This window comes from Kosakonia sp. (assembly GCF_032104925.1).
GTDB lineage: Bacteria > Pseudomonadota > Gammaproteobacteria > Enterobacterales > Enterobacteriaceae > Kosakonia.
In genome coordinates, this window is the sequence record NZ_DAMCGF010000002.1 from 1 (window position 1) to 56,489 (window position 56,489).

The 56,489-nt window shown below is 55.1% G+C and carries 55 protein-coding genes and 1 tRNA gene; 38 read left to right on the forward strand and 18 right to left on the reverse strand.

Features of this window, described 5'->3' with window-relative positions:
* Nucleotides 1–3: 3 nt before the first annotated feature.
* A tRNA-Gly gene (locus RT644_RS03090) sits at nt 4–79 on the forward strand.
* Nucleotides 80–348: 269 nt separating this feature from the next.
* On the opposite strand, the gene queG is transcribed toward RT644_RS03090, so the two are convergent.
* Nucleotides 349–1,488 carry a tRNA epoxyqueuosine(34) reductase QueG gene (gene queG / locus RT644_RS03095; protein ID WP_313625610.1) on the reverse strand — a complete coding sequence of 380 codons (1,140 nt, stop codon included), beginning with the start codon at nt 1,486–1,488 and terminating at the stop codon, nt 349–351.
* On the opposite strand from queG, the gene nnr reads away from it, so the two are divergent.
* The 20 genes from nnr (at nt 1,487) to RT644_RS03195 (ending at nt 21,780) form a co-directional block, all read left to right on the forward strand.
* Nucleotides 1,487–3,013 carry a bifunctional ADP-dependent NAD(P)H-hydrate dehydratase/NAD(P)H-hydrate epimerase gene (gene nnr, locus RT644_RS03100; protein WP_313625612.1) on the forward strand — a complete coding sequence of 509 codons (1,527 nt, stop codon included), beginning with the start codon at nt 1,487–1,489 and terminating at the stop codon, nt 3,011–3,013. The two genes, queG and nnr, sit on opposite strands and share 2 nt — an antisense overlap.
* Nucleotides 3,006–3,467 (forward strand): tRNA (adenosine(37)-N6)-threonylcarbamoyltransferase complex ATPase subunit type 1 TsaE, encoded by a 462-nt coding sequence (tsaE, locus tag RT644_RS03105; RefSeq protein ID WP_017459175.1) that lies wholly within the window; start codon nt 3,006–3,008, stop codon nt 3,465–3,467. Before nnr ends, tsaE begins: the two co-directional genes overlap by 8 nt.
* A 16-nt stretch (nt 3,468–3,483) precedes the next feature.
* Nucleotides 3,484–4,812 (forward strand): N-acetylmuramoyl-L-alanine amidase AmiB, encoded by a 1,329-nt coding sequence (amiB, locus tag RT644_RS03110; protein ID WP_313625614.1) that lies wholly within the window; start codon nt 3,484–3,486, stop codon nt 4,810–4,812.
* An 11-nt stretch (nt 4,813–4,823) separates the two neighbouring features.
* The gene (gene mutL / locus RT644_RS03115; protein ID WP_313625616.1) at nt 4,824–6,680 is read left to right on the forward strand and encodes a DNA mismatch repair endonuclease MutL; all 1,857 of its coding nucleotides are present in this window, start codon (nt 4,824–4,826) and stop codon (nt 6,678–6,680) included.
* Nucleotides 6,673–7,623: a tRNA (adenosine(37)-N6)-dimethylallyltransferase MiaA gene (miaA, locus tag RT644_RS03120; protein WP_313625618.1), complete on the forward strand. Its 951-nt coding sequence runs from the start codon at nt 6,673–6,675 to the stop codon at nt 7,621–7,623. The genes mutL and miaA overlap by 8 nt, the downstream gene beginning before the upstream one ends.
* 96 nt (nt 7,624–7,719) lie before the next feature.
* Nucleotides 7,720–8,025 (forward strand): RNA chaperone Hfq, encoded by a 306-nt coding sequence (gene hfq / locus RT644_RS03125; RefSeq protein ID WP_017459171.1) that lies wholly within the window; start codon nt 7,720–7,722, stop codon nt 8,023–8,025.
* Nucleotides 8,026–8,100: 75 nt separating this feature from the next.
* Entirely contained in the window at nt 8,101–9,381 is a 1,281-nt protein-coding gene (hflX, locus tag RT644_RS03130) for a ribosome rescue GTPase HflX (RefSeq protein ID WP_020456230.1), read from the forward strand.
* An 81-nt stretch (nt 9,382–9,462) separates the two neighbouring features.
* Nucleotides 9,463–10,722, forward strand: a complete 1,260-nt coding sequence (gene hflK, locus RT644_RS03135; protein WP_020456231.1) for an FtsH protease activity modulator HflK — start codon at nt 9,463–9,465, stop codon at nt 10,720–10,722.
* 2 nt (nt 10,723–10,724) lie between these two features.
* Nucleotides 10,725–11,729 (forward strand): protease modulator HflC, encoded by a 1,005-nt coding sequence (hflC, locus tag RT644_RS03140; protein WP_020456232.1) that lies wholly within the window; start codon nt 10,725–10,727, stop codon nt 11,727–11,729.
* A 72-nt stretch (nt 11,730–11,801) separates the two neighbouring features.
* On the forward strand, nt 11,802–11,999 hold the full coding sequence (locus RT644_RS03145; RefSeq protein ID WP_017459167.1) for a DUF2065 domain-containing protein: 198 nt from the start codon (nt 11,802–11,804) through the stop codon (nt 11,997–11,999).
* Nucleotides 12,000–12,102: 103 nt separating this feature from the next.
* Nucleotides 12,103–13,401 (forward strand): adenylosuccinate synthase, encoded by a 1,299-nt coding sequence (purA, locus tag RT644_RS03150; RefSeq protein ID WP_017459166.1) that lies wholly within the window; start codon nt 12,103–12,105, stop codon nt 13,399–13,401.
* Between the two features lie 151 nt (nt 13,402–13,552).
* The gene (gene nsrR, locus RT644_RS03155; RefSeq protein WP_020456234.1) at nt 13,553–13,978 is read left to right on the forward strand and encodes a nitric oxide-sensing transcriptional repressor NsrR; all 426 of its coding nucleotides are present in this window, start codon (nt 13,553–13,555) and stop codon (nt 13,976–13,978) included.
* A 38-nt stretch (nt 13,979–14,016) separates the two neighbouring features.
* Nucleotides 14,017–16,452 (forward strand): ribonuclease R, encoded by a 2,436-nt coding sequence (rnr, locus tag RT644_RS03160; RefSeq protein WP_020456235.1) that lies wholly within the window; start codon nt 14,017–14,019, stop codon nt 16,450–16,452.
* A gap of 472 nt (nt 16,453–16,924) precedes the next feature.
* Entirely contained in the window at nt 16,925–17,659 is a 735-nt protein-coding gene (rlmB, locus tag RT644_RS03165; protein WP_045513728.1) for a 23S rRNA (guanosine(2251)-2'-O)-methyltransferase RlmB, read from the forward strand.
* 126 nt (nt 17,660–17,785) lie between these two features.
* Nucleotides 17,786–18,187 carry a YjfI family protein gene (locus tag RT644_RS03170; RefSeq protein WP_045513726.1) on the forward strand — a complete coding sequence of 134 codons (402 nt, stop codon included), beginning with the start codon at nt 17,786–17,788 and terminating at the stop codon, nt 18,185–18,187.
* Between the two features lie 20 nt (nt 18,188–18,207).
* Nucleotides 18,208–18,906 (forward strand): PspA/IM30 family protein, encoded by a 699-nt coding sequence (locus RT644_RS03175; RefSeq protein ID WP_020456238.1) that lies wholly within the window; start codon nt 18,208–18,210, stop codon nt 18,904–18,906.
* The gene (locus tag RT644_RS03180) at nt 18,906–19,565 is read left to right on the forward strand and encodes a DUF2491 family protein (protein ID WP_020456239.1); all 660 of its coding nucleotides are present in this window, start codon (nt 18,906–18,908) and stop codon (nt 19,563–19,565) included. Before RT644_RS03175 ends, RT644_RS03180 begins: the two co-directional genes overlap by 1 nt.
* Nucleotides 19,566–19,579: 14 nt before the next feature.
* Nucleotides 19,580–19,978: a DUF350 domain-containing protein gene (locus RT644_RS03185; RefSeq protein ID WP_020456240.1), complete on the forward strand. Its 399-nt coding sequence runs from the start codon at nt 19,580–19,582 to the stop codon at nt 19,976–19,978.
* Between the two features lie 9 nt (nt 19,979–19,987).
* On the forward strand, nt 19,988–20,614 hold the full coding sequence (locus RT644_RS03190; protein WP_020456241.1) for a DUF1190 domain-containing protein: 627 nt from the start codon (nt 19,988–19,990) through the stop codon (nt 20,612–20,614).
* A gap of 2 nt (nt 20,615–20,616) precedes the next feature.
* Nucleotides 20,617–21,780, forward strand: a complete 1,164-nt coding sequence (locus RT644_RS03195) for a glutathionylspermidine synthase family protein (protein WP_020456242.1) — start codon at nt 20,617–20,619, stop codon at nt 21,778–21,780.
* A 40-nt stretch (nt 21,781–21,820) separates the two neighbouring features.
* On the opposite strand, the gene RT644_RS03200 is transcribed toward RT644_RS03195, so the two are convergent.
* Nucleotides 21,821–23,110, reverse strand: coding sequence for an MFS transporter (locus RT644_RS03200; RefSeq protein ID WP_313625626.1), 1,290 nt, complete (start codon nt 23,108–23,110; stop codon nt 21,821–21,823).
* 193 nt (nt 23,111–23,303) lie between these two features.
* On the opposite strand from RT644_RS03200, the gene RT644_RS03205 reads away from it, so the two are divergent.
* On the forward strand, nt 23,304–24,923 hold the full coding sequence (locus RT644_RS03205) for an isovaleryl-CoA dehydrogenase (protein ID WP_269232391.1): 1,620 nt from the start codon (nt 23,304–23,306) through the stop codon (nt 24,921–24,923).
* Here RT644_RS03205 and RT644_RS03210 read toward each other — a convergent pair.
* The 3 genes from RT644_RS03210 to bsmA all read right to left on the reverse strand — a co-directional run bounded on the left by RT644_RS03210 (nt 24,920) and on the right by bsmA (nt 27,764).
* Nucleotides 24,920–26,854: a methyl-accepting chemotaxis protein gene (locus RT644_RS03210; protein ID WP_313625631.1), complete on the reverse strand. Its 1,935-nt coding sequence runs from the start codon at nt 26,852–26,854 to the stop codon at nt 24,920–24,922. The genes RT644_RS03205 and RT644_RS03210 overlap by 4 nt on opposite strands.
* A 169-nt stretch (nt 26,855–27,023) precedes the next feature.
* Nucleotides 27,024–27,311 carry a DUF1471 family protease activator YjfN gene (gene yjfN, locus RT644_RS03215; RefSeq protein ID WP_020456246.1) on the reverse strand — a complete coding sequence of 96 codons (288 nt, stop codon included), beginning with the start codon at nt 27,309–27,311 and terminating at the stop codon, nt 27,024–27,026.
* A gap of 123 nt (nt 27,312–27,434) precedes the next feature.
* A complete protein-coding gene (gene bsmA, locus RT644_RS03220; protein WP_044489546.1) occupies nt 27,435–27,764 on the reverse strand; it encodes a biofilm peroxide resistance protein BsmA in 330 nt (109 codons plus the stop codon).
* A gap of 187 nt (nt 27,765–27,951) precedes the next feature.
* On the opposite strand from bsmA, the gene yjfP reads away from it, so the two are divergent.
* A complete protein-coding gene (gene yjfP, locus RT644_RS03225) occupies nt 27,952–28,701 on the forward strand; it encodes an esterase (protein WP_313625635.1) in 750 nt (249 codons plus the stop codon).
* Here the strand turns inward: yjfP and RT644_RS03230 are convergent.
* Both RT644_RS03230 and RT644_RS03235 read right to left on the reverse strand, forming a co-directional pair.
* Nucleotides 28,698–29,879, reverse strand: a complete 1,182-nt coding sequence (locus RT644_RS03230) for an MFS transporter (protein ID WP_313625636.1) — start codon at nt 29,877–29,879, stop codon at nt 28,698–28,700. The genes yjfP and RT644_RS03230 overlap by 4 nt on opposite strands.
* Nucleotides 29,880–30,035: 156 nt before the next feature.
* Entirely contained in the window at nt 30,036–30,308 is a 273-nt protein-coding gene (locus tag RT644_RS03235) for a DUF1471 domain-containing protein (RefSeq protein ID WP_313625638.1), read from the reverse strand.
* Nucleotides 30,309–30,651: 343 nt separating this feature from the next.
* Here RT644_RS03235 and rpsF point away from each other — a divergent pair, with 343 nt between their 5' ends.
* The 5 genes from rpsF to RT644_RS03260 all read left to right on the forward strand — a co-directional run bounded on the left by rpsF (nt 30,652) and on the right by RT644_RS03260 (nt 33,175).
* Nucleotides 30,652–31,047 (forward strand): 30S ribosomal protein S6, encoded by a 396-nt coding sequence (gene rpsF / locus RT644_RS03240; protein WP_020456251.1) that lies wholly within the window; start codon nt 30,652–30,654, stop codon nt 31,045–31,047.
* Nucleotides 31,048–31,053: 6 nt separating this feature from the next.
* On the forward strand, nt 31,054–31,368 hold the full coding sequence (priB, locus tag RT644_RS03245) for a primosomal replication protein N (RefSeq protein ID WP_017459147.1): 315 nt from the start codon (nt 31,054–31,056) through the stop codon (nt 31,366–31,368).
* Nucleotides 31,369–31,372: 4 nt separating this feature from the next.
* Complete coding sequence (rpsR, locus tag RT644_RS03250) at nt 31,373–31,600, forward strand: 30S ribosomal protein S18 (RefSeq protein ID WP_000135199.1); 228 nt, start codon at nt 31,373–31,375, stop codon at nt 31,598–31,600.
* A gap of 41 nt (nt 31,601–31,641) precedes the next feature.
* Nucleotides 31,642–32,091, forward strand: a complete 450-nt coding sequence (gene rplI, locus RT644_RS03255; RefSeq protein ID WP_017459146.1) for a 50S ribosomal protein L9 — start codon at nt 31,642–31,644, stop codon at nt 32,089–32,091.
* A gap of 154 nt (nt 32,092–32,245) precedes the next feature.
* Nucleotides 32,246–33,175 (forward strand): DMT family transporter, encoded by a 930-nt coding sequence (locus RT644_RS03260; RefSeq protein ID WP_020456253.1) that lies wholly within the window; start codon nt 32,246–32,248, stop codon nt 33,173–33,175.
* 20 nt (nt 33,176–33,195) lie between these two features.
* On the opposite strand, the gene RT644_RS03265 is transcribed toward RT644_RS03260, so the two are convergent.
* Nucleotides 33,196–33,858, reverse strand: a complete 663-nt coding sequence (locus RT644_RS03265; protein WP_269232394.1) for a LysM-like peptidoglycan-binding domain-containing protein — start codon at nt 33,856–33,858, stop codon at nt 33,196–33,198.
* A 263-nt stretch (nt 33,859–34,121) separates the two neighbouring features.
* Here RT644_RS03265 and fklB point away from each other — a divergent pair, with 263 nt between their 5' ends.
* The gene (gene fklB, locus RT644_RS03270) at nt 34,122–34,742 is read left to right on the forward strand and encodes an FKBP-type peptidyl-prolyl cis-trans isomerase (protein ID WP_313625645.1); all 621 of its coding nucleotides are present in this window, start codon (nt 34,122–34,124) and stop codon (nt 34,740–34,742) included.
* A gap of 300 nt (nt 34,743–35,042) precedes the next feature.
* The gene (gene cycA, locus RT644_RS03275; RefSeq protein WP_020456256.1) at nt 35,043–36,455 is read left to right on the forward strand and encodes a D-serine/D-alanine/glycine transporter; all 1,413 of its coding nucleotides are present in this window, start codon (nt 35,043–35,045) and stop codon (nt 36,453–36,455) included.
* Nucleotides 36,456–36,516: 61 nt separating this feature from the next.
* Here cycA and ytfE read toward each other — a convergent pair whose 3' ends face one another.
* Both ytfE and RT644_RS03285 read right to left on the reverse strand, forming a co-directional pair.
* On the reverse strand, nt 36,517–37,179 hold the full coding sequence (gene ytfE / locus RT644_RS03280; protein ID WP_020456257.1) for an iron-sulfur cluster repair protein YtfE: 663 nt from the start codon (nt 37,177–37,179) through the stop codon (nt 36,517–36,519).
* Between the two features lie 89 nt (nt 37,180–37,268).
* The gene (locus RT644_RS03285) at nt 37,269–37,490 is read right to left on the reverse strand and encodes a hypothetical protein (protein WP_162484578.1); all 222 of its coding nucleotides are present in this window, start codon (nt 37,488–37,490) and stop codon (nt 37,269–37,271) included.
* Between RT644_RS03285 and RT644_RS03290 the strand changes: the two genes are divergently transcribed.
* Complete coding sequence (locus tag RT644_RS03290) at nt 37,453–39,108, forward strand: methyl-accepting chemotaxis protein (protein ID WP_045513705.1); 1,656 nt, start codon at nt 37,453–37,455, stop codon at nt 39,106–39,108. The genes RT644_RS03285 and RT644_RS03290 overlap by 38 nt on opposite strands.
* 194 nt (nt 39,109–39,302) lie before the next feature.
* Here RT644_RS03290 and RT644_RS03295 read toward each other — a convergent pair whose 3' ends face one another.
* From RT644_RS03295 to RT644_RS03305, 3 genes are all read right to left on the reverse strand, one after another.
* Nucleotides 39,303–40,268: a DMT family transporter gene (locus tag RT644_RS03295; protein WP_313626149.1), complete on the reverse strand. Its 966-nt coding sequence runs from the start codon at nt 40,266–40,268 to the stop codon at nt 39,303–39,305.
* Nucleotides 40,269–40,343: 75 nt separating this feature from the next.
* Nucleotides 40,344–41,168: an AraC family transcriptional regulator gene (locus RT644_RS03300; RefSeq protein ID WP_020456261.1), complete on the reverse strand. Its 825-nt coding sequence runs from the start codon at nt 41,166–41,168 to the stop codon at nt 40,344–40,346.
* An 81-nt stretch (nt 41,169–41,249) separates the two neighbouring features.
* Complete coding sequence (locus tag RT644_RS03305) at nt 41,250–42,098, reverse strand: SDR family oxidoreductase (protein WP_313625649.1); 849 nt, start codon at nt 42,096–42,098, stop codon at nt 41,250–41,252.
* A gap of 85 nt (nt 42,099–42,183) precedes the next feature.
* On the opposite strand from RT644_RS03305, the gene RT644_RS03310 reads away from it, so the two are divergent.
* On the forward strand, nt 42,184–42,594 hold the full coding sequence (locus RT644_RS03310) for a winged helix-turn-helix transcriptional regulator (protein WP_045513697.1): 411 nt from the start codon (nt 42,184–42,186) through the stop codon (nt 42,592–42,594).
* On the opposite strand, the gene RT644_RS03315 is transcribed toward RT644_RS03310, so the two are convergent.
* Entirely contained in the window at nt 42,595–44,538 is a 1,944-nt protein-coding gene (locus tag RT644_RS03315; RefSeq protein ID WP_313625652.1) for a bifunctional 2',3'-cyclic-nucleotide 2'-phosphodiesterase/3'-nucleotidase, read from the reverse strand. It abuts the gene before it with no gap.
* 189 nt (nt 44,539–44,727) lie between these two features.
* Between RT644_RS03315 and cysQ the strand changes: the two genes are divergently transcribed.
* Nucleotides 44,728–45,468 (forward strand): 3'(2'),5'-bisphosphate nucleotidase CysQ, encoded by a 741-nt coding sequence (cysQ, locus tag RT644_RS03320; protein WP_313625654.1) that lies wholly within the window; start codon nt 44,728–44,730, stop codon nt 45,466–45,468.
* Here the strand turns inward: cysQ and RT644_RS03325 are convergent.
* Entirely contained in the window at nt 45,462–46,019 is a 558-nt protein-coding gene (locus RT644_RS03325) for a YtfJ family protein (RefSeq protein ID WP_045513689.1), read from the reverse strand. The two genes, cysQ and RT644_RS03325, sit on opposite strands and share 7 nt — an antisense overlap.
* Nucleotides 46,020–46,354: 335 nt before the next feature.
* Here RT644_RS03325 and RT644_RS03330 point away from each other — a divergent pair, with 335 nt between their 5' ends.
* Nucleotides 46,355–46,561, forward strand: coding sequence for a DUF1107 domain-containing protein (locus tag RT644_RS03330; RefSeq protein ID WP_004857160.1), 207 nt, complete (start codon nt 46,355–46,357; stop codon nt 46,559–46,561).
* A 74-nt stretch (nt 46,562–46,635) separates the two neighbouring features.
* Here the strand turns inward: RT644_RS03330 and RT644_RS03335 are convergent, their stop codons facing one another.
* Complete coding sequence (locus RT644_RS03335) at nt 46,636–47,970, reverse strand: hemolysin family protein (protein ID WP_020456266.1); 1,335 nt, start codon at nt 47,968–47,970, stop codon at nt 46,636–46,638.
* Nucleotides 47,971–48,152: 182 nt separating this feature from the next.
* A complete protein-coding gene (gene msrA, locus RT644_RS03340) occupies nt 48,153–48,797 on the reverse strand; it encodes a peptide-methionine (S)-S-oxide reductase MsrA (protein ID WP_313625657.1) in 645 nt (214 codons plus the stop codon).
* Nucleotides 48,798–49,042: 245 nt separating this feature from the next.
* Between msrA and tamA the strand changes: the two genes are divergently transcribed.
* The 4 genes from tamA to RT644_RS03360 all read left to right on the forward strand — a co-directional run bounded on the left by tamA (nt 49,043) and on the right by RT644_RS03360 (nt 55,418).
* Nucleotides 49,043–50,776, forward strand: a complete 1,734-nt coding sequence (gene tamA / locus RT644_RS03345) for an autotransporter assembly complex protein TamA (RefSeq protein WP_020456268.1) — start codon at nt 49,043–49,045, stop codon at nt 50,774–50,776.
* A complete protein-coding gene (gene tamB, locus RT644_RS03350) occupies nt 50,773–54,549 on the forward strand; it encodes an autotransporter assembly complex protein TamB (protein ID WP_313625660.1) in 3,777 nt (1,258 codons plus the stop codon). The genes tamA and tamB overlap by 4 nt, the downstream gene beginning before the upstream one ends.
* Nucleotides 54,550–54,551: 2 nt before the next feature.
* Nucleotides 54,552–54,902 (forward strand): gamma-glutamylcyclotransferase, encoded by a 351-nt coding sequence (locus RT644_RS03355; RefSeq protein WP_020456270.1) that lies wholly within the window; start codon nt 54,552–54,554, stop codon nt 54,900–54,902.
* Nucleotides 54,903–54,965: 63 nt separating this feature from the next.
* Nucleotides 54,966–55,418 carry a hypothetical protein gene (locus RT644_RS03360; protein WP_313625662.1) on the forward strand — a complete coding sequence of 151 codons (453 nt, stop codon included), beginning with the start codon at nt 54,966–54,968 and terminating at the stop codon, nt 55,416–55,418.
* Nucleotides 55,419–55,566: 148 nt separating this feature from the next.
* Here RT644_RS03360 and ppa read toward each other — a convergent pair whose 3' ends face one another.
* Nucleotides 55,567–56,097 carry an inorganic diphosphatase gene (gene ppa, locus RT644_RS03365; protein ID WP_020456272.1) on the reverse strand — a complete coding sequence of 177 codons (531 nt, stop codon included), beginning with the start codon at nt 56,095–56,097 and terminating at the stop codon, nt 55,567–55,569.
* Nucleotides 56,098–56,489: the final 392 nt, after the last annotated feature.

Below are 56,489 nucleotides of genomic sequence, written 5' to 3' on the forward strand. Positions count from 1 at the left end.
TATGCGGGAATAGCTCAGTTGGTAGAGCACGACCTTGCCAAGGTCGGGGTCGCGAGTTCGAGTCTCGTTTCCCGCTCCAAATTTTCAAATCCAATAAATTATCCACAGCGGGTTTCCTCGTTGGGGATGTTTTTTATTGTCTTCGCTAAACGTTTGTGAACAGACTTATCCACAGGCGAGCCTTTCATTCGCAACACAACGATTACTTCGATAAGCAAACGATTTTCTTTTAATACGTTGAAAATAAATAAGAAAATAACATTTCAAACTGTTAACGCGATCGCTTGACGATTTTGTGAACGTTGAATCGTAATGTGTTTTTAATTTTATTCACAAGCTGTGGATGGCTCAGGCATCGCGTGGTAACCCTTTTTCAACCACCCGAACCAGCCGTTGTTTTTTCGACGTCTGGACTTCCACCACGCAGGCGTTACGCTTCTCAATTTGCTGCGCAATCGCCCACTGTATGTGTTCGTCGAGAAGTGGGTGCTCACCCAGACGTTGTTCCAGTGCCTGAATATTGGCAACGTCCCACGGCGCATTCCCCAGCGCGACGGCAATATTCCGCAGCCAGCGCAGATGACCAATACGGCGTATGGCCGAACCCTCAGTGATTTTCAAAAAATACGCCTCGGTCCAGCCGAACAGTTCAATCAACTCTGGAGCGTGCAGCGCTTTACGCGGGCTGAAATCCTCTTCTTCGGTTAACTGAGAGAAACGGTTCCACGGGCAGATCAACTGACAATCGTCACAGCCGTAGATACGGTTACCTATCAGCGGACGAAATTCTTCTGGGATAGCGCCTTCCAGCTCAATGGTGAGGTAAGAAATGCAGCGCCGGGCATCGATCGTATAGGGTTCAACAATTGCGCCGGTCGGGCAGATGGTCATGCAGGCCACACAGCGGCCACAGCCTTCTTCCACCGGTTGGTCGACGGGAAGCGGTAAATCGATCAATAACTCGCCAAGAAAAAAGAACGAGCCAGCGTCGCGGCTTAAGATAAGTGAGTGCTTACCTGTCCAGCCAAGCCCGGCTTTTTCCGCCAGCGGGCGCTCGAGAATGGGCGCAGAATCGACAAAAGGTCTAAAATTCAGCGAAGCACATTGCTGCTGGATCAGCTCGCCGAGCTTTTTTAACCGGTTGCGCAGCAGCTTATGGTAATCGCGGCCCAGCGCATAACGGCTGACATAGCCAAGCGTCGGGTTTTTCAACGTGCTGGCGAAGGCCGCTTGTGCGGGAAGGTAGTTCATTCGCACGCTGATAACGCGTAGCGTGCCGGGGAGAAGCTCGTGGGGGCGGGCGCGCATCATACCGTGACGCGCCATCCACTCCATCTCGCCGTGATATTGTTTATCCAGCCATGCCTGTAACGCAGGTTCGCTGGCGCTGAGATCGGTATCGGTAATACCGACCTGCTGAAAACCCAGTTCAGTGCCCCACTGTTTGATTTGTTGCGCTAAGTGATTGAGATCGAGGGGTTCTGACATGACGGACCATACAATGAAGAAAATCGCAGCAAGTATACCACACTCTGTCTGGCCTGCTGAGGACCTCAGACGCGCTGAAAAAGAGGCGGCGGATAGCCTTGGCATTACGCTTTATGAACTGATGCAGCGCGCGGGAGAAGCGGCGTTCAACATTGCGCGGGAACACTTTCCTGATGCGCGTTGCTGGCTTGTGCTTTGTGGCCACGGTAATAACGGTGGCGACGGTTATGTGGTGGCGCGTTTAGCCGCAGCGGCGGGGCTTTCCGTGACGCTGCTGGCGCTGGAAAGCAACAAACCGCTGCCGGAAGAGGCCGCGCAGGCGCGCGAGGCGTGGCTCAACGCGGGTGGCGAGATCCATGCGGCTGACGTTCTGTGGCCGGAACAGGTTGATCTCATAATTGATGGGCTGCTTGGTACCGGCCTTACCAGTGCGCCGCGCGATGATGTGGCGGCGCTGATTGATCATGCCAATGCGCACCCGGCTCCCGTGCTGGCGCTGGATATTCCCTCTGGCCTGAATGCGCAAACCGGCGCGGCCGCTGGTGCGGTGATGCAGGCGCGTCATACGGTGACGTTTATCGCCCTTAAACCCGGTTTGCTAACGGGCAAAGCGCGCGATGTGGTTGGTCAATTACATCACCATGCGTTGGGGCTTGACGCCTGGCTTTCAGGCCAGCAAACATCTCTTTCCCGTTTTGATGCAACCCTGCTTACCCAATGGTTTACGCCACGGCGGCCCACTTCGCATAAAGGTGATTTCGGGCGGCTGGTGATTATCGGTGGCGATCACGGAACGGCTGGCGCGGTGCGCATGGCGGGAGAAGCTGCGTTGCGCACAGGCGCTGGCCTGGTGCGGGTACTGACGCGTAGCGAGAATATTGCGCCCATTATTACCGCGCGCCCGGAACTGATGGTGCACGAACTCACCGCCGAGTCGCTGGATGAGAGCCTTGAATGGGCAGATGTGGTGGTCATTGGCCCCGGTCTTGGGCAACTGGAGTGGGGTAAAAAGGCGCTCCAGAAAGTGGAAAATTTTCGCAAACCGATGTTATGGGATGCGGATGCGCTGAACCTTCTGGCAATCAATCCCGATAAACGTCACAATCGCGTTCTGACGCCGCACCCCGGCGAAGCCGCTCGCCTGCTTAACTGTAGCGTGGCAGAAATTGAAAGCGACCGCTTACTTTCCGCGCGGCGTCTGGTAAAACGTTACGCAGGTGTTGTCGTGCTGAAAGGTGCGGGTACGGTTATCGCCAGCGACGATGGCGAAACGGGCATTATTGATGCCGGTAACGCCGGGATGGCAAGTGGCGGAATGGGCGATGTGCTGTCGGGCATTATCGGTTCGCTACTGGGGCAAAAATTGAGCCTGTATGACGCGGCCTGCGCCGGGTGTGTCGCACACGGCGCGGCGGCGGATCGCCTGGCGGTGCAGTACGGCCAGCGAGGCATGCTGGCAACCGATCTTTTTAGCACGCTGTTGCGTGTTGTTAACCCGGATGTAATTGAAACAGAAGATGATTAATCGAGTTATTCCTTTACCTGACGAGCAATCAACACTGGATCTCGGCAAGCGTGTGGCGCAGGCCTGCGACGGCGCGACAGTGATTTATTTATATGGCGATCTTGGTGCAGGTAAAACCACCTTTAGCCGGGGATTTCTGCAGGCTTTAGGCCATAACGGCAATGTCAAAAGCCCGACTTACACACTGGTTGAACCTTACACCCTCGATAAATTAATGGTGTATCACTTCGATTTGTACCGCCTTGCGGACCCGGAGGAGCTGGAATTTATGGGGATCCGTGATTATTTTGCCAACGATGCGATTTGTCTGGTCGAGTGGCCGCAACAAGGTGCGGGTGTACTGCCTGACCCGGATGTCGAAATCCATTTAGATTACCAGGCGCAGGGGCGTGAGGCGCGCATTAGCGCTGTATCCTCATCTGGCGATTCGTTACTGGCACGTATGGCCGGTTAACCGGAAGGATGACGGAATGATCTGTCGCGTGAAAAGTTGGTTGGCACTCGCGTTGTTACTGCTGTGTACACAGGTGAGTGCGGCGAGTTTAGCGGATATTCAGGTGTCGAATGGCGATAGCCAGGCGCGTATTACCTTCACTTTTATGGGCGATCCTGACTATTCGTTTTCGCAGCAGGGCAAGCGCAGCGTTGCGCTGGACATCAAGCAGACCGGCGTGATTCAGGGTCTGCCGCTGCAGTTCAGTGGCAATAATCTGGTGAGAAGCATTCGTGCCGGTACCGCACAGGACAACCAGTCGATTCGGCTGGTGGTGGATCTGACGCAGAACGGCAAAACCCGCGCGGTGAAACAGCAAAGCGGAGCGGGCTACACTGTCGTCTTTACTATTGATGCTGATGTTCCTCCGCCGCCACCGCCGCCAAAAGTGGTAGTGAAACGCGCAGAAACCCCGGCGGTTATGCCGCAACAAACGGCACCGGGGCGCAACCCGTTTAAAGGCGAAAACGATCGCATCACCAGCGTCACCAGCAGTAATACCATCACGCGTCCAGCGATGCAGTCGCGCGCGGTTTCTGGCGATAAAGTAGTGATTGCCATCGATGCCGGGCACGGCGGTCAGGACCCCGGCGCGATTGGCGCAGGGGGAACGCAGGAGAAAAACGTCACTATCTCTATCGCGCGGAAACTGCGGACGTTACTGAATGGTGACCCCATGTTCAAACCGGTGATGACTCGCGATGGCGATTACTTTATTTCGGTGATGGGCCGCTCCGACGTGGCGCGTAAGCAGAATGCAAACTTTCTGGTTTCGATCCATGCCGATGCCGCGCCTAACCGCGATGCAACCGGCGCTTCGGTATGGGTGCTGTCTAACCGCCGTGCAAACAGTGAAATGGCGGGCTGGCTGGAGCAGCATGAGAAACAATCCGAGCTGCTTGGCGGCGCGGGCGATGTGCTGGCAAATAGCCAGTCTGACCCTTATTTGAGCCAGGCGGTGCTGGATTTACAGTTCGGCCATTCGCAGCGCGTAGGCTATGATGTCGCCACCAGTATGCTCAGCCAGCTTCAGCGTATCGGTGCATTACATAAACGCCGCCCGGAACACGCCAGCCTTGGCGTTCTGCGCTCACCGGATATTCCGTCGGTGCTGGTCGAAACGGGCTTTATCAGTAACAGCAGCGAAGAGCGGCTACTGGGAAGCGATGCCTACCAGCAACAAATTGCCGAAGCGATTTACGGTGGGCTGCGTAACTATTTCCTCGCACATCCGTTGCAATCCTCGCCGCAGAGTGGCGGGCAAACCGCCAGTGCGGGCTCATCTGCTAACGGGCTGCTCAACTAAGGATTTATTTCATGCCGATACAGGTTCTACCGCCACAGCTTGCGAACCAGATCGCCGCGGGCGAAGTGGTTGAACGCCCTGCGTCGGTGGTGAAAGAGTTAGTGGAAAACAGCCTTGATGCTGGCGCAACGCGTATTGATATTGATATCGAGCGCGGCGGCGCGAAGTTAATTCGTATCCGTGATAACGGTGTCGGCATTAAAAAAGAGGAGCTGGCGCTGGCGCTGGCACGTCATGCCACCAGTAAAATTGCCTCTCTGGATGACCTGGAAGCGATTATCAGTCTTGGTTTTCGCGGCGAAGCGCTGGCGAGTATCAGCTCGGTTTCCCGTTTAACGTTGACTTCCCGTACAGCCGAACAGCAAGAAGCCTGGCAGGCTTACGCCGAAGGGCGCGAGATGGCGGTGACGGTGAAACCCGCTGCGCACCCGGTGGGCACGACGCTCGAAGTGCTGGATCTGTTTTACAACACGCCGGCGCGGCGCAAATTTATGCGCACGGAAAAAACCGAGTTCGGCCATATCGATGAAGTGATCCGCCGTATCGCACTGGCGCGTTTTGATGTCACCATTAACCTCAATCACAACGGTAAACTGGTGCGTCAGTACCGCGCGGTTGCTGAAGGGGGGCAGAAAGAGCGCCGCCTTGGCGCGATTTGCGGCACGGCATTTTTAGAGCAGGCGCTGGCCATTGAATGGCAGCATGGTGACCTAGCCCTGCGCGGCTGGGTGGCCGATCCCAAAAGTACCTCCAGCGCTTTCGCTGAAATCCAGTATTGCTATGTAAATGGCCGCATGATGCGCGACCGGCTGATAAACCACGCCATTCGCCAGGCATGTGAAGATAAGCTGGGCGCGGATCAGCAGCCTGCGTTTGTGCTTTATCTGGAAATCGATCCGCATCAAGTGGATGTGAATGTCCATCCGGCAAAACATGAAGTGCGCTTTCATCAGTCGCGCCTGGTACATGATTTTATCTACCAGGGCGTGTTAAGTGTGCTGCAACAGCAGATAGAAACACCGTTACCGCTTTCTGAAGAACCCGCGCCAAGAGCGCTGCCGGAAAACCGTGTCGCGGCAGGGCGTAACCAGTTTGCTGAACCGCTGGTCGCTCGCGAGCCGCCAGCACCGCGTGTTTCCACTCTTTCTTCTGGGGGAGCGCGTAGCAATACCGCAGGTGCTCAACCGTGGCCTAACGCTCAGCCGGGTTATCAGAAACAGCAGGGGACGCTCTATCGGCAATTGCTGGAAACCCCGGTTGTCGAACGTAAAAATGAAAACGTGGCGCCTGTCGCTCCGGCACTTGACGGGCACAGCCAGAGTTTTGGTCGCGTATTAACGCTTATTGCGCCGCATTTTGCGCTACTTGAGCGGGACGGAAAACTGGCACTACTGGCGCTGCCGGTTGCTGAACGCTGGCTGCGCCATGCGCAACTGTCGCCAGACCACGCGCCTGCCTGCGGTCAACCGTTATTGATTCCGGTGCGTTTAAAAATCTCTGCGCAAGAGAGCGCCGTATTGAAGCGTGCCCAGGCAGTGCTTGCGGAAATGGGCATCGAATTTATTCCCGATGGACAACACGTGACCATTCGCGCAGTGCCTTTACCCTTGCGCCAACAAAATTTACAAATCTTGATTCCCGCTCTGATAGGCTACCTGGCGCAGCAGACAAGCATTGATGCGGTGAATATTGCTCACTGGCTGGCGCGCCAGCTGGCGAGTGAGCATCCACAATGGAGTGTGGCGCAGGCGATAACCCTGCTTGCCGACGTTGAACGGCTTTGTCCGCATCTGGTGAAGACCCCGCCGGATGGTTTATTACAACCTGTTGATTTACAAAAGGCGATGAACGCCCTGAAAAATGAGTGAAGTGAGTAAGGCTGGCCTGCCGAAGGCTATTTTTTTGATGGGGCCCACGGCCTCCGGCAAAACCGCATTAGCCATTGAGCTTCGTAAAGTTTTGCCAGTAGAGTTGATAAGCGTAGATTCAGCCCTTATCTATCGGGGAATGAATATTGGTACCGCCAAGCCGAGCGCGGAAGAGTTACAGGCGGCGCCGCACCGGTTGTTGGATATTCTCGATCCGGCGGTAGCCTATTCCGCCGCTGATTTTCGCCGCGATGCGCTGGCGGAGATGAAAGAGATAACCGATGCAGGGCGAATTCCTCTGCTGGTGGGCGGTACGATGCTCTACTTTAAGGCGTTGCTGGAAGGGTTATCGCCTCTTCCGTCGGCAGACGCGCAAGTGCGAGCAGACATTGAAAAACAGGCGGCAGAGCGGGGATGGGAAGCGTTGCATCAGCAGTTGCGGGAGATCGATCCCGTTGCCGCAGCGCGGATTCATCCAAATGATCCGCAAAGGCTTTCCCGGGCACTGGAAGTTTTTTTCATTTCGGGTAAAACTTTAACGGATCTGACGCAAACGTCAGGAGACGCTCTGCCTTACCAGGTGCATCAGTTCGCCATCGCCCCGGCGAGCCGTGAACTGCTCCATCAACGAATCGAGCAGCGTTTTCATCAGATGTTGGCTTCAGGTTTTGAAGCAGAAGTGCGGGCGCTTTTTGCTCGTGGTGATTTGCATACGGATATGCCTTCCGTTCGTTGTGTGGGATACCGCCAGATGTGGTCATACATTGAAGGCGAAATTTCATACGATGAAATGGTTTATCGAGGTATTTGCGCGACGAGGCAGTTAGCCAAGCGGCAGATAACCTGGTTGCGGGGCTGGGATGGCGTTCACTGGTTAGAGAGTGAAAAGCCGGAAAAGTCTTACCGTGACGTGCTACAGGTTGTTAGTGCTATCGCAGGGTGAATGTGTACAATTAAGTCGTATGGCGCGCAAATTTTTACGCAGTTTTCAGAACTTACGAGTTCTAAGTACAAAACAAGCATATAAGGAAAAGATAGAATGGCTAAGGGGCAATCTTTACAAGATCCGTTCCTGAACGCACTGCGTCGGGAACGTGTTCCAGTTTCAATTTATTTGGTGAATGGTATTAAGCTGCAAGGGCAAATTGAGTCTTTCGATCAGTTCGTGATCCTGTTGAAAAACACGGTCAGTCAGATGGTCTATAAGCACGCGATTTCAACTGTTGTTCCATCTCGTCCGGTTTCTCATCACAGCAACAATGCCGGCGGCGGTACCAGCAGTAACTACCATCACGGTAGCAACGCGCAGGGCTCTGCACAGCAGGAAGGCGAAGAGACCGAATAAGGTTGACGGCTGATTTTCCAGATCGGGGAGCCAGTAAAGCTGTGTTCCCCGCTGGTATTTTATGAGGGTTTACGCTTGTTTGACCGTTATGACGCCGGTGAGCAGGCGGTACTGGTACACATCTATTTTTCGCAAGACAAAGATATGGAAGACCTCCAGGAGTTTGAATCTCTGGTCTCTTCCGCCGGTGTCGAAGCAATGCAGGTGATTACCGGTAGCCGTAAAGCACCGCATCCAAAATATTTTGTTGGTGAAGGTAAAGCAGTTGAAATTGCGGATGCCGTAAAATCTGCGGGCGCTTCTGTTGTGCTCTTTGATCATGCGCTAACCCCAGCCCAGGAACGTAACCTGGAGAGACTGTGCGAATGTCGAGTCATCGATCGCACCGGTCTGATATTAGATATTTTTGCCCAGCGTGCGCGTACGCATGAGGGTAAATTGCAAGTTGAGCTGGCGCAGTTGCGCCATCTGGCGACACGCCTTGTGCGTGGCTGGACCCACCTTGAACGACAAAAGGGCGGCATTGGTTTGCGCGGTCCGGGTGAAACCCAGCTCGAAACCGACCGTCGTTTGTTGCGTAATCGTATTACTCAGATCCTCTCGCGCCTCGAAAAGGTTGAAAAGCAGCGTGAACAGGGGCGTCGTTCCCGCACGAAAGCCGATATTCCAACGGTCTCGCTGGTGGGGTATACCAACGCCGGTAAATCCACGCTGTTTAACCAGATAACGGAAGCGCAGGTCTACGCGGCCGATCAGCTATTCGCCACCCTCGATCCGACGTTGCGTCGTATTGATGTCGCGGATGTCGGTGAAACGGTGCTGGCAGACACGGTAGGGTTTATTCGCCACTTGCCGCACGATTTGGTTGCCGCGTTTAAAGCAACCTTGCAGGAGACGCGCCAGGCGACGTTGTTACTGCATGTGATTGACGCCGCCGATGTGCGAGTACAGGAAAACATCGATGCAGTGAACACCGTGCTGGAAGAGATTGAGGCACACGATATCCCGACGCTGCTGGTGATGAACAAAATCGATATGCTGGACGATTTCGAACCGCGTATTGACCGGGATGAAGAGAACAAACCGATCCGTGTCTGGCTCTCCGCGCAGACAGGGGTTGGCGTACCACTGTTATTCCAGGCTTTGACTGAGCGTCTTGCGGGTGAAGTGGCGCAGCACACGCTGCGATTACCGCCGCAGGAAGGGCGTCTGAGAAGTCGGTTTCACCAGCTTCAGGCAATAGAAAAAGAGTGGATGGAAGACGATGGCAGCGTAGGTATGCAGGTGCGTATGCCGATCGTCGACTGGCGTCGACTCTGTAAACAAGAACCGGCACTCGAAGAGTACGTCGTTTGACCGGCAGCCTGAAGATTTTTCCCCTTTGGGGGTGCCCGCCAAAGGCCGGGTATACACCGCAAATAAATATGGAGCACATACATGGCGTGGAATCAGCCCGGTAACAACGGACAAGACCGCGACCCGTGGGGAAGCAGCAAACCAGGCGGCAACTCTGAGGGAAATGGAAACAAAGGCGGTCGCGATCAGGGGCCACCTGATCTGGATGATATTTTCCGTAAACTGAGTAAAAAACTCGGTGGCCTGGGCGGTGGTAAAAGCACCGGCGGCGGTAATCCGGGTTCTTCTGGCCCACGTGGTCAGGCGAGCGGGCGTATTGTGGGTATCGTTGCCGCAGCGGTCGTTATTATCTGGGCTGCAACCGGGTTCTACACCATTAAAGAAGCCGAGCGTGGCGTTGTGACCCGTTTGGGCAAGTTCAGCCATTTGGTTGAACCGGGTTTGAACTGGAAACCGAACTTTATCGATGAAGTGACGCCAGTAAACGTGGAATCCGTGCGTGAACTGGCGGCATCTGGCGTGATGCTGACGTCTGATGAAAACGTCGTGCGCGTTGAAATGAACGTGCAGTATCGCATTACCGATCCTGAGCGCTATCTGTTTAGCGTTACCAGCGCCGATGACAGCCTGCGTCAGGCAACGGACAGCGCGCTGCGTGGCGTCATCGGTAAATACACCATGGATCGTATTCTGACCGAAGGCCGTACCGTTATTCGTAGCGATACCCAGCGCGAACTGGAAGAAACCATTCGCCCGTATAACATGGGGATTACCCTGCTGGACGTTAACTTCCAGGCCGCTCGTCCGCCGGAAGAGGTGAAAGCCGCGTTTGATGATGCGATTGCCGCCCGTGAAAACGAGCAGCAGTACATCCGTGAAGCCGAAGCTTACACTAACGAAGTTCAGCCGCGTGCGAACGGTCAGGCGCAGCGTATTCTCGAAGAGGCGCGTGCGTATAAAACGCAAACCATCCTGGAAGCCCAGGGTGAAGTGGCGCGCTTTGCTAAGATCCTGCCGGAATATAAAGCCGCGCCGGAAATTACCCGCGAGCGTCTGTATATCGAAACCATGGAAAAAGTGCTGAGCCATACCCGCAAAGTGCTGGTTAACGATAAAGGCGGCAACCTGATGGTGCTGCCGCTGGATCAGATGCTGAAAGGGGGTAACGCCGCTCCTGCAGCAAAGAGTGACAACAGTGGTGCGAACAACTTGCTGCGTTTGCCGCCAGCGTCAAGCTCCAGTAGCAGCGCTAACAGCGCCCCCGCAACGTCTGCGGGAGATATCATGGACCAACGCCGCGTTAACGCGCAGCGTAACGACTACCAGCGTCAGGGGGAATAACGATGCGTAAGTCAGTTATCGCGATCATCATCATCGTGCTGGTAGTGCTCTACACCTCTATCTTTGTAGTGAAAGAAGGCGAGCGTGGTATCTCGCTGCGCTTTGGTAAAGTGCTGCGTGATGATGAAAACAAGCCGTTGGTTTATGCGCCGGGCCTGCATTTCAAACTGCCGTTTATTGAGTCGGTTAAGCTGCTTGATGCACGTATCCAGACCATGGATAACCAGGCAGATCGCTTTGTGACCAAAGAGAAAAAAGATCTGATCGTCGACTCCTACATCAAGTGGCGTATCAGCGATTTCAGCCGTTACTATCTGGCGACCGGCGGCGGTGACGTCTCCCAGGCAGAGGTGCTGCTGAAACGTAAGTTCTCTGACCGTCTGCGTTCTGAAATCGGTCGTCTGGACGTGAAAGACATCGTTACCGATTCTCGTGGCCGTTTGACGCTCGAAGTGCGCGATGCGCTGAACTCGGGTTCTGCCGGTACAGAAGACGAAGTGTCGACGCCTGCTGCCGATGATGCCATCGCGAAAGCGGCTGAGCGCGTTCAGGCTGAAACCAATGGTAAAGTGCCGGTTATCAACCCGAACAGTATGGCGGCGTTAGGTATTGAAGTGGTTGATGTGCGTATTAAGCAAATCAACCTGCCGACTGAAGTGTCGGATGCGATTTACAACCGTATGCGCGCCGAGCGTGAAGCGGTTGCCCGTCGTCATCGTTCACAGGGTCAGGAAGAAGCGGAAAAACTGCGTGCCGCAGCGGATTACGAAGTGACCAAAACGCTGGCAGAATCTGAGCGTCAGGGGCGTATCCTGCGCGGTGAGGGTGATGCTGAAGCGGCGAAGCTGTTTGCTGATGCATTCAGTCAGGATCCGGACTTCTATGCCTTTATCCGTAGCCTGCGTGCCTATGAAAGCAGCTTCCAGAGCAACCAGGATGTGATGGTGCTTAGCCCGGATAGCGATTTCTTCCGTTATATGAAGACGCCGACTTCCGCGACTCGTTAAGATAACCTGCGATTTTCATCGTAAAAACCACCGCCTTCTCCGGCGGTGGTTTTGTGTTTATAAGGATCAGCAATGAATTCGACAATCTGGCTCGCTCTGGCGCTGGTGTTGGTACTGGAAGGGCTTGGGCCGATGCTTTATCCGCGAGCATGGAGGCGTATGATTGCTTCTCTAAGCCTGCTGCCGGACCATCTTTTGCGTCGATTTGGCGGTGGGCTTGTGGTCGCGGGAGTGGTTATCTACTACATGTTGAGGAAAACGATTGGCTGACGAAATTGAGGCGTTCTTTGGGCATTTTTGCACAGAAAAAGTGCTGAATCTGAAAAAAAGCGGTGGTAGAATCCATTTTTAAGCAAACGGTGATTTTGAAAAAATGGGTAACAACGTCGTCGTACTGGGCACCCAATGGGGTGACGAAGGTAAAGGGAAGATTGTTGATCTTCTGACTGAACGGGCTAAATATGTTGTACGCTACCAGGGCGGTCACAACGCAGGCCATACTCTCGTAATCAACGGTGAAAAAACCGTCCTCCATCTTATTCCATCAGGCATTCTTCGCGAAAACGTCACCAGCATCATCGGTAACGGCGTTGTGCTGTCTCCCGCTGCGCTGATGAAAGAGATGAAAGAACTGGAAGACCGTGGTATCCCGGTTCGCGAACGTCTGCTGCTCTCTGAAGCATGTCCGTTAATCCTTGATTATCATGTGGCGCTGGACGTGGCGCGTGAAAAAGCGCGCGGCGCGAAAGCTATCGGTACTACCGGTCGCGGTATCGGCCCGGCGTACGAAGATAAAGTCGCTCGTCGCGGTCTGCGCGTTGGCGATCTGTTCGATAAAGCCACTTTCGCCGATAAACTGAAAGAAGTGATGGAGTATCACAACTTCCAGCTGGTGAATTTCTACAAAGTGGAAGCGGTTGACTACCAGAAAGTGCTGGACGATGTGATGGCAATTGCCGACATCCTGACCGCAATGGTGGTGGACGTTTCCGATCTGCTGGATCAGGCGCGTAAACGCGGCGACTTCGTGATGTTCGAAGGCGCGCAGGGGACGTTGCTGGATATCGATCACGGCACCTATCCGTACGTGACCTCCTCCAATACCACCGCTGGTGGTGTAGCGACGGGTTCCGGCCTTGGCCCGCGTTACGTGGATTACGTGCTCGGCATCATTAAAGCTTACTCCACGCGTGTAGGCGCGGGTCCGTTCCCGACCGAGCTGTTCGACGATATCGGTGAGTTTCTCTGCAAGCAGGGTAACGAATATGGCGCCACTACGGGTCGCCGTCGTCGTACCGGCTGGCTGGACGCGGTTGCTGTACGTCGCGCAGTGCAGATCAACTCCCTGTCTGGCTTCTGCCTGACCAAGCTGGACGTGCTGGATGGTCTGAAAGAGGTGAAAATCTGCGTTGCTTACCGCATGCCGGATGGCCGCGAAGTCACCACTACGCCGCTGGCGGCTGACAACTGGGAAGGTATCGAGCCGATTTACGAAACCATGCCTGGCTGGTCTGAATCGACCTTTGGTGTCAAAGATCGCAGCGGTCTGCCGCAGGCTGCGCTGAATTACATCAAACGCATTGAAGAACTTACCGGCGTGCCGATCGACATTATCTCCACCGGTCCGGATCGTACTGAAACCATGATTCTGCGCGATCCGTTCGACGCATAATGTGGTTTAAGGGCGCGTAAATCGCGCCCTTTTTCTTCGCTTTTTTCACCCTTCCGTTCAAATAAATTAGCGACCTGACAGGTGGCTGGTTTATCATCAATAGTGTCAATACCTGCGGGTATCTCATCTTTTTCCCTTTTATGAGGTTGATGTGCAGTTAACAAGCTTTACCGATTACGGTTTGCGCGCCCTGATTTACATGGCGTCGCTGCCGGCAGGACAAATGACCAGCATTACTGAAGTTACAGAAACGTATGGCGTGTCCCGTAATCATATGGTCAAGATAATCAATCAGCTGAGCCGTGAAGGCTACGTCGCGGCCGTCCGTGGGAAAAACGGTGGGATCCGGCTGGGGAAACCCGCGCAGGATATTCGTATTGGTGATGTTGTCCGCTCGCTGGAGCCGCTGGCGCTGGTCAATTGCAGCAGCGAGTTTTGCCATATTACCAGTGCCTGTCGCCTGAAAAAGGCGCTTGCCAAAGCAGTGCAAAGTTTTCTTAAGGAGCTGGATAACTACACGCTGGCCGATTTGGTTGAAGAGAATCAACCGCTTTACAAATTATTGCTGGTGGAATGACGAAAATTTCCACCAGAGCTGACAACGGAGGAACCGCAATGTCACAAGATCCTTTCCTCGAACGCGAATCTGAAAAATATACCAACCCCATTCCCAGCCGCGAATTCATCCTCGATCACTTAGCCAAACGCGAAAAACCAGCCAGCCGGGATGAACTGGCGATCGAACTCAATATCGAAGGTGAAGAGCAACAAGAAGCGCTGCGCCGCCGTCTGCGCGCTATGGAGCGCGACGGGCAATTAGTCTTTACCCGCCGTCAGTGCTACGCCTTACCGGAACGTCTCGATCTGCTCAAAGGCGTGGTGATTGGTCACCGCGACGGCTATGGTTTTCTGCGCGTTGAAGGCCGCAAAGACGATCTTTATCTCTCCAGCGAGCAGATGAAAATGTGTATTCACGGCGATCAGGTGCTGGCGCAACCGCTGGGCGCGGATCGTAAAGGCCGCCGCGAAGCGCGTATCGTACGCGTGCTGGTGCCGAAAACCGGGCAGATCGTTGGCCGCTACTTTACCGACGCAGGTGTCGGTTTTGTCGTGCCGGATGATAGCCGCATGAGTTTCGACATTCTTATCCCGCCTGAAGAGATTATGGGCGCGCGCATGGGCTTTGTGGTGGTCGTTGAGCTGACGCAGCGTCCAACCCGCCGCACGAAAGCGATTGGTAAAATTGTCGAAGTGCTCGGCGACAACATGGGTACCGGCATGGCGGTCGACATGGCGCTGCGCACCCATGAAATTCCGTACCAGTGGCCGCCAGAAGTAGAAAAACAGGTCGCCGGGCTGAAAGAGCAAGTACCGGAAGAGGCCAAAGTCGGGCGTGTAGATTTACGCGATCTGCCGCTGGTGACCATTGATGGCGAAGATGCCCGCGACTTCGATGATGCCGTTTACTGCGAGAAGAAACGCGGCGGTGGCTGGCGCTTGTGGGTAGCGATTGCCGATGTGAGCTATTACGTGCGTCACGGCACCGCGCTTGATAACGAAGCCCGTAACCGTGGCACATCGGTTTACTTTCCATCGCAAGTAGTGCCGATGCTGCCGGAAGTGCTGTCAAACGGCCTGTGCTCGCTGAACCCGCAAGTGGATCGCCTGTGCATGGTCTGTGAAATGACCGTCTCCTCAAAAGGGCGCTTAACCGGCTTTAAATTCTACGAAGCAGTGATGAGCTCCCACGCACGTCTGACCTACACCAAAGTGTGGCATATGTTGCAGGGCGATCAGGAACTGCGTGAGCAGTACGCGCCGCTGGTGAAACACATCGAAGAGCTGCATAACCTGTATAAAGTGCTCGATCAGGCGCGCGCTGAGCGCGGCGGCATCTCGTTTGAGAGCGAAGAAGCGAAGTTTATCTTCAACGCCGAGCGCCGCATTGAGCGTATTGAGCAGACTCAGCGTAACGATGCGCACAAACTGATTGAAGAGTGCATGATCCTCGCCAACATCTCCGCAGCACGTTTTGTGGAGAAAGCCGACGAGCCGGCGCTGTTCCGTATTCACGATAAACCGACCAACGATGCGATCACCGCGTTCCGCTCCGTGCTTGCCGAGCTGGGGCTGGAGCTGCCGGGCGGCAATAAACCGGAGCCGCGCGATTACGCCGAGCTGCTGGAATCGATTGCCGATCGCCCGGATCACGAAATGCTGCAAACCATGCTGCTGCGCTCGATGAAACAGGCGATCTACGATCCGGAAAACCGCGGTCACTTCGGCCTGGCGCTGCAATCTTATGCGCACTTCACTTCACCGATTCGCCGCTACCCGGACTTATCACTGCACCGCGCCATTAAATATTTACTGGCGAAAGAGCAGGGGCTGAAGGGCAACAGCACCGAAACTGGCGGCTGGCACTACAGCATGGAAGAGGTGCTGCAACTGGGTCAGCACTGTTCGATGACCGAACGCCGCGCCGATGAAGCCACTCGTGATGTTTCGGACTGGCTGAAATGCGACTTTATGCAGGATCAGGTCGGCAACACCTTCCCGGGCGTTATCGCCAGCGTTACCGGCTTCGGTTTCTTCGTGCGGCTCGACGATCTGTTTATCGATGGGCTGGTGCATGTCTCTTCGCTGGACAACGACTACTACCGCTTCGATCAGATCGGTCAGCGCCTGATTGGCGAATCCGGCGGACAGACGTATCGCCTCGGCGATCGGGTGCAGGTAAAAGTCGAAGCGGTCAACATGGATGAGCGCAAGATCGACTTCTCGCTGATCTCCAGTGAGCGCAGCCCGCGTAACGTGGGGAAAACCGAGCGTGAAAGAGCGAAAAAAGGTTCGGCAGGCAAAAACGGCTCTGCGAAAAAGCCGCCGCGTCGCCAGATGGGTAAAAAAGTGAATTTCGAGCCAGACAGCGCCTTCCGTGGTGAAGGTGGAAAAGGCAAAGCGAAAAAAGCCAAAAAACCGTCGGCGAAAACGCAGAAAATCGCCGCCGCGACCAAAGCGAAACGCGCGGCGAAAAAGAAAGCCGCCCAGTAATACCAGCAAAGCCCTTCCCGTGAAGGGTTTTTTTCTGCGTCACTTATTCAATACTCCACGGGTTGTTATCTTTTCTGAGCGGTTTACACCGATATTGGTGCGCGTATAAAACAGCCCTGGAAAATCGCCGCATTAGCTCAGTACGATTATCTGCCAGCCTGTTTTATCTCATTCGTCCTCCGGCATTTACCCGCTGCGTCATTAACTGAAGTGATGCATCACATCGCCACTCAACCTTTCGTGGTTTCCGGGAAACGCTGTTCAACAGTTACCGGGCAAAAGCGAAACCATTCCCTTTGCGCGGGCGAAACATCACGGTGCAGCGAAATTCCGCACTCCATACCATGTTCGGCAAAGCGGCAACTGAGCCCGCGGAGGTACTTTCTGCAGCGCGTGTCGGTTATAATGAGCGCAAGTGATGAGTGTCACGGCCCACATAACGCGGCGAAACCGCCCCAAATGAGTACCATCAATGAGTGAAATGATTTACGGCATCCATGCGGTGCAGGCCCTGCTGGAGCGCGCCCCGGAGCGTTTTCAGGAAGTGTTTATTCTGAAAGGCCGCGAGGACAAACGTCTGCTGCCGCTGATCCACGCGCTGGAAGCGCAGGGCGTGGTGATCCAGGTGGCGAACCGCCAGTATCTGGATGAAAAAAGCGAAGGCGCGGTGCACCAGGGGATCATTGCACGCGTGAAACCGGGGCGTCAGTACCAGGAAAACGATCTGCCGGATCTGATCGCCAGCCTCGAGCAACCCTTCTTTTTGATCCTCGATGGCGTCACCGATCCGCACAACCTGGGGGCCTGTTTGCGTAGCGCAGACGCGGCGGGTGTGCATGCGGTGATCGTGCCGAAGGACAAATCCGCGCAGCTGAATGCCACGGCGAAAAAAGTCGCCTGCGGCGCGGCAGAGAGCGTACCGTTGATCCGCGTGACCAACCTGGCGCGCACCATGCGCCTGTTGCAGGAAGAGAATATCTGGATTGTCGGCACAGCGGGCGAAGCCGATCACACCCTGTTCCAGAGCAAAATGACCGGGCGCATGGCGCTGGTCATGGGCGCGGAAGGTGAAGGTATGCGCCGCCTGACGCGTGAGCACTGTGATGAGCTGATCAGCATTCCGATGGCGGGCAGCGTGTCGTCGCTCAACGTCTCGGTCGCCACCGGCATCTGCTTGTTTGAAGCGGTGCGCCAGCGCGCGCTTTAAACTTCCAGCGCACGGTAAAACCACCCTTATTCGGGTGGTTTTTTTTGCCCTGAACACTGGTAGAATTTGCCGGCAGATATTTTCTCTTTTTACTTTTATTGCGATGGAATAATCAGGGTATAAATGATGGCATGGACTGTAGAGACACTTGGCGCGGCATTATTGCAATCATCGACGCTTACGTTAAATATCCAACACGAAGCTGATGCGTTAATTATTAAACTGGATGACTACGGCGATTTGCAATTAAATCTGTTGCTCACTTCCCGGCAGATAATTATTGAAACCTATATTTGTCCTTTAAGTGAAATTAAACAACAGGACGCTTTTAACGCCTTCCTGCTGCGCAATCAAAAACTTTTACCTTTATCGTCCGTTGGCATCTCGCCTGTCGGCGGGGAAGAGTATTATGTCGCCTTCGGCGCGCTGTCGCTTAACTCCTCGCTCGACGATATCCTGCTGGAAATCTCCACGCTTGCGCAAAACGCGCTGGATCTTGCTGAACTAACCGATGATTTTACCCAATAACATTGTCAGGGAGTGGTGGTATGGGAATTTTAAAAAGCCTGTTTACGCTGGGTAAATCCTTTATTGCTCAGGCGGAAGAGTCGATTGAAGAGACGCAGGGTGTGCGCATGCTGGAGCAACATATTCGCGACGCGCGCGCTGAGCTGGATAAAGCGGGTAAATCCCGCGTCGACCTGCTGGCGCGCGTTAAGTTGAGCAACGACAAACTCAACGATTTGCGTGAGCGCAAAGCCAGCCTTGAAGCCCGCGCGCTGGAAGCGATGGCGAAAAATGTGGATGCCGGTTTGCTGAATGAAGTCGCCAGCGAAATCGCCCGTCTGGAAAATACCATTGCGGCGGAAGAACAAGTGCTGGCGAATCTTGAAACGTCGCGCGATGCCGTTGAAAAAGCGGTAACCGCCACGGCGCAACGTATTGAGCAGTTTGAGCAGCAACTGGAAGTGATTAAAGCCACCGATGCGATGCAGCGCGCGCAACAGGCTGTCACTACCTCCACCGTGGGCGCGTCCAACAATGTGGCCACGGCGGCAGAGTCCCTGAAACGCCTGCAGGCACGTCAGGCTGAACGCCAGGCCCGACTGGATGCGGCAACGCAGCTTGAAAAAGTGGCTGACGGACGCGATCTCGACGAAAAACTGGCGCAGGCCGGTATTGGCGGCAGCGATAAAACTTCGGCGCAGGATGTGCTGGCGCGTCTGCAACAGCAACAGAAACCGTGATGCTCTCTTTTCTGAAAAACCTGCTGGGGCGGCCTGATGCGGCGGCCCCGGTAAGAGGTCCGCTTGGGTTGCATCTGCACGCGGGTTTCACCATTGATACGCTGCTGTTTCGCCTGTGCGAAGAGGATTTGCTGGTTCAGCTTCCCGGCGAAGAGTACACCATTGGCGCGTGCGGGTCGTTCGATCTCGGCGCCGGATGCATGATTCATCGCTACTACACAACGGGCGATGAGTTCCTGCAAATCAGCACTTCGGGCGGTCTGGAAACGCACAATATCGATGACATCAAACTGTTTGTGTATGAAGAGAGCGCGGGGGTTTCCGGCGAAAAAGCCTGGCGCGATATGTTGAGCGCAAACGCGATGGGCAAACCCGTGCTCCGCTGGCGGGATTGCCAGTGGCAGCGCGTGTTTAACGCGGAAGAGCGGGGCGATATCGAACCGGTCTATACGCTGGAAACCGTCAACAACCACGCTGGCGCAAGCTGGGAAGTGCACAACTTTATGATGGCGTACCAGCGCGAAGTCACCGCTGACGTGTTCGAATATTTGCTGTTAAACGGCGAAGAGACCTTTAATGCGCAAAACCAGCCGGAGTGGATCTACTCGCGCGCGCTGGGCGTGGATATTCCGCTGACATCATTAAAGGTCATTGGTTAATTATGGGAGTAGATATGCATATTCTCGGATCGCTGCTGGCGTTTTGCTCTTATTTTTTTATTGGCATTGCGATGGTGCTCTGTTTTCTTTTCGTTTATACGCGCATTACCCCGCACGATGAATGGCGATTAATTAAAGAGAATAATGTCGCCGCATCGTTAGCGTTTAGTGGTTCTCTGCTGGGCTATATTATTCCGCTTTCCAGCGCGGCGATTAACTCGGTGAGTATTCCGGATTATTTAATCTGGGGTGTTATTGCGCTGGTGGTGCAGTTACTTGTTTACGGCGGTGTGCGTCTGTATATGCCGAAACTGAGCGACAAAATAATTAACAGTAATACTGCCGCCGGGTTATTTATGGGTGCGGCGGCACTGGCGGGCGGGATTTTTAATGCCGCCTGCATGACGTGGTAATGGAACATCATGGCCAGAAAGAGAGCAAATCGGCAAAGAAATCCTATTCTTTCGCCTGCGCAGAGCCGCGCCCAGCGGCCCATTTTCACCCAGCCGAAAGAGCGTAAAAGCGGGCAATACCTGACGCTGGCGATTATGGGCGGCGCCGCCTTTTTTGCTTTAAAAGGCTGCAACGATCATAAAGACGATAACGACGGTGACGGGGTTTATTACACCTCGCAGCAGGATTGCGTTGACGACGGTAACGCTGCGCAGGTGTGTAACGATGCGTGGAATAACGCACGCATGAACTTCGAGCAAGAGATCCCGCGTAATATGTCGCAACCGTATTGCGTGCAGCAATACGATAATTGCTACTACGACAATATTGGCCAGCGCTGGATGCCAGTGCTCAGCGGTTTTCTGTTAAGCCAGGCCGTGCGCAAAGACCGGGATGAGCAATACAGCTACAGCAGCGGCGGCAGTTACTACGCTTCCCGCCCGGTGTGGCGCAACCGCGACGGAGATTACAGCTGGCGCTCCGGTGGAAGCAGCAGCGCGAGCAACCATTATGGTTACACCACCAAAAAGGCGACCACTTCATCACGTGGCGGTTTCGGGCGCTCTTCCAGCGCGCGCGGAAGCTGGGGAGGCTAACGATGCTGCGTCATGATGTTGCTGTGCGCCCGGATCTTGAGCGGATCGCCCGCGACCACGGCTTTGACTTCCATATCATTGATAACGAAGTCTACTGGGATGAGAGCCGCGCTTACCGTTTTACGCTGCGCCAGATTGAAGAGCAGATTGAAAAGCCGACCGCCGAACTGCATCAAATGTGCCTTGAGGTAGTCGATCGCGCCGTGGCGGACGAGGCGATCCTTCGCCAGCTCGCGATCCCGCCGTTGTACTGGGATGCGATTGCCGCAAGCTGGCGCAACCGCGATCCGTCGCTCTACGGGCGAATGGATTTTGTCTGGTGCGGCAAAGACCCGGTGAAGTTGCTCGAATATAACGCTGATACGCCAACCTCGCTGTACGAATCCGCCTACTTCCAGTGGCTGTGGATGGAGGATGCGCGGCGTAACGGTACGCTCCCACGCGATGCCGATCAGTACAACGCGATTCAGGACAAGTTGATTGCCCGTTTCGCCGAGATCCAGAGTCGTCACCCGCTCTATTTTTGCTGCTGCAAAGGAACCGAGGAAGATCGTGGCACAGTGCTCTACCTGGAGGATTGCGCCCGCCAGGCCGGACTCGATACGCGGTTTATTTATATCGAAGACGTTGGGCTGGGGCTGGGCGGTGTATTGACGGATCTGGATGATAATGTCATTCGCCAGGCGTTTAAGCTCTATCCGCTTGAGTGGATGATGCGCGACGAAAACGGCCCCTTGTTGTGTAAACGCCGCGAACAGTGGCTGGAACCGTTGTGGAAAAGCGTGCTCAGCAATAAGGGGCTACTGCCGCTGCTGTGGCGTTTCTTCCCCCATCATCCGAACCTGCTGCCCGCCTGGTTTGATGGGGAAAAGCCGCAAATCGCGGCGGGTGCCAGCTACGTGCGCAAGCCGCTGTTTTCCCGCGAAGGGGGCAATGTCACCCTTTTCGACGGGGCGCACAACGTGATTGACCATGAAGAGGGCGATTACGGCGAAGAACCGATGATCTACCAGGCTTTTCAGCCGCTGCCGCGCTTTGGCGACAGCTACACGCTGATTGGCAGTTGGGTGGTAGACGATGAAGCGGTCGGCATGGGCATCCGCGAAGATTGCACCTTGATTACCAAAGATACCTCGCGGTTTGTACCGCACTACATCGCCGGGTAATGCACCGCCCGGCAAGCGCAACGCGGCCGGGCAACGAACGTTACTCCTCAAGCGAGCGCAAATGGTCATCTTTTTTGAGCGTCATCAGCGCCACAATGCTGACTAACGCCGTTGCCATCACGTAATAGGCCGGGATATCGACATTTCCTGTCTCTTTGATAAGACCGGTGATGATTAACCCCGCGCAGCCGGAAAACAGCGCGTTCGACAGCGAATACGCCAGACCCAGCCCGGTATAACGCACGCGGGTTGGAAACATCTCCGCAAGCATCGCCGGGCCAGGTCCTGCCAGCATACCGACCAGACCGCCCGCTACCAGTACCACCACGGCTTTTATCGCCAGCGTGCTTGATTCCGCCTGCAGGATTTTCAGCAGCGGCAGCGCCAGGATCAGCAGCAGCGCGGTGGCAATCACCATCACCGTACGACGCCCGATGCGATCGCTCAGGATGCCGGAGGGAATGATCGTCACCGCAAAGCCAATATTGGATATCACCGCAATCAGCAGCGCCTGGTTAAAGCCAGTATGCAGCGCCGACTGTAAATACGCAGGCATGATCACAAGGTAGGTATAACCGGCGGCGGACCACACCATCACCCGGCCAATCCCCATGATGATGGCTTTGAACGTGTCGCTCAGCCGGGCGTGTTCGGTAACAGGATGCGCCTGCTGTTGCACAAAACTTGGCGTCTCCTCCATGCTCACCCGCAACCACAGCGCGACAACGCCCATCGGCAGCGCAAGGAAGAAGGGGATGCGCCAGCCCCAGTCATGCAACGCCTCTGGCGTCAGCAACACGGAAAGCAGCGCCACAATACCGGCACCTGCCAGCAGCCCCAGCGCCACGGTAAACGATTGCCATGCGCCATACAGCCCGCGTTTGCCGCGCGGCGCGAACTCCGTCATTAGCGATACCGCGCCACCGTATTCGCCCCCGGCAAACAGCCCCTGCAAAATGCGTAAACCGGTAATAATGAGCGGTGCGGCGATGCCAATGCTGGCATACACCGGGACCAGACCAATTGCGGCGGTAGCGAGCGTCATCATCACCAGCACGATAATCAGCGTCGGCTTGCGGCCAATCCGGTCACCGATACGCCCGAACACCATTGCGCCAAGTGGGCGGAAGAAAAAGGCGACGGCAAAGGAGGCATAAGTCAGGATCAGACTGGTGAGTCCCGTTTCGCCCGAGAGTTGAAAGAAGTTTTTCGCAATTACGGTGGCGAGAAAGCCGTAGACCGCGAATTCGTACCACTCGATAAAGTTGCCGATCGAGCCGGCAATCAAAGCGCGTTTGTGCGCATTCGGTGCGTGTTGGGAAGCTGGCATCAGGATTCTCTTTGGCAAGGTGAGAATAAATTATTCATCAGTAATCGCATTCATGAAATATATTATTCTTATATTGTGTGAGCCGTTTCACGAATGATTACCGTCAAATTGCGGCCTTGTGAGCCTACTCCCATGCAGCGTTAGCGCGGGCTGTCCATACTTATCTTCATTGCCATTGAAGGAGGGAGACACGATGCACTGGCAGACGCATACCGTTTTTAACCAACCCATTCCGTTAAAAAACAGCAACCTTTTTCTTTCCGATCGCCCTTTGTGCGAGGCGGTGATGCGCGAAGGCGCGGCGTGGGACGCCGAGCTGCTCGCCAGCATTGGCCAACAATTGGGCGCGGCGGAATCGCTGGAGCTGGGAAGATTAGCTAACGCCAATCCCCCGGAGCTGCTGCGTTATGACACCACCGGCGAGCGGCTGGATGATGTCCGTTTTCACCCGGCATGGCATCTGTTGATGCAGGGGCTGTGCGCCAACCGGGTGCATAACCTGGCCTGGGAAGAGGAGGCGCGCGTCGGTTCTTTTGTCGCGCGGGCGGCGCGGTTTGTGCTGCACGCCCAGGTTGAATCCGGCACCTTGTGCCCCATCACCATGACTTTCGCGGCCACGCCGCTGCTGCAACAGGCCTTGCCGATGCCTTTTCATGACTGGTTAAAACCGCTGTTGAGTGACCGTTACGATCCTCATTTAGCGCCGGGTAATCAGAAACGCGGCCTGCTGATTGGTATGGGAATGACCGAAAAACAGGGCGGAACGGATGTACTGAGCAATACCACCCGAGCGGAAAAAAGCGGGGATGAATACCGGCTGGTGGGACATAAATGGTTCTTTTCCGTACCGCAAAGTGATGCGCATCTGGTGCTGGCACAGGCCAAAGGCGGGCTCTCCTGCTTTTTTGTACCGCGCTTTCTGCCTGGCGGTCAGCGTAACGGCGTGCGGCTTGAGCGTCTGAAAGAGAAACTCGGCAACCGTTCTAATGCCAGTAGCGAAGCGGAGTTTTGCGATGCCAGCGGCTGGCTGCTTGGCGAAGAGGGCGACGGCGTGCGGCAGATCCTCAAAATGGGTGGGCTGACGCGCTTTGATTGCGCGCTGGGAAGCCATGGGCTGATGCGCCGTGCCTTTTCGGTGGCGCTCTATCACGCACACCGGCGTCAGGCGTTTGGTAAAAACCTGGTCGATCAGCCGCTGATGCGTCACGTGCTGAGCAGGATGGCGCTGGAACTGGAGGGGCAAACCACCATGCTGTTTCGCCTCGCCCGCGCATGGGACAGCCGCCGCAATGAGCAAGACGCGCTCTTTGCGCGTCTGTTTACTCCGGTGGCGAAATTTGCGGTCTGTAAGGGCGGGATCCCGTTTGTCGCCGAAGCGATGGAAGTGCTTGGCGGTATCGGCTATTGCGAGGAGAGCGAGTTACCGCGCTTGTATCGCGAAATGCCGGTCAATAGCATCTGGGAAGGTTCCGGCAACGTCATGTGCCTGGATGTGCTGCGTGTGCTGGGTAAACAGCCGGGGATAGTGGATTTGCTCAGTGATGATTTTGCGACGGTGAAAGGGCAGGATCGCCATTTTGATCGCGCATGGCGACAGCTTCAGCAGCGGCTACGCAGACCGGATGAAGCGCAGGGAAGGGAGATAACGCAACTGCTTTGGCGGCTGGGAACAGGAGCGCAAATGCTGCGCCACGCATCGCCGCCGATCGCACAGGCGTGGTGCCAGATGATGCTGGATACCCGTGGCACGTCGCCGATTGGCGAGCAGGTGCAAAATGACCTGCTGCTACGCGCCACGGGGGCAGCAAATTAATCCATCTTCAGGCGGAACAGGCTTACCAGCTCGCTCAGGTGTGCGCCTTTTTCCCGCAACGTACGGGCCGTCTCCTCGCTTTGCGAAACGCGCCCGGCGTTGACGTGCGTGGCGTCGCCGATGTGCGTCATCGCCAGGTTAACCTGGTTGATGCCCGCTGATTGCTCGTGGGAGGCATGGTTAATTTCATGCACCAGTTGGTTGATCTGATCCATGTGGCTGATGATCGTTTGCATGGCAACGCGCGTGGCTTCTGACTGGGAATGTCCTTCGCTCACCTTTTTCAGCGTGTCACCAATCAGCGCTTCAATCTCTTTCACCGCGTTGGCGCTGCGCGCCGCCAGGGCGCGAACTTCCTGGGCAACCACGGCAAAACCTTTACCATGTTCACCTGCGCGCGCGGCTTCTACTGCGGCGTTGAGCGCCAGGATATTGGTCTGGAAAGCGATGGATTCAATCACATGGGTAATGTCGGCAATGCGCTGTGATGCTGCGCGAATGTCTTCCATTGTCGCCACGGAGTGATCGACGGTTTTCCCGCCTTTTTGCACCGCGTCGGTGGTTTCATTCACCAGGCTTTGCGTTTGTTCCATGTTGGCAGCGTTTTGCTGCACGGTGGCGGCAAGCTGCTCCATGCTGGCGGAGGTCTCTTCCACACTGCTGGCTTGCTTGTTGATCTGCTCGCTGATTTCGCCGCTGTCGGCGGCCAGCGCGTTGGTGCCGAGGTTAATTTCGGCGGCAGATTCGCGCACCTGCAACACAATCTTGTGCAGCCCGTCGCCAATGCCGTTAATGGCTTCGATCAACTGCCCGACTTCATCATGACGATCCACCACGAGAGTGGCGCGCAAATCGCCTGCCGAATATTGCTGAGCGAGTTCGATAACATTACGCAGCGGGCGGCTGAGCCAGCGGCGAATAATCACCACAAACAGCGCGGCAAACAGCAGGGAAACCACGATACCAGCCAGCAGGAACTGGTTACGCATGGTGGTGACATCGCGCAGCAGTACGGCTTTGTCGACTTCGCCAACCACTGTCCAGTTCCAGCCGGGCAGCACGGTGTAGGACATCAGCAATGTGCGGCCGTCTGCGCTCTGGCGCGCCAGCGTACCGCTGCTGTTTGTCAGCAAGGTTTGTAGATCTTTTTCATCCCACTGCGGGCGTTTGCCTTCGTCGGTATCGTGGAACAGATAGTTGCCGTAATTCTTGCCCTGGTTGCGATCAAGCACGAAGAAATGGCCGCTTTCACCCAGCTTACGACCGAGGATCTTATTGCGCATCACCTCCCACGAACGGGAGATATCAACGCCAACAAACAGAATGGCAATGGTGTTGCCGCTGGCGTCTTTTACCGGTTGGTATTGGGTGATATAGCGTTTGCCAAACAGCAGCGCCAGCCCGCGATAGACTTCACCTTTCATTACCGGCGCAAAAGCCGGGCTGGCTTTATCCAGCTTTGTGCCGATGGCGCGATCGCCGTTCTCTTTGCGCAGTGATGTTGCGACACGCACAAAGTCGTCACCGCTGCGCACGAATAGCGTCGCGATAGCGCTGGTTCGGTTGAGGAAATCGTCCGGGATAGCGTTGTTGTTATGCAGTTCAGTATCGCCGCCTTTGAAGAGCGGCACATCGATACCGTTAATCTCGCGGCGCTGCTGTGAATCAACCGCGAGCGGCTGTGGCAGAAAACTGCTGAACAAGCGCGTGTAGCTCTCCACCTCATCACTGAGACTACTGTTGAACATTTCAACCATATCCACTACCCCGGTAGACTGGCTGTGCAGGTCTTCCATGGCCAGCGTTTCCAGCTGTTGGCTGGCTTTATTGCTCATCAGAAAAGTGAATAAGAGGAAAAGCGTTGCAACGCTTGCGCCAGTCAGAAGTGACAATTTTGCACCGAGGCCGGTGCGGCGAAAAAAGGCGCTCATAATTTGTCCGTTGTTCTGTGTATGAGGCTCCTTCAACGGCACAATTGCGATAACATTTAGTTTGTCAATGTAACAAAATGTTACATCGATGCATCCTTACAATAACATAATCTTAATGATTGTAGGGGCATAAAAAAGCCACCAGATTTAGGTGGCTTTTTACGACGGCTCAGGCGTACAAAATGGCCTGCACTCGCCAGTTGTCAACTTGTTGATCTTCCTGCATTCGCACAATGCGATACCAGGAGGCTCCCTGTTCATCTGCTTTTAACGCGATAACCCGCTCAACGTCCTGTAGGCTCCCTGAGACATTATTGACGGAGATAAGACCGATTTCGTTTAATCCCGTCACACAGTCAGCGCTGGCGAACTCTGCAGGCTGCGCTGTTGTATTTAGCAAACCGGTAGAAAGCAACAGTGAGTTTAAAGCAAGAGATCGTTTCATAGTCAGCTCCATTTTACGTTACCCCGATAGTGTGCAGGGCTTCCTTTCGCGCAACGGATTCGAAAAATCCTATTGTGCACAGGAGAACATCAATGGACGCAAAGCAATGTAAATGTCCTGAAAATCAACGCCTCGCTACTGTTTATACAGCAGGGCGCGTCCGAACCAACGACCGGGAATTATGGTGTCATCCATCATGATGATGACGTAATAATTGGCGCCGGCGGCCACGGCTTTGGCTTTGATTGCGTCTTCTACGTCCATGGGAGAACCCAGTACCGTTACGCTAACGGCACCAATCTCGCGGAGATCCTGCGTTTGATTACGGCGGATTTCCTGCGGATGGTCGCTAACCGGCGGTGCAGATTGCGGCTTACCTTCCAGCACTGCGCAGCCGCTTAATAACAAGGCGAACAGTAAGCACGGTAAAGCACGCATGGTTTTCTCATCTCTCCTGATTGCCATAGTGTAGTTCCTGGTGAATTTCCGTTTGGGGGAATGTTCCCGAAATGTTATCCCGAGCACTAATTTCGAATGAAAGTGTTTTGAAAGCGTAAGCTATCTCTCAACGTCGTCAGATGCTCATGCGAAATCTGACTTGCGCCACCCTGTCGCCAGTGGCATACCAGCACTATAGATCAAGGAGGGAGTAATGATTGAACTTCAGGTTGAACAATTTGCGGGTATCGAAACGCTGCATGCCTTCCCGGCGGGAAAACGCGCCGAACCGCTGCCTTGTGTCGTGTTTTATCACGGTTTCACCTCATCAAAGCTGGTCTACAGCTACTTTGCCGTGGCGCTGGCGCAAGCCGGTTTCCGCGTGGTGATGCCGGACGCTCCGGATCATGGTGCGCGCTTTAGCGGTGATGTTGAGCGGCGTTTGCACCGGTTCTGGCAAATTCTGCGTGGCAATATTGAAGAGTTCGCCGCGCTGCGCTGCGCGCTGGAGCGTCTTGAATTGATTGATAACCGGCGGCTGGCGATCGGTGGTGCGTCAATGGGCGGGATGACTGCGCTAGGCATTATGACCCAACACCCGGAAGTGCGCTGCGTCGCAAGCCTGATGGGCTCCGGCTATTTCACCACGCTTGCGCGTACGCTTTTCCCGCCGCTGGCCGTGACCACGCCGGAACAGCAATGTGAATTCGACGCGATTATTGATCCGCTCTCACAGTGGGACGTCAGTACGCAACTGGCGCGTATCGCCGATCGCCCGCTGCTGCTGTGGCACGGTGAGCAAGATGATGTGGTGCCAGCAGTGGAATCTTTCCGTTTACAGCAAGCATTGCAGGAACAGGGGCTGGACACCAATCTCACTTACCAGTGGGAAGCCGGGGTAACGCACCGCATCACCCCGCAAGCGCTGAGTGCGACAACGGACTTTTTTAGCCGTTATCTTTAAGCCGTTCGGCGCAAGTGTATAACCACCAGCGCGAGCACACAGATGATGGCTCCCGCCCAGAAGGTTGACGCCGCGCCATGGGTTTCCCACAAAACGCCGGCACCGAGGCTCGCCAGCAGCAGCGCAACACCGCTGAGTAAATTGAACATGCCAAACGCCGTGCCGCGCAGTTCCGCTGGCGCGGTATCGGCAACCATGGTCGCGAGCAAGCCTTGCGTCATGCCCATATGCACACCCCACAGTGCGACACCGAGCAGCAATGTGCTCCAGTGCTGGCTGAGCGCCAGCGCCATATCCGCGAAGATCAGTACCACCAGACCCAGCTGTAGTAACCGGCTGTGGCTGATGCGGTCTGACAGTTTGCCAAACGGATAGGCGGTGACCGAGTAGACCAGGTTCATGGCGACCATCACCAGCGGAATGGTCGCCAGCGGGATCTCCAGCTGCTGGGCGCGCAGCACCAAAAATGCTTCGCTAAAGCGGGCGAGGGTAAAGATAAAACCGAGCGCCACCACCCACCAGTAAGCACGGCTTAACCGTTTGAGATTTTCGCGGCGAATGGGATTGGTGCGCTTATGGGTGATGGGGGTTTTCGGTTCGTGCAGGCCAAAGAATAACAGCGCGACCGCCAGCACTCCGGGGATTACCGCGATCCAGAATACGGCCTGAAAGTCGTCATTCCACAACAGCATCAATGCGACCGCCAGCAATGGCCCGAGGAACGCGCCAACGGTGTCCAGCGACTGGCGCAAACCAAACGCTGCGCCGCGGATTTCCGTCGGGGTGACATCGGCAACCAGCGCATCGCGCGGCGCCCCGCGAATACCTTTGCCAAGCCGATCCATCATGCGTGCGCCGAACACCAGGCCGGACGTTGAGGCCAGCGCAAACAGCGGCTTGCTTAATGCGCCCATGCCATAACCCAGCAGCGCCAGCCCTTTGCGTTTGCCGATGTAGTCGCTGAACATGCCGGAAAAGACTTTAATCATCAGCGCGGTGGCTTCCGCCAGCCCTTCAATCAGGCCAATAATCACGACGCTTGTGCCGAGCGCCGTGGCCATAAACAGTGGCAGCAAGCTGTGGATCATCTCCGAGGAGATATCCATCAACATACTGACGCCGCCTAATACCCAGACGCCTGCAGGTATGCGACCTAACGTTGAAAACCGCTTGAACATTGCTTTCCCCGCACCTTTTCATCACCGCAGCCAGAACGCTATTAAACCTGCCGGAAAGGGGTTTGATAAGGGGGATAAAAAAAGAATTCTCACGTCGGTGAGCGGCCCCAATGCGGGGCCGCAAATGCAAGAGGGACTGGCCTGTAAAACGTATAATTAGCGGTAGATAAACGCGCTGGCGTGCAGGTTGCCGTTGCTTCCCGGCTCATGAGTGAGCTCTGCACGGTAATATTTGGCGCTGTGGGCGTCGGCCTCGTCATTGAGCGCCTCGTCAGCTTCATGCTCAGTAGCGAAGTTATGATTGATATAGATAACGCCTAAGCTGTGCACATCATCCATGTTGTGGGCTTGCTGGTTGTTGAGTTTAATTGCCGCTGCGGCATTGGCGCTAAGCAGCAAGGTTGTTAATAACATTGCGATGTATTTCATGATGTTATGCTCCGATAAAACGTCGTTTTTTAGTTTTTTAACATCTCTCCTCCTTATGTTTGAGGCCTGTTTAAAGTGTACGCGTTAGCCCAAAAAGGTATCGCGACCATTTCTGATGCTGTCGTTCAAAAAATTGCCGTAATGCGTTGTGCTTAATTTTAATTCGCCAGGCGCGCTTCTCTTTGCGCTTAGTGCGAATTATTTGTGCAATTGCCTTGAGTTTGGCAGGGGACATCAGTATTATGACGCGTCAATTTTTCAGCCGACCTTTAACACGTTCCTTGCCTCCCCGGGATTCGGCTGACCCAGACAGGAGGCTGAATAATCCGTAAGGAGCAATTCGATGCGTCATTACGAAATCGTTTTTATGGTCCATCCTGACCAGAGCGAACAGGTTCCGGGCATGATCGAACGTTACACTGGTGCAATCACTGCAGCAGAAGGTACGATCCACCGTCTGGAAGACTGGGGCCGCCGTCAGCTGGCTTACCCGATCAACAAACTGCACAAAGCACACTACGTTCTGATGAACGTTGAAGCTCCGCAGGAAGTGATCGATGAGCTGGAAACAAACTTCCGCTTCAACGATGCCGTTATTCGCAGCATGGTTATGCGTACTAAACACGCTGTTACCGAAGCATCTCCGATGGTTAAAGCGAAAGACGAGCGCCGTGAGCGTCGCGATGATTTCGCTAACGAAACCGCAGATGATGCAGATGCTGGGGATTCTGAAGAGTAATTACTGATGGCCAACCGCCTGGTGTTGTCCGGCACAGTGTGCAGGGCGCCGCTTCGTAAGGTCAGCCCGTCAGGAATTCCTCACTGCCAGTTCGTGCTTGAGCACCGTTCTGTGCAGGAGGAAGCCGGTTTCCACCGGCAGGCGTGGTGCCAAATGCCTGTAATAATCAGCGGGCAGGAGAACCAGGCCATTACTCACAGTATAACGGTCGGCAGCGCAGTAACTGTTCAGGGGTTCATCAGTTGCCACAAGGCAAAGAACGGCTTGAGCAAAATGGTTCTGCATGCCGAGCAGATTGAATTGATAGATTCTGGAGACTAGCCAAATGGCACGTTATTTCCGTCGTCGCAAGTTCTGCCGTTTCACCGCGGAAGGCGTTCAAGAGATCGACTATAAAGATATCGCTACGCTGAAAAACTACATCACCGAAAGCGGTAAGATTGTCCCGAGCCGTATCACCGGTACCCGTGCAAAATATCAGCGCCAGCTGGCACGCGCTATCAAACGCGCTCGCTACCTGTCCCTGCTGCCGTACACTGATCGTCATCAGTAATCGGTCACGGTCCATTAATACGACTTTGAGAGGATAAGGTAATGCAAGTTATTCTGCTTGATAAAGTAGCAAACCTGGGTAGCCTGGGTGATCAGGTTAACGTTAAAGCGGGCTACGCTCGTAACTTCCTGGTACCGCAGGGTAAAGCTGTTCCGGCTACCAAGAAAAACGTTGAGTATTTCGAAGCTCGTCGCGCTGAACTGGAAGCCAAACTGGCTGACGTTCTGGCGGCTGCTAACGCTCGCGCTGAAAGCATCAACGCACTGGGCTCTGTTACCATCGCGTCTAAATCTGGCGACGAAGGTAAACTGTTCGGTTCCATCGGTACTCGCGACATCGCTGACGCTGTAACTGCAGCTGGCGTGAAAGTTGCGAAGAGCGAAGTTCGCCTGCCGAACGGCGTTCTGCGTACTGTTGGTGAGCACGAAGTGGACTTCCAGGTTCACAGCGAAGTATTCGCTAAACTGACTGTAAACGTTGTTGCTGAGTAATTCGTTACTCTAAAACAATGTGTAAAACGCCGGCCTTGTGCCGGCGTTTTGCTTTTCAGGCCTCGCAGAACAGGCCATTGTGGCTTGTTTAATCTCGCATTCTGACGCATCCTCAGGTAATAATTGAAACGCAATTTTATCTTTGAGATTTGTCATGGAAACCGCTCTGCCCGCGTCCGTTTTTGCCCGCCGCAATGTGGCTTACGCCTGCGCCACGCTCTGTTGTCTGCTCTGGGGTAGCTCCTACCCGGCCATTAAAAACGGCTACGAACTCTTTCACATCGCCACCGACGATATCCCGTCAAAGGTGGTATTTGCCGGTTACCGTTTCCTGTTTGCAGGCGTATTGCTGCTGCTGTTCGCCCTGGCGCAGCGCAAACCGATTGGCAGGTTATCGGCTACGCAGTTTGGGCAACTGACGGTGCTCGGGTTAACGCAAACGACCCTGCAATACACCTTCTTCTATATTGGTCTTGCTTATACTACCGGCGTAAACGGGTCGATCATGAATGCGACCGGCACCTTCTTCAGCGTGCTGTTGGCGCACTTTATCTATCAAAACGACAAGCTCAGCTACAACAAAAGCCTCGGCTGTATTCTGGGATTTGCCGGCGTCATGCTGGTGAACTTCCACAGCGGTATGCGTGACTTTGTTTTTGTCTGGAACGGCGACGGTTTCATTGTGCTGGCGGCGTTTATCCTCTCTGCCGCCACGCTGTATGGCAAACGCATTTCCCAGACAGTAGATCCCACGGTGATGACCGGCTGGCAGTTGGCTATCGGCGGCGTTGCGCTGCTGATTGGCGGCTATCTGTCGGGGGGAACGCTGGAAGTGCATAGCCTCAGCGCGGTCGCGATCCTCGGTTATCTTACGCTGCTGTCTGCGGTGGCTTTTGCGCTGTGGAGCATGCTGCTGAAAGTGAACCGCGTCAGCATGATCGCGCCGTTCAATTTCGTGATACCGGTTGCCGGTACGGTGCTCTCCGCCATTTTCCTCGGTGAAAATATTCTTGATATCAAATACGCGGTCGCGCTGGTACTGGTCTGCTCAGGGATCTGGTGGGTCAATAAACGAGCCGGGTAACAGGTACCCGGCATAGTGGCTTAACGTGCGCGGATAAAGCTGCCGTCCGGCTGGCGGGTAAACAGCACCGGCTGGCCGCCGGTTTCGATGGTCAGCCCGGTTACTACGCCGTTAGCGTTCTGGCGAATTTTCACCATCTGGCCGCTTTGCAGGGTGCTCAGCGGTTTACCGTCACCTTCCACTTTGGCCATCGCATAGACATCGGTTGGCGGCAGGTTGTGATCGCGGAACAGTTGCGCCAGCGTTTTCCCCTCTTCAACACGGTAAGCGCGCCACTGCTGCTCGATGCCGCTGGAAGAGGGCAGCGTGTTCTGCGCTACATGCTGACGCGGTTGCTGCACCGGTTGCTGTTGCTCTACGGCTTGTTGCTGTTGCATTGATTCTTCCGCGCTCGGCGCGGTTTGCTGCGGCTCACTCACCACCTGCGGCGGTGTGGGTTCCGCTGTGGAAGGTTGCGGCTGTGAAGAGGCAGGAAGATTGAGTTGCGCTTCGCGAGCACCGGATGGCGTAGTGGAGCGGTTGCTGTCGTCAGTTGACGGTAACAGAAAACCGATAACCACCAGCAAAGCCGCGAGGATCAGGCCGCGACGGTGCAATGGCGGGAGCGGATCCATCAGGCGAAAATGGTCCGGGGCTTGCCAGATTTTCACCAGGGTAGGTTTCAGTTCAAATCGCCCGGGCATGGCTTTCCTCCTGCTCCGCGTCATTTAATGTCCTGTCTCGTTGAGTATATACACTTTATCCCGCCACCGCGGCGTACGCCGTTTTTAACTGCCTGAAAGTCGACAAAAAGCTGCATTTTGTGACCGCAATTCGGGATAAATCTTACTTGCTGTATTCTTTCCCTTTCCCTGCGATTTGTCATCTTTCCTGCGACAAAGTTTTACCCGGTGCAGCGCGGCTGTTATGCTGCGCGCTACCTTAAAAAGCGATGAAAGGAAAACCCATGACAACCCCAACTTTTGACACGATCGAAGCGCAAGCCAGCTACGGCATTGGTTTGCAGGTAGGACAGCAGCTGAGCGAATCCGGGTTAGAGGGGCTGTTACCGGAAGCGCTGGTCGCAGGCATCGCTGATGCACTGGAAGGCAAACAACCCGCTGTTCCGGTAGATGTTGTACATCGTGCGCTGCGTGAAATTCACGAGCGTGCTGACGCTGTGCGTCGTTCCCGTTTCGAAGAGATGGCGGCGGAAGGCGTGAAATATCTGGAAGAGAACCGCGAGTGTGAAGGCGTGAACAGCACCGAATCCGGTCTGCAATTCCGCGTTATTACCCAGGGCGAAGGCGCTATCCCGGCGCGTACCGACCGTGTACGTGTGCACTACACCGGTAAACTGATTGATGGCAGCGTGTTCGACAGCTCCGTTGCGCGCGGCGAACCGGCTGAATTCCCGGTTAACGGCGTGATTGCTGGCTGGATCGAAGCCCTGACGCTGATGCCGGTGGGTTCCAAATGGGAACTGACTATTCCGCACAACCTCGCGTACGGCGAGCGCGGCGCTGGCGCGTCTATTCCGCCGTTCAGCACGCTGGTATTTGAAGTGGAACTGCTGGAAATCCTGTAATTCCCCGCATAAATGCCTCTTCCCATTAGGGGAGAGGCTGCACCTGCTGCGCTGATCGTTTGTTAATAAAACCAATACCGACAGATTATCTTGCAAATGGCGCAATCGGGTGTATTTTTGTGAGCTATTTCGCGTTACCTGAGTGATATGACACTCACTTTAAACAAATATTTAACATTGTTTTTAATTCCGAGTATTCATCCCGCCGATTCTTACCTAATATCTTTGCGTCCATACAAGGGCGGAACACGCAACTAAAAAAGGCCAGTAGAGCCCCAACAACACAGACAGGAATACAACATGGTAGATCAGGTTAAAGTCGTGGCCGACGAACAGGCGTCGACTGAACAGTCGCTACGGCGAAATCTCACAAACCGGCATATTCAGCTCATCGCCATTGGCGGTGCCATCGGGACCGGGCTGTTTATGGGCTCCGGGAAAACCATCAGCCTCGCCGGTCCGTCGATCATTTTTGTGTATATGATCATCGGCTTTATGCTGTTTTTCGTCATGCGCGCCATGGGTGAATTACTGCTGTCGAATCTCGAATACAAATCCTTTAGCGACTTCGCCGCCGACCTGTTAGGCCCGTGGGCGGGGTATTTTACCGGCTGGACATACTGGTTTTGCTGGGTAGTGACCGGTATGGCTGATGTCGTCGCCATCACGGCTTACGCGCAGTTCTGGTTCCCCGGCCTTGCCGATTGGGTAGCGGCGCTGGCCGTTGTCGTCGTGCTGCTGAGCCTCAATCTCGCGACGGTAAAAATGTTCGGCGAGATGGAATTCTGGTTTGCGATGATCAAAATCGTCGCCATTGTCGCGCTGATCATCGTGGGTGTGGTGATGGTGCTGATGCACTTTAAATCCCCGACCGGCGTTGAAGCTTCCTTCTCGCATCTGTGGAATGACGGCGGCTGGTTCCCGAAAGGCATCAGCGGGTTCTTTGCTGGTTTCCAGATCGCGGTGTTTGCCTTTGTGGGGATTGAGCTGGTCGGTACGACCGCAGCGGAAACCAAAGATCCGGAGAAATCCCTGCCGCGCGCCATCAACTCGATCCCGGTGCGCATTATTATGTTCTACGTTTTCGCGCTAATTGTGATCATGTCGGTGACACCGTGGAGTTCCGTGGTGGCGGATAAGAGCCCGTTTGTTGAGTTGTTCGTGCTGGTGGGTATTCCGGCGGCGGCGAGCATTATCAACTTCGTAGTGCTGACATCGGCGGCGTCTTCCGCCAACAGCGGCGTCTTCTCCACCAGCCGGATGCTGTTCGGCCTGGCGCAGGATGGCGTGGCGCCAAAAGCGTTCGCTAAGCTCTCTAAACGCGCGGTTCCGGCGAAAGGGTTGACCTTCTCCTGTATCTGCCTGCTGGGCGGTGTGGTGATGCTGTATGTCAATCCGAGCGCGATTGCCGCGTTCACCATGATCACCACCGTATCGGCGATCCTGTTTATGTTCGTCTGGACGATCATCCTCTGCTCGTACCTGGTGTACCGTAAGCAGCGCCCGCAGTTGCATGAAAAGTCGAACTACAAAATGCCGCTGGGCAAACTGATGTGCTGGGTGTGCATGGCGTTCTTCGTCTTTGTACTGGTGCTGCTGACGCTGGAAGCAGATACCCGCCAGGCGCTGATCGTGACGCCGTTGTGGTTTGTGGTGCTGGGCGCGGGCTGGCTGTACGCGGGCAAAAAGCGTCTGGCTAACCGCCAGCCATAAAAAAAGAGCCGCGCGGCGGCTCTAAACTTCCATGAATCAGGGCGCTCTCGGGCGCCTTTATTTATTCGCCAGCGAGGGCACGCGGGAACAGATTGTTGTTTTCCAGGCTGATGTGTTCCATCAGATCGTCAATCAAGGTATTGATGCCGTTATACATCGCTTTCCAGGTGGTGCAGGCTTCCGGCGGCGGGGTGACGTTATTGGTAATGTGTTTGATCACTTCCAGCAGTTCGCCCGCTTCATCGTGCTCGCTCTCCATTACGCTTATCGGCCCCATTGCCTGCGAACCCATGCCCTGTTTGATCATCGGGAACAGGATCTGCTCCTCTTTCATCATGTGGCTGGAAAGCTCTTCATGCAGCATCGTCAGGTATTTGGTTAAGCCGCGCGGCACGTTCGGTTTATCGGCATGGACGCGCTCGACTTTGGTGGCCTGCAGGATCAGTTCCGGCAGTTGTTCGCGGTGACGGTCATGGTAACGCACGATAATGTGGTCAATGATTTCCGCCAGCCCCGCCACGCGCCAGTCTTTCTCAATCGGCTGCTCGGCAAGCGTCGCCAGCTCGGCTTCGATGACGTCAATATCCAGCTCTTTGCGGGCCGCAGAACGTCCCAGCGTCTGCTTACCGCCGCAGCAGTAATCCATATCATATTTACGGAACAGTGCGGAGGCGCGGGGGATAGAGAGCGCCAGCTCACCCAGGGGTTGATCGCGGAAAGCCATAGCAGTTACCTCATGTGTAATTTATAAGTTGTATTTTAGATGCATCTTTAAGCCGATGATATACCCCTTTTGGGGTGGCGGAAATCGCCTTATTCCTTTCTTACACGAAAAACTGTGATATTCATCACAAAAAATCTTACGAATTTAACATGTTGAATAGCGGTGTTTTTATTGGAAATTACTGGATTGCGACCTGCATCACAATTAAACAACTCCGCTTCGCTGCCGATACCAAGACTCCAGACAATATCCTGCACGCTATAAAGGCTTACAATGTTCAAAAGAATAAAAGTTATTACTTTATTAATCATGGTATTACTTGTACTTGGTGCAATGCAGCTGATCTCCGCTGGCGTGTTCATCAGTGCGCTTAATAACGATAAAAACAACTTCAACGTTTCTCAGGTTTCCAGCCAGAACGTTTCCGAATTTACCGATGCCTGGATCAGCCTCAACCAGGCGCGTGTGACGCTGAACCGCGGCATGCTGCGTCTGCAAAGCAGCACCGCCAGCCAGATTAATGGCGGTCAGCTTAATGAACTGGCGCAAACGGCCACCAACTTGCTGAACCAGGCGCAACAGCATTTCGAGAAGTACAAAACCATTCCGGACACGCCAGGGCTGGATAAAGCGCTGTCGAAAGATCTGGAAACGCAATACGGCATCTACCATGCGACGTTGACAGAGATGAACCGTCTGCTGCTCGCCGGTAGTCTGGAAGATATGTTCCGCCAGAACGCCGAAGCGAAACAAGTTGCCATGCAGAAGAGCTATCGCGCGTGGCGCGATGCGCAAACCGTACTGGCGAGTGAAGGGATCGTCCAGAATGAACGCGATTACCAGCGTATCCTGTGGATCCTCGGTACGGTGATGCTGGTCGTGCTGGCGGTGATCGTCATGAGCTGGGTTGCGATGCAGCGCGTCCTGCTGAAGCCGTTGCATGAAGTGATGAGTCATATCCGCCACATCGCAAGCGGCGATTTGACGCATGACATTGATGCCGAAGGCAAAAACGAAATGGCGCTGCTGGCGCAGAATGTGCAGGAAATGCAGCAGTCGCTGGTGAAAACCGTCAGCGTAGTGCGCGACGGCGCTGATACCATTTACACCGGCGCGGGTGAAATTTCCGCTGGCAGTAACGATCTCTCTTCACGCACCGAGCAGCAAGCCGCGTCGCTGGAAGAGACCGCCGCCAGCATGGAGCAGCTTACTGCCACGGTGAAACAGAACGCCGACAACGCCCGTCAGGCAACGCAACTGGCGCTGAACGCGTCCGGTACCGCGAAGAAAGGTGGGGAAGTGGTAGATGGCGTGGTGCGCACCATGGATGAGATTGCCACCAGTTCCAGCAAAATCGCGCAGATCACCAACGTGATTGACGGTATCGCCTTCCAGACCAACATCCTGGCGCTGAACGCCGCCGTTGAAGCGGCCCGTGCGGGCGAACAGGGCCGAGGCTTTGCCGTGGTGGCGGGTGAAGTGCGTACCCTGGCGCAGCGCAGTGCGCAGGCAGCAAAAGAGATTAAAGGGCTGATTGAAGACTCCGGTAATCGTGTCAATGCGGGTGCCGCCCTGGTGCATGAAGCCGGGGAAACCATGGCTGAAATCGTCAGCGCCGTCACGCGCGTGACCGACATCATGGGCGAAATCTCGTCTGCTTCTGACGAGCAGAGCCGTGGTATCGATCAGGTAGGCCAGGCCGTTGCTGAGATGGACCGCGTTACCCAGCAGAACGCCTCGCTGGTGGAAGAGTCCGCCGCTGCGGCTGCGGCACTGGAAGAGCAGGCGGCACGCCTGACTGAAACCGTGGCGGTATTCAAGGTCAACCGTACACGCAGCGCACGCCGTCCGGCGTTAATCACGCCAGTCAGCAAACCGCAGGCCAAAGCGACCGAAAGCTTCAGCGAAGCCAACTGGGAAACGTTCTGATAACGGTTGCGTTGCTCTCCCGAAACCCGGCATATGCCGGGTTTTTTTATGCCCATTTGAAAAACACAGGCGGGGGAGGCACTCAGCGGCACAGAGTGGCTGTGCCTGATTGTATGGCATTCACTCTTACCTAACGGGCAGACGCCTGATTTTCGCGCCGCGTGTCGGCGAGAAAGCACTACGAATGCGGCGGTTTATTCGGTCCTTAGTGCGGTGATGCTGGCTTTTTCCGGCTTCGACAGTACCGCCATCAACACGCCGCCGACCAGCAAGGCAATACCGCAGACGGTGAGCAGCGGCGGCAGGCTTTGGCGCAGCACAAAGGTATAGAGCAGCCCGGCCAGGGTTTCAAAGACAATCAACGGGCCGACAATCACCGTCGGTAAGCGCTGGCTGGCAATGTTCCAGCACAACGCGCCCACCCATGAGCAGAGCACCGCAATGGTGAACATCAGCGTAATAAACACCAGCGGACGCGGGCCGAAGGGCAGGATGAAATCCGGTTGCTGAACACCAAGCCACAGGCACGCCGCAATATAGCCCACCAGTGACACCGGTAGCGTCACCAGCGCTTGTGCCGTGGCCCACATCATCGGGTTTTTGTCCGGGTTTTCCCGCAACCAGCGGGCATTGCGTAGCGCATACCAGGCCCAGCAAGCCACCGAAGTGAAAGCCAGCACAATACCGGAACCGTAGCGCCAGCCGCTGAAATTCGGCAGCCCGTGGCGCAGCTCGGCGATATTGACGCAGCCTAACCCAAGCGCAATGCAGAGTAGCGCGGGAGCCAGCCGCCGCCATGCGAGTTTGCCGTCACGCTGGCTATAGAGCAGGTTAGCGCACACCGGGATCACCACCGGCAGCGTGGCGATAATCATCGTCGACACCGGCGCGCCCGTACGCTGAATGGCGCTTGCCAGGCAGACGTAATAGACAAGGTTGCCCATGATCGTCAGCCATAAGGCTGTGAACCAGTCGCTGCGCGTAAGCTGGCGCAAACGCGCGCGACCGAGCCACGCCAGCGGCAGGGCGATAATCCCCAGCGCCAGATAGCGCCCGGTGGATTGCAGCGCCGCCGGATAATCCGGCACGATCAACGGCCCGACAAAAATAAGCCCCCAGAATAGCCCGGCGAGCAGGGCATACAACACACCACTAATCATCATTCCACCTGCGTTTACATCGGCAGCGGACAGTGTAGGAGAGCGACGGGCGGGAATATTGTATGAGATTGCGCATTAACGGCGCGTAACCTGCTTCTGGTAACGCACCGGCGTGATGCCGTAGCGGTGTGTAAACGCGCGGGTCAGGTGTGATTGATCGGTGAGGCCGGTAACGGCGGCGACATCGGCGGCGGGCATGCCCTGAGTCAGAAACGATTTGGCGCGCCACAGGCGGATCGCCATCAGCATCTGATGCGGGGTGACATGAAAATGCGCCTTGAACTGGCGTTGAAAATGGTACGGGCTGAGCGCCGCGACTTTCGCCAGCTCGTCGAGCGTCAGGCTGTGCATATAGTTGTCATGCAGGTAATCGCGCACGCGCTCAAACCGGTGCGCGCCTTCCGGGCGCTGCGGCGCGTGGTGCGCCAGCGGGCGGAAGGTATCGATGAGATCCAGCAAAATCCCCTGTTGCGCCAGCGGATCGTCGGTGTGCCACAAGCCGTGGATCTGTGCGCAGATCTGCCGGGTGCGCAGCGGATCGTGACGCATCACATCGCTAAACCACCAGTGGCGGATCCCGGTGACCTCTTCGAGCAGTTCGGGCTCAAGATAAACCATGCGATAGCGCCAGCCGTCGGCGGTTTCCGCCTCGCCTGTGTGCAGCTCGTCAGGGTTCATGGTGACCACGGAATGCATCGGCGCGACATACTGCGTACCGCGATAACGAAAGCGTTCGGCTCCGGCTTCGATAGCGCCAATACCAAACGCTTCATGAGTGTGCGGCTCAAAGGCGTAACGCGAAATATGCGCGTGGTACAGCTCCACCCCCGGCAGTAACGCCAGGTGGCGAAAGCGCGCGCAATCTCGTTCGTCAGTAAACTGTTCGGGTACGCCTTCCACGTTCTCTCTCCACACGGATCATACCTTCATTATTAGGGATGACCCGGCGGGAGGCTACAAAAATTAACCACTTTGTAACCTTTACAGGAGGTCGTTGACGCTCTTTTCAATCGACGTGGTCGGGCGTCCAATCAATTTGCTGAGCGTTTTACTGTCATCAAACAGGCCACCTTTGGCGGCACCCGCATCGGAATCCGCCAGCATGGTGGCGAGCCAGTCCGGCAGGCCAGCACCTTTCAGCGCGGCGGCGAAATCGGCTTCGCTCAGGTTCTGGTAGACCACGTTTTTACCGCTGGCTTTGCTGAGCAGCGCGGCCAGTTCAGTGAGCGTCCAGCCGCGATCACCGGCCAGTTCATACACTTTGCCCGCATGCCCCTCTTCGCTTATCACGCGCGCGGCGGCGGCAGCGTAATCAGCGCGGGTGGCGGAGGCGATTTTGCCGTCACCGGCGGCGCCAATAAATACCCCGTGCGCCAGCGCCGCTGGTGCGCTTGCCAGGTAGTTTTCGCTATACCAGCCGTTACGCAGCAGGGTGTAAGGAATACCGGAATCGGCGAGCATTTTCTCGGTTTCAACGTGTTCAACGTGCAGACCAAGCGGGGATTTATCGGCGTGCAGCAGGCTGGTGTAAGCAATGAATTTCACCCCGGCGGCTTTGGCGGCGTTTATCACATTGCGGTGTTGCGCGGCGCGCTGGCCCACTTCGCTACTGGAGATCAGCAGCAGCTTGTTCACGCCTGCTAACGCCTGGGTTAACGCGGCCTGGTCGCCATAATCAGCCTGGCGTACCAGTACGCCTTGTTTGCTGAGGGCTTCGGCTTTCGCCGGGTTACGGACGATAGCGACAATCTCTTTTGCCGCCACGGTTTTCAGCAGTTCTTCTACCACAAACTGGCCCAGTTGGCCGGTCGCGCCGGTGAGTGCGATCATGAGTATTCTCCTTCGGTGTTCGGTGAGTGTTGTGGTACGCTAACACCTTAACTAACTTTTAGTAAGTACGCACAAAAAGGTAAGTATGAAAACGCAACTCCGACCGCAAACGTTGAGTGAACAGATGCGCGACGGCAATCTGTTCGCCGAGCAGTGTCCCTCGCGGGATGTTCTGAAACACGTCACCAGCCGCTGGGGCGTGCTGATACTGGTGGCGCTACGCGAGGGCACTCACCGTTTTAGCGATTTACGCCGCAAAATGGGCGGCGTCAGTGAAAAGATGCTGGCGCAGAGCCTGCAATGGCTGGAGCAGGATGGTTTTATTAACCGCGTGTCGTATCCCGTCGTTCCGCCGCATGTTGAATATAGCCTGACCCCGCTGGGTGAGCAGGTCAGCGAGAAGGTGGCGGCGCTTGCCGACTGGATCGAGCTGAATATCGAGCAGGTACTGGCCTTCCGCGATGAACGGGAAGGCCAGCAGGCATTGGTGGAATAATTATTTGTTTAGCTGGATGTTATAGATAGCAAAGCCGATGTCGTCATTGGCGACTTTCGCCATCGGGTAGCGAGCTTTCTCTTTGATAAACGCGGCGGCTTTGTCCGTGGGCGCGGTTTCAAAACGAATATCCAGCTTCGCGTCGCTGTGGATCGGTGCCAGTTGCCAGTTGTTGTCGGCAGCCGGATGGATTTCCCCTTTCTGTTTGGTTTCATCGCTTATCCATTTCGCCAGCACCGCGCGGTTTTCATCTGGCGAGGCAAAAGCGATATGGCTGTCGCCGGTACCGGCAAACTTGCCGCCGTAGGCGCGGTAGTTATTGGTCGCCACAAGGAACACGGTGTTCGGATCAATCGGCTTGCCGTTAAAGGTCAGATTCTTAATGCGTTCCGCCTGCGGGTTAACGCTCTGGCATTCGCCGTCGTAGCGTGCCGGTTGCGTGACATCAATCTGGTAGTTCACACCATCGATCACATCGAAGTTATAGGTGCGAAAACCGTCCCAGTTGATCAGGCTTTGCGGCTTATCGCTGTGCGGATCGATCTGGTTAAACTGACCGGCGGAGCACTCCAGCCACTCTTTAACCTCTTTACCGGTCGCTTTCACCACCACCAGCGTGTTCGGGTAGAGGTACAAATCGGCGGCATTGCGGAAGGTTAACTGGCCTTTTTCCACTTCGACATAACTGGCGGGATCGTTTTTGCGACCGCCCACTTTAAACGGCGCGGCAGCGGAAAGCACCGGCAGTTTCGCCAGATCCGGATCGCCCTGAATAAAGTGTTCGACATAGGCTTTCTGCGCATTGTTCACCACCTGCACGGTCGGATCGTCCTGCACCAGCGCCAGGTAGCTGTACATGTTGTCGGCAGATTTGCCGATCGGTTTGCTGACAAACTCGCGGGTGGCGTCGTGATCGTGTTTCAGGATCTCCACCAGTTTACTGTCCTCGCCCACGAGGGCTTTTTTCGCCGCGGCGTCATAAATCGGGCGCGCTTCGGCTTTGGATTCGCGTACCTGCCATTTGCCAGAATCATTGTTCAGCACCAGATCGACCACGCCAAGATGATCGCCCCACATGCCCGGCATCACGGACGGAATGCCGTTCAACGTTCCTTTCTGGATATCCGCGCCTTTTATCGCCGCGAAATCTTTACCCGGGAAAACAGCGTGAGCGTGACCAAACAGGATCGCATCAACGCCTGGCACTTCGCTGAGGTAATAAACGGAGTTTTCCGCCATCGCCTGGTACGGCTCCGCCGACAGCCCGGAGTGTGCGACCACGACCACCAGATCGGCCCCTTTGGCGCGCATTTCCGGCACATATTTACGCGCGGTTTCGGTGATGTCGTTCACCGTCACTTTGCCGCTCAGGTTGGCTTTATCCCAGACCATGATCTGCGGCGGTACAAAGCCGATATAACCGATGCGCAGCGTGTGCGTTTTGCCGTCGCTGTCGGTGACCGGCGTCTCTTTGATTAAGTAAGGCGTGAACAGCGGTTTTTTGCTTTTCGCATCAATGATATTGGCGTTCACATAGGGGAATTTCGCGCCAGCCAGCGCCTTGTGCAGGTAATCCAGACCGTAGTTAAATTCGTGGTTGCCCAGGTTACCGACGGCGTAATCAAGGGTGTTCATCGCTTTATACACCGGATGAACTTCCCCGGCTTTCAGCCCTTTCGCCGCCATGTAATCGCCCAACGGGCTGCCCTGGATTAAGTCACCGTTATCCACCAGCACGCTGTTTTTGACTTCATTTCGCGCGGCGTTAATCAGGCTTGCGGTGCGTACCAGGCCGAATTTTTCCGTCGCCGTGTCTTTGTAGTAATCAAAATCCATCATGTTGCTATGCAAATCAGTGGTTTCCAGAATACGTAAATCCACCGTTGCAGCCTGCACGCTGGCCGCAATCAGCGTGGCCAGAAGCGTTGCACTAAACTTAATCATCAGAGGCATCCTTTTTCGATCTAAGCCACAAAAGAAAGTGTTATGTACATTTTGTTGCTTACAGAATTGTGAATACTGCCATAAAAGCGCGCAAAGAAAACGCAATCGCTATCACAGATGGCAGATTCCGCCGCAATACGATATAAGTAAAACAATGAGTTACAAACCACTGAACAGAAGAGGTGGAAAATGTTAGATGCAATTTGCAAGCTCGCGCGCGAAGCGGGCGATGCCATTATGCAGGTCTACGATGGGCATAAGCCGATGGAAGTCACCAGCAAAGTGGATGACTCACCGGTGACGGCCGCCGATATTGCCGCACACGGGGTGATTGTGCGCGGTTTACAGGCGTTGACGCCGGACATTCCGGTGCTGTCAGAAGAAGATCCGCCCACCTGGGAAGTTCGCCAGACATGGGGGCGTTACTGGCTGGTGGATCCGCTGGACGGCACCAAAGAGTTCATCAAGCGTAACGGCGAGTTTACCGTCAATATCGCCCTGATTGAGAACGGAAAACCGGTGCTTGGCGTGGTTTACGCGCCGGTGCTGAATGTGATGTATTCCGCCGCGGAAGGGAAGGCGTGGAAAGATGAGGCGGGGCACCATCAGCAGATTCAGGTACGCGATGCGCGTCCGCCGCTGGTGGTGGTGAGCCGCTCACATGCAGATGATGAACTGAAAGAGTATTTACAGCATCTTGGTGAACACCAGACCACCGCCATTGGCTCTTCGCTGAAGTTTTGCCTGGTGGCAGAAGGCAAAGCGCAGCTTTACCCGCGCTTTGGGCCAACCAGCGTCTGGGACACCGCGGCAGGCCATGCGGTGGCGGTCGCCGCCGGGGCACATGTTCACGACTGGCAGGGGCGCACTCTGGATTACACCCCGCGTGAATCTTTCCTTAACCCCGGCTTTCGGGTTTCGCTCTACTGATTAAGCAGTTTGTGCAGCAGGTCGATGACTTGCTGCACCTCTTGCTGGCTCAGCCCGCCATCTTTTGCGTACTGTATGCGCCCGTCTTTATCCAGCACCACAATCGCCGAGCTCTCCTCGTCCAGCTTCCAGGCTTTGCGCGTCACGCCTTCGCTATCCACAATAAATTGTGACCACGGATAAAGCTTCTTATTGCTTTCGATACTGCTGCGCACAAACATCGCGCTGCCGGGAATGGCATCATCGGTGTTAACGATGGTGGTGGTTTGGTATTTATCGTGCGGCAGCTTTGCGGATTTGATCGCTTCAATCAGAGCGGCATTCTTCTCTTTTGCTGACGTTCGACCAGCAATATGCTGCACCACTCGCACTTTGCCTGGAAGTTGGGCGCTATTCCATTTTTTATAGCTAAACTTATCGTTATCCAGTATCAACTCCCCTCTGTCGGCTATGCCCACAGGCGGCACGCGTTGGTTGTTTTCAAAATTATGGGCTGAAGCAACCAGCGGCAGTAACAGGCATGTCGCTGCCAGGATGTTACGTAGGGTCATGGCGTTTCCTTATTATCTCTTGTGTTTGTGCAGGTGATCCGACCACTTGGGCTCGCGTTTTAATCATAAATGCGATCAATGCGTTTTTCCCGCAATCTGGATGCCAGTTTGCGGGCGAACGCACATAACCGTGAAAAAATGTGGGCTTATACTGCGCAGAGTAAGGTGTTGAAAAGAATATTCTGAATAATTGTCATCAAAAGGTAAATAAAGTTATTCACACTATGTATGGGTTAGGTTCTGAACTATAGTCATTGAGCATTAAAATTTGCGCTCACCTACGTTGGTCCGATTGTGGAACCGCAAGAGCGTAATGTTTCACAGGAGATACAAGAATGAAAATTTTCCAGCGTTACAACCCACTTCAGGTGGCTAAGTACGTAAAAATCCTGTTTCGTGGACGGTTGTATATCAAGGACGTTGGCGCTTTCGAGTTCGATAAGGGCAAGATCCTGATCCCGAAAGTGAAAGACAAACAGCATCTGTCTGTCATGTCTGAAGTTAACCGTCAGGTGCTGCGTTTGCAGACCGAGATGGCTTAACAGCTGTGCTATGCAGTAGTTTAAATACGATAAAAAAACGGCCCCAAAGGGGCCGTTGACATTTCTGCGACAGATTACGCCGCGCCTTTACCTTCGGCGTCCGGCAGCTTCGGCGTTAACACTGCCGCGCGGGTATCGATGCGGGTCACCAGCAGCTGATCGATGCGGTAGTTATCAATGTCCACCACCTCAAATTTGTAGCCTGAAAACTTCACCGCATCGGTGCGTTTCGGGATTTTACGCAGCATAAACATCATAAAGCCGCCGATGGTTTCGTAGTTACCGGACTGCGGGAATTCATCGATATCCAGTACGCGCATCACGTCATCAATCGGTGTGCCGCCGTCAATCAGCCACGAGTTTTCATCACGCGCGACGATCATCTCTTCCACCTGGCCGACCAGATCGCCCATCAGTGTCGTCATTACATCGTTAAGGGTGATAACGCCCACCACCAGCGCGTATTCGTTCATGATCACCGCGAAGTCTTCGCCTGCGGTTTTGAAGCTTTCCAGCGCTTCAGAGAGCGTTAACGTATCCGGAACAATCAACGTATTGCGGATCTGCACGCCGCTATTCAGCGCCATGCTCTGGTTTGCCAGCACGCGGTTGAGCAGATCTTTGGAGTCGACATAGCCGACAATGTGGTCGATATCATCGTTACAGACCAGAAACTTCGAGTGCGGATGTTCCGACACTTTCTTTTTCAGGCTCTGCTCATCTTCGTGCAGATCGAACCAAATCACGTTTTCGCGTGAGGTCATCGACGACGGCACGGTGCGCGATTCCAGTTCAAACACGTTCTCAATCAGTTCGTGTTCCTGCTTACGCAACACCCCGGCTAACGCACCGGCTTCCACCACCGCGTAAATATCATCAGAAGTGATGTCATCTTTACGCGCCATCGGCAGCTTGAAGATGCGGAAAATGACGTTGGCCAGGCCGTTGAAAAACCAGACCAGAGGGCGGAAAACAAATAAGCAGAAGCGCATCGGGTTGATGATACGCAAAGCCACGGCTTCAGGCGCAATCATACCGATGCGTTTCGGGGTGAGATCGGCAAACAGGATGAACAACCCGGTTACCAGCGAGAACGAAATAATAAAGCTGAGCTGTTCGGCCATTTCCGGCGAAACCACGTTGATCAACATGCTGTGAAAAACGGGAGAGAACGCCGCGTCGCCGACGATACCGCCAAGAATGGCGACGGCGTTCAGGCCGATTTGCACCACGGTAAAGAACGTGCCGGGCGTTTCCTGCATTTTCAGAATGCGTTGCGCGTTGATATTGCCTTCATCGGCAAGCAGTTTGAGCTTAATTTTTCGCGATGCGGCGAGTGAAATCTCAGACAACGAGAAAAACGCACTTACCGCGATCAGACAGAGTATGACTAAGATACTGTTTAACATAATTTATCCAGCTATTAACCGGATCCTCGGAAGGGGTTTTTGAATATCCATGTGGTAAACACTTATGAAAGCCGGCCCGAAGCGGTGGACCGGCAATTTCGAGGGGTAGTATAGCGTAAGCCTGTCGCAGGCTGCCAGAGGCTTAATTTGCGCCGTTTTTCGGCGATAAAACCCGTGATTTTTTAAGGGTTAAGCTGCGGTGGCAAACAAACACCAATACCGCCGATACCGCAGTAGCCGTGCGGGTTTTTATACAGATATTGCTGATGCTCATCTTCCGCGTAATAGAACGGTGTCGCAGGTTTGATTTCCGTGGTCACCTGGCGCGCGTCGCCTGCGCTGCGCATCGCTTGCTGAAAGCGCGCAAGGCTGGCTTGTGCGGCGTCGCTTTGCTCTGGCGTCAGCGGGTAAATCCCGGAACGGTATTGGGTGCCAGAATCATTACCCTGGCGCATGCCCTGCGCCGGATCGTGGTTTTCCCAGAAAACCTGCAGCAGTTTTTCATAACTCACCACGTTCGGGTCGTATACCACCCGCACCGCTTCCGCGTGGCCGGTCAGACCGGAGCAGACTTCGCGGTAGGTCGGGTTCGGTGTGTACCCGCCGGTGTAGCCCGCGGCGGTGCTGTAAACGCCATCTAACTGCCAGAACAGACGTTCCACGCCCCAGAAACAGCCCATGGCGAACAGGGCAACTTCCATCCCTTCCGGAACATGACTCATTGAATGCTCGTTAACAGCATGTAAACTGGCAACGGGCATCGGTGTATTGCGTCCGGGCAATGCATCTGATTGGGAAACAAGCTCTTTTTTATCAAACAGACTCACGGTGATACCTCCCGGAGGGGCTAATTGCGGTTAGGGTTGTGTTGCGGCCTGTGTTTTAACACAATAAACGCCATAAATCAGACTAGATTTAAACATAAGAAATTTTGGGGTAGTCGTCTGTTTTTCAACCTGTGTTAACGGGTTTTTATCGGCTTGTGTTCTGTCGTAAGGCAAAACCTGGCTCAGCGCGGAGCTGCGCTTACGTTTCCTTCCAGGGGTGGGAACAAGGATATTCAGGAGAGAACGTGCCAAAGATCCGTCTGTTATGTTTTGCCGCTTTACTGCTGGTGAGCGAAACGGCTTTCGCCGCCAATGTGCGATTGCAGCTGGAGGGGCTAACCGGGGAGCTGCAAAAAAACGTGCGCGCCCAGTTGTCCACCATTGAAAGTGATGAAGTGACCCCGGACCGCCGTTTTCAGGCGCGCGTGGATGACGCCATCCGCGAAGGGTTAAAAGCCTTAGGTTACTACGAACCCACCATCGATTTTGAACTGCGCCCGCCACCGGCGAAAGGGCGTCAGGTGCTGATTGCGCGCGTGCAGGCCGGTGAACCGGTGCGCATTGGCGGCAATAGCGTGATCCTGCGCGGCGGCGCGCGTACGGACCGCGATTATCTCGACTTACTCAAAAAACGCCCCGCTATCGGCACGGTGCTGCACCATAACGATTACGATAATTTCAAAAAATCGCTCACCAGCGTGGCGCTGCGTAAAGGCTACTTCGACAGTCAGTTTCTTAAAAGCCAGCTTGGTATTGCCCTTGAGCGCCGCCAGGCGTTCTGGGATATCGATTACGACAGCGGCGAGCGTTACCGCTTTGGTACGGTGACGTTTGAAGGCTCGCAAATCCGCGACGAATACCTGCAAAACCTGGTGCCTTTCCACAAAGGCGATTATTACCAGACGCAGGATCTGGCAGAGCTAAACCGCCGCCTGTCCGCCACCGGCTGGTTTAATTCGGTGGTGGTCGCGCCGGAGTTTGATAAAGCGCGTAAAACCAAAGTGTTGCCGCTTAAAGGCGTGGTATCGCCGCGCACGGAAAACACCATTGAAACCGGGGTGGGTTACTCGACCGACGTCGGGCCGCGCGTCAAAGCAACATGGAAAAAGCCGTGGATGAACTCCTACGGCCACAGCCTGACCACCAGCACCAGCATCTCCGCGCCGGAACAGCAGCTTGATTTCAGCTACAAGATGCCGCTGCTGAAAAACCCGCTTGAACAATATTACCTGGTGCAGGGCGGCTTTAAGCGTACCGATCTGAACGATACCGAAGCGGATTCCACCACGCTCGCGCTGTCGCGCTACTGGGATCTCTCCAGCGGCTGGCAGCGCGCTATTAACCTGCGCTGGAGCCTCGATCACTTTACCCAGGCGAACGTGACCAACACCACCATGCTGCTTTACCCTGGCGTGATGATCAGCCGTACCCGCTCGCGCGGCGGCTTGATGCCAACCTGGGGGGATTCGCAGCGCTACTCGGTGGATTACTCGAATACCGCATGGGGATCGGATGTCGACTTCCTGGTATTACAGGCGCAAAACGTCTGGATCCGCACGCTTTACGATCGCCACCGCTTTGTCATGCGCGGCAATCTGGGCTGGATCGAAACCGGGGACTTTGAACGCGTGCCGCCGGATCTGCGCTTCTTCGCCGGGGGCGATCGCAGTATTCGCGGCTACAAATACAAATCTATCGCGCCTAAAAATGATGACGGCAAGCTGATTGGTGCCTCCAAACTGGCGACCGGTTCACTGGAGTATCAGTACAACGTCACCGGCAAATGGTGGGGGGCGGCGTTTGTCGATAGCGGCGAAGCGGTGAGCGATATCCGCCGCAGTAATGTGAAAACCGGCGCGGGTGTTGGCGTGCGCTGGGAGTCGCCGGTCGGGCCTATCAAGCTCGATTTCGCCGTACCGGTCGGCGATAAAGAAGAACACGGATTACAGTTTTACATCGGGTTGGGGCCGGAATTATGAGTTTATGGAAGAAAATCAGCCTCGGCGTCCTGGTGTTTATCCTGCTGGTGCTGGGCAGCGTGGTCTTTCTGGTGGGCACTACCAGCGGGCTGCATCTGTTATTTAACGCGGCCAACCGCTGGGTGCCGGGGCTGGAAATTAGCCAGGTGACCGGCGGCTGGCGCGATCTGACGTTAAAAAATATCCGTTTTACCCAGCCGGGCGTGGCGGTGAACGCGGGCGAAGTGCACCTGGCGGTGAAGCTCGGCTGCCTGCGCGACAGCAGCCTGTGCGTGAACGATCTGTCACTGAAAGATATCAATGTCGTTATCGACAGCAAAAAAATGCCGCCCGCCGCACCGGTAAAAGAGGAAGAGAGCGGGCCGCTGAACCTCTCCACGCCATACCCGATAACGCTAAGCCGGGTGGCGCTCAACAATGTCAATATCAAAATCGACGACACCACCGTTTCGGTGATGGATTTCAGCACCGGTCTGAACTGGCAGGAGAAAAACCTGACGCTAAAACCGACATCGCTACAAGGGCTACTGATTGCGCTGCCGAAAGTGGCCGATGTGGCGCAAAAAGAGGTCGTTGAACCGAAAATCCAGAACCCGCAGCCGCAGGAAAAACCGCTCGGCGAAACCCTAAAAGCGCTGTTTGAAAAGCCGCTGCTGCCGGAAATGACCGATGTTCATCTGCCGCTCAATCTCAACATTGAAGAGTTTCGCGGCGAACAACTGCGTCTTACCGGCGATACCGACATTCTGGTGCGCAGCCTGTTGCTGAAAGTAAGCAGTATCGACGGGCAGATGAAGCTTGACGCGCTGGATGTGGATTCTAATCAGGGCCAGGTGCGCGCCACCGGTAACGCCCAGTTGCGCGATACCTGGCCGGTGGATATTACGCTCAATACCACGCTGAATATTGATCCACTGAAAGGCGAGAAAGTGAAACTGAAAGTCGGCGGCGAAATGCGTAAGCAACTCGAGGTTGGCGTCAATCTCTCCGGGCCGGTCGACATGGATCTGCGGGCGCAAACGCAACTGGCCGAAGCCGGTTTGCCGCTGGATCTGCAGATAACCAGCAAGCAGCTTTACTGGCCGTTTAGCGGGGAAAAACAGTACCAGGCTGATGACCTGAACCTGAAGCTTACCGGCAAAATAACCGACTATGTTTTGTCGTTTCGCACGGCGGTGAAAGGCCAGGATCTACCGCCTGCGACCATTACGCTTGATGGTAAGGGCAACGAACAGCAACTGAACCTCGATAAACTGGTTATTGCGGCGCTGGAAGGCAAAACCGAGTTAAAAGCGCTGCTCGACTGGCAGCAAGCGATTAGCTGGCGCGGTGAATTAACGCTGAAAGATATCGATACCGCGAAAGCCTTCCCGGAGTGGCCATCGAAACTGAATGGCCTGATCAAAACGCGCGGCAGCCTGTATGGCGGCAGCTGGCAAATGGAGGTGCCGGAGCTGAAACTGAGCGGCAATGTGAAGCAGAACAAGGTCAACGTTGACGGGCAGCTAAAAGGCAACAGCTATTTGCAGTGGACGATCCCCGGCCTGCACCTGGAACTGGGGAAAAACAGCGCCGATATTAAAGGCGAACTGGGGGTTAAAGACCTCAACCTTGATGCCACGATTGATGCGCCGGGGTTGAATAACGCGCTGCCAGGTCTGGGCGGCACGGCGAAAGGGCTGGTGAAAATTCGCGGTACGGTGGATGCGCCGCAGGCGCTGGCGGATATTACCGCCAATAACCTGCGCTGGCAGGATCTTTCCGTGGCTCGCGTGCGCGTGGAAGGCGATGTGAAATCCAGCGACCAGATTGGTGGCAAACTGAACGTGCGCGTGGAACGCATTGCCCAGCCTGGCGTGAACCTGAGCCTGGTGACCCTGGCGGCGGACGGCAATGAGCAACAGCATAAACTCCAGTTGCGCGTGCAGGGCGAGCCGGTTTCCGGCCAGCTTAATCTGGCGGGCAGCTTTGACCGCCAGCAGCAGCGCTGGAAAGGGACACTGAGCGATACGCGCTTTGCCACGCCGGTTGGCCCGTGGTCGATTAACCGCCCGGTAACGCTGGATTACCGCAATCAGGAGCAGAAAATCGCTATCGGCCCGCACTGCTGGCTGAACCCGAACGCCGAACTCTGCATTCCGCAAACCATCGATGCAGGCGCAGAAGGGCGCGCGGTCGTGAACCTGAACCGCTTCGACCTGGCGATGCTGAAACCCTTTATGCCGGAAACCACGCAAGCAAGCGGTGTGTTCAGCGGTAAAGCGGATGTCAGCTGGGACACCACCAAAGCGGGGCTGCCACAAGGTGAAGTGACGCTCGCCGGGCGCGGTGTGAAAGTGACGCAGGTGGTAAACGACGCGCCGCTGCCGCTCGCGTTTGACACCCTCAATCTCAACGCAAAACTGCGCGATAACCGGGCCGATCTCGGCTGGTTGATCCGCCTGACCAATAACGGCCAGTTCGATGGCCAGGTGCAGGTCACCGATCCGCAAGGGCGGCGTAATTTGGGCGGCAACGTGAATATTCGCAACTTCTCGCTGGCGATGGCGAACGCCATTTTCAGCCGGGGCGAGAAAGCGGCAGGTACGTTGAATGCCAGTTTACGTCTTGGCGGCAACGTGCAAAGCCCACAGCTGTTCGGGCAACTGGGGCTGAACGGGCTGGACATTGACGGCAACTTTATGCCGTTTGATATGCAGCCCAGCCAGCTGGCGATGAATTTCAACGGCATGAGTTCGACCTTGCAGGGTGTGGTGCGTACCGGGCAGGGGCAGATCAATCTGAGCGGCGATGCCGACTGGAGCCAAATCGATAACTGGCGCGCGCGCGTGGCGGCGAAAGGCAGCAAAGTGCGCATTACCGTGCCGCCGATGGTGCGCCTGGATGTCTCGCCGGATGTGGTGTTTGAGGCGACGCCAAGCCTGTTTACGCTGGATGGCAACGTGGATGTGCCGTGGGCGCGCATTGTGGTGCATGACTTACCGGAAAGCGCGGTGGGTGTCTCCAGTGATGAAGTGATGCTGAATAACGACTTGCAGCCTGAGCAGCCAAAAAGCGCGTCGATTCCGATCAACAGCAACCTGACGGTGCATGTCGGCAACAACGTGCGGCTCAATGCATTCGGCCTGAAAGCGCGGCTGACGGGCGATCTGAAAGTCGCACAGGATAAGCAGGGGCTGGGCCTGAACGGGCAGATCAACATTCCGGAAGGGCGTTTCCATGCTTACGGCCAGGATTTGCTGGTGCGCAAAGGCGAACTGCTGTTCTCCGGGCCGCCGGATCAACCGATGCTGAATATCGAAGCGATTCGTAACCCGGAATCGACAGAAAACGATGTGATTGCCGGGGTTCGCGTCACCGGCACCGCCGATGAGCCGAAAGCGGAGATCTTCTCCGATCCGGCAATGTCGCAACAAGAAGCGCTCTCGTACCTGCTGCGTGGTCAGGGGCTGGAGAGCGAACAGAGCGACAGCGCGGCGATGACATCGATGCTGATCGGCTTAGGGGTTGCACAAAGTGGGCAGGTTGTGGGTAAAATCGGCGAGACTTTTGGCGTCAGCAATCTGGCGCTGGACACCCAGGGCGTCGGCGACTCCTCGCAGGTGGTGGTCAGCGGCTATGTGCTACCGGGTCTACAAGTAAAATATGGTGTAGGAATTTTTGACTCACTGGCGACTCTCACGTTACGTTATCGCCTGATGCCTAAGCTGTATCTTGAAGCGGTGTCTGGCGTAGATCAGGCACTAGATTTGCTCTATCAGTTTGAGTTTTAGCAATGCGAATATTTGTCTACGGCAGTTTACGACGCAAGCAGGGCAACAGCCACTGGATGACCAATGCTCAGTGGCTGGGGGACTTTTGTGTCGAAAATCATCAGCTGTATAGTCTGGGGCACTATCCGGGCGCAGTAGCCGGTGAAGGAAGCGTCAAGGGCGAAGTTTATCGTATCGACGCAGCAACGCTCGGTGAGCTGGACGCTCTGCGCACCGCGGGCGGTGAATACAAACGCCAGTTGATCCAGACGCCTTATGGCAGCGCCTGGATGTATGTTTACCAGCGTTCGGTTGAGGGAAAAACCTTGATCGAGAGCGGTAACTGGCTCGACCGCGAGCAGTACCAGAAGTAATCACACTTAGAGAACCGCGCCGCTGGCGCGGTTTTTCTTTTCAGCCGAGTAAGGACGAGAAACATGTTACGTAAGACAGCCTGGGTAGTTGCCGCAGCGCTGCTGCTGGCGGGTCTCTTTAGTTTTGGCTACCTCACTTATTACCCTTTCCTCCACTTTTTCTGGGGGCGTGCCGGGCTGGTAACGACCTCCGTTTCCGCCGCTATGCTGGCGACGCTGATTAACGGTCTGCTGTTCGCTTTTTCTGGCTTGCTGATACTGCTTTTGATGCTACGACAAAATGCCCGGCAGCGTTTTTCCGCGCAGAAGATTGTGGTAAGAAGCCTGGCGGCGGCGCTGGGTAACGTGGCGCTGTTTAGCCTGTTTGTCGCCGGGCATAAATTTCTGCTGGCACCGCAAATACCGCCAGGTGTGAGCGTGAATATCACTCATGACTATTTCCACACGGAGCGGGTGCTGAGCACGGTTATTGTGCTGGCGTTCTCTGCCTGGCGGCATAAAACCCGGCCAGCGTAAGGTGGCCAACGCGCGTTCCGCTTAATCCGATCTCTGCCCTTTTGTGGCCTGGCTCAGGCAGAGTCATTAAACCCGCAACCCACAAAGCCTGGACGAAAAAAAGCCCCGGTCGCATTACGCGCACCGGGGCTTTTTTCACTAAAACGGATTACTTCTTCGCTGCGCGCTCGAAAGAGGCAACGATTTCAGCTTTCGCCGCTTCAGCGTTGTCCCAGCCGTCCACTTTCACCCATTTGCCTTTTTCGAGATCTTTGTAGTGCTCGAAGAAGTGGGTGATCTGCGCTTTCAGCAGTTCCGGCAGGTCGTTCACATCTTTAATGTGATCGTACTCTTTGCTCAGTTTGGTGTGCGGTACGGCAACCAGTTTGGCATCTTCACCGGATTCGTCGGTCATTTTCAGCACGCCAACCGGACGGCAGCGGATCACAGAACCAGGCTGCAGCGGGTACGGCGTCGGCACCAGCACGTCTACCGGGTCACCATCCAGCGAAAGGGTGTGGTTGATATAACCGTAGTTGCACGGATAGAACATCGCGGTGGACATGAAACGGTCAACGAACAGCGCGCCGCTCTCTTTGTCGACTTCGTATTTGATCGGGTCAGCGTTAGCCGGAATTTCGATAACAACGTAGATATCTTCTGGCAGATCTTTACCCGCCGGGACGTTCAGTAAGCTCATGTTTGTTTCCTTTAAAATGTGTGGCAAACAAGTGCCGGGTATTATAGCCAACTGGCGGTGAATGTCTTGGGCTGTTTTAACTTACTCACACTTTTTCAGACGCTTTCTGACACGCCATTTATGACCGTTTTATCCATAACCATAGCAGCATCATCAATAATTTTTTGTAACCGATTACAGCGAAATTTCGTTCTAATCCGTACGCAGTAAATTTCTGCAATTTCAATGGATAAATGAGGTGAATTAAAACCGCGCTTTTCGCGCGCCAGATCGCAACTGGTCATCAACAATTCATTCACTTTTCCGATTTGTGATGTAACGCATTCTGTTACATCCTCGATTGTCTATAGTTTTCCCGCAGGTGAAGTTGTAGCCAACAATAACCCTCGAGG

Coding starts and splice junctions, on each gene's coding strand:
- RT644_RS03210 (WP_313625631.1), bottom strand. CDS start 26,854: ATGAGCGCCTTTTTTCGCCGCACCGGCCTCGGTGCAAAATTGTCACTT.
- RT644_RS03200 (WP_313625626.1), bottom strand. CDS start 23,110: ATGCCAGCTTCCCAACACGCACCGAATGCGCACAAACGCGCTTTGATT.
- rplI (WP_017459146.1), top strand. CDS start 31,642: ATGCAAGTTATTCTGCTTGATAAAGTAGCAAACCTGGGTAGCCTGGGT.
- hflK (WP_020456231.1), top strand. CDS start 9,463: ATGGCGTGGAATCAGCCCGGTAACAACGGACAAGACCGCGACCCGTGG.
- cysQ (WP_313625654.1), top strand. CDS start 44,728: ATGTTAGATGCAATTTGCAAGCTCGCGCGCGAAGCGGGCGATGCCATT.
- RT644_RS03335 (WP_020456266.1), bottom strand. CDS start 47,970: ATGTTAAACAGTATCTTAGTCATACTCTGTCTGATCGCGGTAAGTGCG.
- tsaE (WP_017459175.1), top strand. CDS start 3,006: ATGATTAATCGAGTTATTCCTTTACCTGACGAGCAATCAACACTGGAT.
- RT644_RS03170 (WP_045513726.1), top strand. CDS start 17,786: ATGGCATGGACTGTAGAGACACTTGGCGCGGCATTATTGCAATCATCG.
- RT644_RS03190 (WP_020456241.1), top strand. CDS start 19,988: ATGGCCAGAAAGAGAGCAAATCGGCAAAGAAATCCTATTCTTTCGCCT.
- hfq (WP_017459171.1), top strand. CDS start 7,720: ATGGCTAAGGGGCAATCTTTACAAGATCCGTTCCTGAACGCACTGCGT.
- purA (WP_017459166.1), top strand. CDS start 12,103: ATGGGTAACAACGTCGTCGTACTGGGCACCCAATGGGGTGACGAAGGT.
- rpsR (WP_000135199.1), top strand. CDS start 31,373: ATGGCACGTTATTTCCGTCGTCGCAAGTTCTGCCGTTTCACCGCGGAA.
- RT644_RS03290 (WP_045513705.1), top strand. CDS start 37,453: ATGTTCAAAAGAATAAAAGTTATTACTTTATTAATCATGGTATTACTT.
- RT644_RS03330 (WP_004857160.1), top strand. CDS start 46,355: ATGAAAATTTTCCAGCGTTACAACCCACTTCAGGTGGCTAAGTACGTA.
- rpsF (WP_020456251.1), top strand. CDS start 30,652: ATGCGTCATTACGAAATCGTTTTTATGGTCCATCCTGACCAGAGCGAA.
- RT644_RS03310 (WP_045513697.1), top strand. CDS start 42,184: ATGAAAACGCAACTCCGACCGCAAACGTTGAGTGAACAGATGCGCGAC.
- RT644_RS03185 (WP_020456240.1), top strand. CDS start 19,580: ATGCATATTCTCGGATCGCTGCTGGCGTTTTGCTCTTATTTTTTTATT.
- queG (WP_313625610.1), bottom strand. CDS start 1,488: ATGTCAGAACCCCTCGATCTCAATCACTTAGCGCAACAAATCAAACAG.
- RT644_RS03295 (WP_313626149.1), bottom strand. CDS start 40,268: ATGATTAGTGGTGTGTTGTATGCCCTGCTCGCCGGGCTATTCTGGGGG.
- bsmA (WP_044489546.1), bottom strand. CDS start 27,764: ATGGCAATCAGGAGAGATGAGAAAACCATGCGTGCTTTACCGTGCTTA.
- ytfE (WP_020456257.1), bottom strand. CDS start 37,179: ATGGCTTTCCGCGATCAACCCCTGGGTGAGCTGGCGCTCTCTATCCCC.
- priB (WP_017459147.1), top strand. CDS start 31,054: ATGGCCAACCGCCTGGTGTTGTCCGGCACAGTGTGCAGGGCGCCGCTT.
- tamB (WP_313625660.1), top strand. CDS start 50,773: ATGAGTTTATGGAAGAAAATCAGCCTCGGCGTCCTGGTGTTTATCCTG.
- RT644_RS03205 (WP_269232391.1), top strand. CDS start 23,304: ATGCACTGGCAGACGCATACCGTTTTTAACCAACCCATTCCGTTAAAA.
- RT644_RS03235 (WP_313625638.1), bottom strand. CDS start 30,308: ATGAAATACATCGCAATGTTATTAACAACCTTGCTGCTTAGCGCCAAT.
- amiB (WP_313625614.1), top strand. CDS start 3,484: ATGATCTGTCGCGTGAAAAGTTGGTTGGCACTCGCGTTGTTACTGCTG.
- RT644_RS03355 (WP_020456270.1), top strand. CDS start 54,552: ATGCGAATATTTGTCTACGGCAGTTTACGACGCAAGCAGGGCAACAGC.
- RT644_RS03315 (WP_313625652.1), bottom strand. CDS start 44,538: ATGATTAAGTTTAGTGCAACGCTTCTGGCCACGCTGATTGCGGCCAGC.
- mutL (WP_313625616.1), top strand. CDS start 4,824: ATGCCGATACAGGTTCTACCGCCACAGCTTGCGAACCAGATCGCCGCG.
- rlmB (WP_045513728.1), top strand. CDS start 16,925: ATGAGTGAAATGATTTACGGCATCCATGCGGTGCAGGCCCTGCTGGAG.
- RT644_RS03305 (WP_313625649.1), bottom strand. CDS start 42,098: ATGATCGCACTCACCGGCGCGACCGGCCAACTGGGCCAGTTTGTGGTA.
- RT644_RS03195 (WP_020456242.1), top strand. CDS start 20,617: ATGCTGCGTCATGATGTTGCTGTGCGCCCGGATCTTGAGCGGATCGCC.
- RT644_RS03260 (WP_020456253.1), top strand. CDS start 32,246: ATGGAAACCGCTCTGCCCGCGTCCGTTTTTGCCCGCCGCAATGTGGCT.
- RT644_RS03180 (WP_020456239.1), top strand. CDS start 18,906: ATGCTCTCTTTTCTGAAAAACCTGCTGGGGCGGCCTGATGCGGCGGCC.
- fklB (WP_313625645.1), top strand. CDS start 34,122: ATGACAACCCCAACTTTTGACACGATCGAAGCGCAAGCCAGCTACGGC.
- yjfN (WP_020456246.1), bottom strand. CDS start 27,311: ATGGAGCTGACTATGAAACGATCTCTTGCTTTAAACTCACTGTTGCTT.
- hflC (WP_020456232.1), top strand. CDS start 10,725: ATGCGTAAGTCAGTTATCGCGATCATCATCATCGTGCTGGTAGTGCTC.
- miaA (WP_313625618.1), top strand. CDS start 6,673: ATGAGTGAAGTGAGTAAGGCTGGCCTGCCGAAGGCTATTTTTTTGATG.
- RT644_RS03230 (WP_313625636.1), bottom strand. CDS start 29,879: ATGTTCAAGCGGTTTTCAACGTTAGGTCGCATACCTGCAGGCGTCTGG.
- rnr (WP_020456235.1), top strand. CDS start 14,017: ATGTCACAAGATCCTTTCCTCGAACGCGAATCTGAAAAATATACCAAC.
- RT644_RS03285 (WP_162484578.1), bottom strand. CDS start 37,490: ATGATTAATAAAGTAATAACTTTTATTCTTTTGAACATTGTAAGCCTT.
- yjfP (WP_313625635.1), top strand. CDS start 27,952: ATGATTGAACTTCAGGTTGAACAATTTGCGGGTATCGAAACGCTGCAT.
- RT644_RS03325 (WP_045513689.1), bottom strand. CDS start 46,019: ATGACCCTACGTAACATCCTGGCAGCGACATGCCTGTTACTGCCGCTG.
- cycA (WP_020456256.1), top strand. CDS start 35,043: ATGGTAGATCAGGTTAAAGTCGTGGCCGACGAACAGGCGTCGACTGAA.
- ppa (WP_020456272.1), bottom strand. CDS start 56,097: ATGAGCTTACTGAACGTCCCGGCGGGTAAAGATCTGCCAGAAGATATC.
- nnr (WP_313625612.1), top strand. CDS start 1,487: ATGACGGACCATACAATGAAGAAAATCGCAGCAAGTATACCACACTCT.
- RT644_RS03175 (WP_020456238.1), top strand. CDS start 18,208: ATGGGAATTTTAAAAAGCCTGTTTACGCTGGGTAAATCCTTTATTGCT.
- RT644_RS03265 (WP_269232394.1), bottom strand. CDS start 33,858: ATGCCCGGGCGATTTGAACTGAAACCTACCCTGGTGAAAATCTGGCAA.
- RT644_RS03360 (WP_313625662.1), top strand. CDS start 54,966: ATGTTACGTAAGACAGCCTGGGTAGTTGCCGCAGCGCTGCTGCTGGCG.
- RT644_RS03145 (WP_017459167.1), top strand. CDS start 11,802: ATGAATTCGACAATCTGGCTCGCTCTGGCGCTGGTGTTGGTACTGGAA.